The sequence below is a fragment of the Hoyosella sp. YIM 151337 genome, assembly GCF_026041215.1.
In the GTDB taxonomy this organism is placed as follows: Bacteria; Actinomycetota; Actinomycetes; order Mycobacteriales; family Mycobacteriaceae; genus Hoyosella.
On record NZ_JAPEIQ010000033.1, the window covers coordinates 114,404 to 172,074 of the forward strand.

Genomic DNA, 57,671 nt, shown 5'->3' on the forward strand with positions numbered 1-57,671 from the left:
GCTGATGTGCCCGCATTGCCGTGGTGCACTAAGTCGCGACGGTCAGCGGCTGACGTGCGGCTCCCGGCACTCCTTCGACATCGCTAAGCAGGGGTACGTCACGCTCTTGCGCGCGCCCCTGCAGGGCGCTCCGGGAGATGACGCGGCGATGCTCGCCGCGCGGCATGAGTTCTTGTCTCACGGGCATTACCGGCCGATACAGGACGCGATCGCGGCAGCCGTACGGCGGCATGCAGGCAGCCAGGCCGGTCAGGTAGTGGCTGATGCTGGTGCTGGCTCTGGTGACTATCTCGCCGCGGTACTGGATCAGTTCCCGGCCAGCGTGGGCATCGGCGTCGACGTGTCTAAGTTCGCAGCGCGCAGGCTGGCGCGCCGACACCCCCGGATGTGCGGCGTGCTCGCGGATGTATGGCGGCAGATTCCCTTGCGAGACGGGCGCGCTGATGCGGTTCTCTCTGTCTTCGCGCCGCGCAACGTTGCGGAGACCGCGCGAATTCTGGGTACAGGGGGTCACTGGATCGTTGTGACTCCCCGGCCGCAGCATCTTTGCGAACTCACTGCGGTTCCGGGGGTGGTAACCGTCGAAGCGGGAAAGACCCAGCGACTCGACAGCAGTTTGGGCGACCGCTTCACCGTCGCCGAGCGGTTAGCCGTCACGTACGAACTCGACATGCCGAAGGCATCAGCGGAACTGCTACTTGCTATGGGGCCGACCGCATATCACCTCGATAGTGCGCAGCGAAGCGCGATCCTTGCCGGGCTGACTCCGCGCTCGAGTGACTCACTGGCTATCACAGTCGCGGTTGATCTGTCCGTGTTCACAAAAACGTGACGTGATAAACCAGCTTGTTACGCGCGCCCTTGTGTGATCAGTCGTGGCGATGGTTGGCAAGCCCCGCACGCGACGATAGGTTGAATGGCGTGAGGAGTCAGCCGCACGTTCTGGGGATCGTTCTCGCTGGCGGTGAGGGCAAGCGCCTCTATCCGCTAACCGCAGACAGGGCAAAACCTGCCGTGCCGTTCGGCGGGGCCTATCGCCTTATCGATTTCGTTCTGAGTAATCTTGTCAACGCCGGGTACTTGAAGATCTGCGTGCTGACGCAATACAAGTCACACTCACTGGACCGGCACATATCCCAGAACTGGCGGTTGTCGGGACTCGCGGGCGAGTACATCACGCCGGTGCCCGCGCAGCAGCGGCTCGGCCCCCGGTGGTATACCGGCAGTGCGGACGCGATCTATCAGTCGATGAATCTCATCTTCGACGAAGACCCGGAGTACATCGTGGTGTTCGGGGCTGACCATGTGTACCGGATGGATCCGGAACAGATGGTGGCTCAGCACATCGATTCGGGCGCCGGGGTTACAGTCGCGGGTATCCGCGTACCTCGCTCCGACGCGCGTGCGTTCGGGTGTATCGAAGCCGACGCGTCGGGGACAATCACGAAATTCCTTGAGAAGCCCGCAGATCCGCCTGGTACACCCGACGATCCGACCGTGACATTCGCTTCAATGGGCAACTACGTCTTCACAACAAAGGCGCTCGTGGACGCGCTCCGCAGTGATGCGGAAGATTCAGACTCCGACCATGACATGGGTGGCGACATCATTCCGATGCTCGTGTCCAGGGGTGAAGCAGCGGTGTACGACTTCAATGACAATCACGTACCGGGCGCGACTGACCGCGACCGCGGCTATTGGCGTGATGTCGGAACAATCGACGCGTTCTACGACGCCCACATGGATCTCGTGTCCTCACAGCCAGTATTCAACTTGTACAACCGCCGCTGGCCGATCCGCGGCGCCGCCGAAAATCTGGCGCCAGCCAAGTTCGTCGACGGCGGGCTCGCTCAAGAATCGGTGGTCGGAGCAGGAAGTATCATCTCGGCGTCGGTGGTCCGGCAGTCGGTGCTGAGTTCCAACGTGATCGTCGACGCGGGCGCCACCGTCGAGGGAAGCGTGCTGATGCCTGGCGTGCGCATCGGGCGCGGAGCGGTTGTGCGGCACGCCATTCTCGACAAGAACGTCGTTGTGGGTGAAGGCGCACTCATCGGTGTCGACGACGAACGCGACCGAGAGCGCTTCGCCGTCAGCAATGGCGGCGTAGTGGCCATAGGCAAGGGCGTCTGGGTCTAGCGGAAGCGGCCGGAGGGCCGCGCTGTGCTCAGCAGCGCGCTGCGCAGAGCAGGCCTTCGCCAAGCGGGAACAGGACGCTGGTTAGTGTCTCGTCATCCTCGATCAGTTGGGCTGCCTCGCGTGCACCCTGTACCGCGGCGTCCTGCTGGCTCGCGTCGCCCACTCGGCCGCCGAGCATCGATGCGTTGACGACCAGCGCCCCACCAGGACGCAGCAGCCGGGTGCTTGCGGCCACGTACTGCGGCTGGTCCACGACGTTGGCATCGATAAAAACGAGGTCGTACGCGGCGTCAGCCAGGCGGGGCAGCACGTCGAGAGCGCGTCCATTGATGAGACGCGTGCGCGTGGACGCGATCTTGGCCTCCTGGAATGCGCGCCGGGCTGCGCGGAGGTGCTCGGTGTCGGTGTCGATGGTCGTTAGGATGCCGTCTTCACGCATCCCTCGAATCAGGCACAAGCCGCTCACACCAGCGCCGGTGCCGATCTCAACGACGGCACGAGCGCCGGTGAGCTTGGTGAGGACTGTCAGTGCTGCGCCCACCGCCGGGGTTACCGCGCGGGCGCCGAGGTCGTCGGCTCGCTCGCGGACCGTGCGGAGGACCTCGTCTTCGAGAGTGGACGATTCGGCGTGGTTGAGCATGAGGTCGGCATTAGCTAGCACGTCAGCAGGTTATCGCTTTATCGGCAGGCGGTGGTGGCAGGCACGCGGAGAACGACGTGATAGCGCCGGTTTCTTTGAGAAACTCAGCACAATCGAGATCCCGCGCGTCCGGCGAGGTTTCTCAGGCTGTCCTCAGGGCACTCATAGTGGGTGCACATTACTGCCGGCCACAGTAATGGTCAGCGAAACGGTGCGACTGCAGCGCGGCAGGTGTCCGCGGGCCGGGAATAAAACCGGTGGCGCGGGAAGTTGACAGGGGCAATGATGTCGCGTGAGAGTGGTCTTGATGGGGAGGCGGCACTGAGTTTGATGCGCGTACTTGGCTCGGGATCGAGCAAGCAGAAGGCCTCGTCGGCGCCTGAAGAAGCCGAGGTTCAACTCGCGAGCACCGAAGAAGTGGGGAGCTCCGCGGACCATGACTCACGCCCGGACTTGACAGGTACAGGCGCGTTTGACGCGTCGGACGGGCAAGTTCCGCTCCCCAGTTGGGACGAACTCGTCCGCGAGCATGCCGATCGGGTCTATCGCCTTGCTTACCGCTTGTCTGGTAACGCCCACGATGCTGAGGACCTCACGCAAGAAACCTTCATCCGCGTTTTCCGGTCGCTATCGAGCTACCAGCCCGGAACCTTCGAGGGATGGCTCCACCGAATCACGACCAACTTGTTCCTCGACATGGTCCGCAGGCGCACCCGCATCCGGATGGAATCGCTGCCCGAGGACTACGAACGTGTCCCGTCCGGCGGTGCGAACCCGGAGCAGATCTATCACGACTCTCGGCTTGATCCGCATTTGCAGCGTGCACTCGACGGTCTTCCGCCTGACTACCGTGCGGCGGTCGTGCTGTGCGATATCGAGGGATTGTCATATGAGGAAATCGCCGCGACCCTCGGAGTGAAGCTTGGTACGGTTCGCAGCCGCATCCACCGGGGACGGCAAGCGCTGCGCGAAAACCTGAAGCAGATGGGTGTTTTGGGGATGCAAGGACTCGCTCCCGCAAAAAGTTAGCGGCTGGGCCGGTGCTTGCCGGCAGGCGCGAGCCGTGAGTTTCGGTACTCTGGAATCGCGCGTCGCGACGTATTCTGGCGTAGCGTGGAAAGAGCAGAAACCGATCGAGGAGGTGTGATGGTGTCACCAGGCGGCATGCCTAGGCGAATGTTCGGCTGGAGGCTTCCTTCCCTCTCCGCTTGGAACTCAGGTTCCGGGCTTCCCCTGCAATCGCCTCCGCTTACTCTCCAGCATTCATCTCGGCAGCGGACGTTTCGGCCTACGGAGCACCTCGCGCACGAGGCCATCGCAGCCTATGTCGACGGCGAGATGCCGATGTCGGCTTATCTGCGGGCCGGTTCACACCTCGCGGTCTGCCAAGAGTGCCGCGAACAGGTCAGCGCACAGGTGCAAGCGCGCTCCGCGTTGCGGCAATCCGGGCCGGTGGGGATCCCGGAGTCACTTCTGAATGTGCTTTCCCAGATTCCCGCGAGCGCGGCGATGGCGCCCGAATTCCCCGTGGTATCGCCTGCGACTCCTGCTCAGCCGCGGCGAAAGCGCCGCTAGGCGGTGACACTGCTGACTGCGTCCCCCGCGGTAGCCGGGTGGTCCGCGTTGTCGTGACGGATAGAAGACTGGGTGGTTTGTGAACGACGGTGAGATCGGGGGGATCGGCCATTCCCGGGATCGCAGTGCCCGTCCACGGCTTGCGCCTCGGCCGTTAGCCAGCCCGGACATCGACCCAGAAACCCGTCGCGCGTTCGGTCGGCCAAATGGGGTAAGCGGGGCTTTCCTGCCCCGAGATGGCCACGCACGTGACGTGCCGGAGATTGAGATCCAGCGTCCCGACCCGGTGCTCGCTGAAGCGTTTGGGCGCCCCGCGCCAGACGCTGATGTTCTCCAGCGTCCCCCGGATGAGGATGCTATGGCGGCCGGGCAGTCCGCAGCGGAGGCTTCTGACCCATGGCGGAATCCGCAGTCATCCGCGCAGTTGGGTGCCCCGGCGCTCCGGGCACCAGTCGCCGATCCGCAGGCGTTACCACCCGCGCCCCGGTTGACTACTCGGGAGGTGCTGTTCGGGCGCCGGATTGAGCGCCGTGCCCTGGCTGTGCTGGCCGTGGCAGCGCTCGTGATCGGCGTCGCGGGTGGCCTCATCGGTCGACTGACTGCCGAAGTGTATGAAGCGCGTACGAGTTCTCGCGTGTCGATTTCGCAGTACGAACCAGATGCCGCAAACCCTGGCGGGCCGATTGCCTCGGTCGCGCAGGCTGTCACACCCGCTGTCGTCTCCATTCGTGTCCTGTCAGGTAATCAGGCCGCGACGGGCTCCGGGGTCGTCATCGACGGCGCCGGCTACATAGTGACGAACAACCACGTAGTGTCCATGGCTGCTCGGGGCGGCGATACGGAAATCGAGGTGCTCTTCTTCGACGGTCGCCGCGCGCCTGCTGAGATCGTCGGGCGTGATACGCGCACTGACCTCGCAGTGATCCGTACCACCGCCGATAACCTCACGGTGGCAGAGTTCGGGGTGTCTCAGTCCGTCCAAGTGGGTGAGGAAGTCCTTGCGATCGGTGCGCCGCTAGGGCTCGACCGTACGGTGACGCGGGGTATCGTAAGCGCGCTCAACCGCCCGGTACCGCTCAGTGGCGAGGGCACCGACACGGATGGCGTGATCGATGCGATCCAAACGGACGCTTCAATCAATCCGGGTAACTCTGGTGGCCCGCTCGTTGACCTGGAGGGCCGGGTAATTGGCATCAATACAGCCATCAGATCTGCCACTGGTGGCTCTATTGGCCTCGGGTTCGCCATTCCCGCGGACACCGTCGTGATGGTCAGTCAGCAGCTGATCAGCCAGGGCCGTGCCGAGCATCCCGGGATTGGCGTCACCGCCCGGTCAGTGTCGAACGACGTCGCGACGGGGGCGGAAATCGCCAACGTCAACAGCGGCAGTCCGGCAGAGCGCGCCGGGATCAGGGAAGGTGACGTGATCGTCCGCGTGGGCGACCGCGAGGTCTTCACTGCCGACGAGCTAATAGTCGCGGTCAACAATCTAGCGATCGGCGAATCGGTGACCGTACAGCTCGTCCGCGCTGGACGACTCATCGATATTGAAGTGACTCCAGAGGCCCTCCCATGATCCGGATCGCACACACGCCACGTCTGCTGTCGAGGAAGTAAGCTAGCACCGTGTTCAGCAATATCGGTTGGGGCGAGATATTCATCTTGATGGTGGCCGCCCTCGTCATACTCGGGCCGGAACGGTTGCCGGGCGCGATGACCTGGACTGCCCGCGCCCTTCGGCAGGCCCGCGAGTACGTTTCCGGGGCGAGTAAACAGATCCGGGAAGAGATCGGTCCCGAGTTCGACGAATTCCGCAAGCCGATCGCTGAACTGCAGAATCTACGCAACATGTCGCCGCGCAGCGCGATCACCAAGCATCTGCTCGACGGCGACGACTCGATATTCACCGGCAATTTCGACGACAAGCCTGCCCCCGGTGCTGACAAAAAGGCGAACGGAGGAAGTAAGCCGCACATGAACCCCGAACGATCCCCGCTCACCCCGAATGAGACGCCACCGATCGATACGGACGCGACGTAATGCAGAACAACCGGCTCCTCGTCATTTGGGCGGTGCTCGTGTCACTCGTTGTGGTGCTGTCGGTTGTATCGTTTTTGGTCAACAGCTGACTGTATGAACTCGGCGGCTTCGGCGATCGCGTCCGCAGCCTCGGGTATGACGTACACCATCGCGGGAAAGGCATGGAGTTGGCGCGGCCACGCGTGCACCTCGGTATGGACCCCGCGGCGGTGGAGTGCTGCCGCGAACTCGTGGATGTCGGCGGCGAGCAGTTCGTTGAGCGCCACAGTAATGAACACCGGCGAGGTGATCACATCGACTGCGTGGAGCGGGGAGAGCACGCCTTCGACGTCAACGTCACCGGAAAGCCAGTGTTTACGGACTCGAACGACCCGCCGGGCGGGCAGGTAAGCGTCCCGTGCCGGTCGTGCGGCGTGGTAGCGCTCGGGAAATAGCGAAAGCAGTGGAGAAAACCCGAGCAACCCATCGGGCCGGCGGAGGTTCCGCGCCGCAGCTAGTTCGCCCACCTTCATCGTGAGGTAGCCGCCCGCGGAATCGCCGGCCACGAATAGCGGCCGTTCTGCTCCCGCCGTGGTGAGGAGTTCTTCGTAAGCGGCGATCACATCGGCAATGGACGTGCCTACGCCGCCGTCAGGAAGCTGTCGATACGCGATCGACACCACCTCGGCCTGCGCGACCTGAGCGAGAGCTGTGCAGATCGGCCGGTGCGAACCCAGGCCCCCGAAGTAGAACCCGCCGCCGTGCAGATAGAGGATGATTGGTCGCTGGTCCGTGGGCTCCGGTATCCGAGAGGTCACCCACTCGGCAGGGCAGCCACCGAGCTTCGCATTGGTGTAGATGCAGCGCGACGATTTGCCGTGAGTGGCCAGTCGGCGCTCGACCCGGGCGGAAAGCGCGATGATCAGCGAGAATCCCAGCACGCCGAGCGGCCAGAGCAGAAAAAGAGGGCGTACGAACAGCCAGGTACACCACCACGTGATACGCGAACGCAAACTCGGTGGGCCGTGGTGGACGGTGTACTCCGACGGCTCCACGGCGCCTGCTCAGCGACTGTGCCGCGTCGTGTCGATCCCCAGGGACATGCCCGCGAGCCCTCGCTGCCGGACAGCCAGCTTCTCAGCGATACCGAGCAGTGCGGCGCCTGCCGCCGACTCCGGTGCACTGAGAACGATCGGCGTTCCCGCATCGCCCCCCTCGCGAACCGCGGGGTCCAGGGGCACCTGACCGAGCAGCGGCACCTTCGCGCCAATTGAGGTGGTGAGCTGCTCCGCGACGGTTTGCCCGCCACCAGAGCCGAAAACGTCCATTCGGGTGCCATCAGGCAGTTCAAGCCACGACATGTTCTCGATCACGCCCGCGACCCGCTGATGCGTCTGAAGTGCGATGGCGCCAGCACGTTCGGCGACCTCGGCTGCAGCCTGCTGCGGGGTTGTCACGACGAGGATTTCCGCACCAGGGATGAGCTGGGCGACCGAGATTGCGATGTCACCCGTTCCCGGTGGCAGATCAAGCAGCAGCACGTCGAGATCGCCCCAGAAGACGTCGGCGAGAAATTGCTGCAGCGCACGATGGAGCATGGGACCGCGCCATACAACGGGCACATTGCCCGTCGTGAACTGGGCGATCGAGATAAGCTTCACATCGTGCGAGATCGGCGGCAGGATCATCCGCTCGACCTGGGTGGGCTTCGCGTCAGTGCCAAGCATGCGAGGAATCGAATGTCCGTAGATATCCGCGTCGAGCACACCGACGGAGAGTCCGCGTGCCGCTAGGGCGGCGGCGAGGTTCACCGTCACACTAGACTTCCCGACCCCGCCCTTTCCCGATGCGACTGCGTAGACCCGCGTAAGTGAGTCCGGCTGGGCGAACGGGATTACCGGCTCGCTGGCGTCACCGCGCAGCTTCTTGCGTAGTTCGCTGCGCTGCTCATCGCTCATCACATCGAGTGTGACCTGAACATTCCGGACGCCGGCGACGTCCGCGGCGGCTGCGGTGACGCGATTCTCGATTTCAGAGCGCATCGGGCACCCAGACACAGTCAGGTAAATACCAATCTCGACATCTCCGTCGTGCGAGATGTCGATGTTTTTCACCATGCCGAGGTCAGTAATGGGCTTACGGATCTCAGGATCCTGTACCCGGGCAAGCGCTGACCGGATGGCCGATTCAGTAAGTGATGACATCACCCTCGATCATAGGCGCCGCCCCCAGCAGACGACGACTCGCCTAGGTGCGCTGGGGGCGGACACGATCATGGCAGTGGCAACCGCAGGTCCGGCAGGCCCGGAATCAGTGGTGCGGGCGCATCCTGCGGGGGTGGCGGCGGTGCATCCTGCGGGGGTGGCGGCGGCGCGCAGAACAGCACACATGGCACTTGCGGCGGTGGCGGCAGCATATCCGCGAGCTCTTCGAGCGGGTTGCGCGGCCGCTCGTCGTCTCGGGTCTCCTCCTCGGTGGCGTCGTCGTCCTCGTCGTCTTCGTCTTCCCGGCGAAGCTCGTCGAGCAGCGCGGCCATCGGATCGCGATCCTGCCCGGCTGATGGGTCAGGCAGCTCCCACGGCAGGTCACCGGCCGGTGGTAGATCGGTCGGTGTCGGCAGGACGCCAGTCGCGTACGCCACCGCCCAGTTGCGCACATTGTTCAGGTAGCTGCGTGAAGCGTTGTAACGGAGAATCGCACGTTCCTGGTTACCGGGCACCGTGAGGTCACCACCGGCGTCGCAAAGGTACTTTGCGGCAGCGACGGTCGCGTCGTAGATGTTGTGCGGATCGGAGTTGCCATCACCGTTGCCGTCCGAGGCGTACATACGCCACGTGCTCGGAATGAACTGCATTGGTCCCACGGCACGGTCGAACTGCGGATCACCGTCAAGTTCGCCATTGTCAGTGTCCCGGATAACCGCGGTGTTCGGGGTGGTGCCGTCCAGACGCGGACCCAGAATAGGCCGCAGTGTGCGGCCATTGACGTCGACCGCGCCGCCTGACGCGTGTCCGGACTCCACGTGGCCGATACCGGCGAGCAGCGTCCACTCGATCCCGCAGCCGGGACGCAACGCCGTCATCTGCGCTGCGGCCTTCTTGTAGGCCTCCAGCATCACAGCGGGAATCCGGAACGCGCCGAGGTTCACGGTGGCGCCGTTGAGGGCATCACCGACGGCAAGATTGAGGCCCTCTAGTAAGTCTTCACCTGCTTGTCGCGCGATTGCATCAGCAGCCACTGTTTGCGGGCTGCGGAGAACCGTTGGATTGCGCTGGACAGGCGCGACCATTCCCACTGTGGCTGGGGTGTATGACGCGGCGGTGGCCGCATGGCTGATCTCGACTTCATGCGCAGCCTGAGCTGCACTGTCTGAGTATTCGAGGTCAGATGCGGCGGCAACTCCGAACAATCCTGCTGGGAGCAACCCCGCCATAGCGAGAACGCTACCCCTGCGGTTGCGCTTCGTCGCGCGGCGTTTCTTCGTCGGCACGGGCGAAAATCCTCACGTTCGTTGTCAAAACGTGACTAACTTTACATAGTCGACACCGATCTCTGCGCACCGAATGGGTGAATCGGCCCAGCGCGGGCCGGAACTCTCAGGAACTGTCGCGTACCGTGTGCATGCCTGGCGTCGTAACAATCGCCGCGCTGGGTGAGCGTGGGATTAGAGTCACAGTTGAGCACGGCCCGGCACTTCTCGCTCTGGTCATGCGTTATCTAGGTAGAACGCCGCACACTTCCGAGGAGAGCGACGATGACAAGCCCGCTGCGCGGGGCCAAGAATTTCGGGCTGCCCACCCCGCCAACTGGATGGCCGATTGGTGCGTATCCGACCTACGCGGAGGCCCAGCGTGCTGTGGATTACCTGTCCGATCAGCAGTTCCCAGTACAGGATGTAACTATCGTCGGAGTCGATCTCATGCAGGTCGAGCGAGTGACTGGCCGTCTGAATTGGCCGCGAGTGATCGGCGGCGCAGTGGTGACAGGCGCGTGGATCGGCGTTTTCATCGGTTTGCTCATCGGCATCTTCACCGGACAACTTCTCGAGCCGCTCGTTACAGGCATCTTCTTTGGCGTGCTCTTCTGGGTAGTTATGCAAGCGGTGCAGTATGCGGCCTCGCGCGGCCAGCGCGATTTTCAGTCGACCATGCAGCTTGTTGCCGGCAGATACGACGTTCTGTGCAACCCCAAGTCGGCTGAACAGGGCCGCGATCTGCTGGCCCGGCTTGCGGGTGACTACTGACGATGGCGCTGCGCGATATCCCGGCGAGAGTGCGTGCTCACGTTACGACCGAGCTGAACCTCGGTGATCCCGTTGCCGCCTCCGTGACGTTCCTCGGTGTCGAGCCGATCGAGGTGCTGCGCTACGGACCGGCAGGCGGCGATCCGCAAGGGCTGGTCTACTACGTGACCAGTGGATGCAGTCAGCACCCGATGGGCGACCCGGCAGATCTCATGGCAGATCCGGTGCGCGGGCCGCGCGCGGAGATACTTATGCGGCTGCGCGGAGGTGTCGACCAGGTGCTGCGTCCCCTGGCGGTTCTCGCGGCGTCGCCGTCGGTCGACGGGCTCGTGCTCGCTGCGGACTCGCTAGTCGACCTCAGCGAGCCGCTGTGGCCGGGATCCGCTTTCACCGCGGTGGTGCTCGGCCCCTGCGATATCGCTCCGCTGACGCTCAGCGAGCCGATGTCGGCAGTCGAGTTCTTTGAAGCAGTCCCTGTCACGGCGACGGAGGCCGCGTGGGTCCGTCTGCGCGGGGTCGCCGCTCTCCGGGAGGCATGGAAGGAAGCTTCGATCGACACTGCCGACCCGGCGCGCTCCGCGGTGCGCATGTCGTGACGCACGGCGTGGGAGGATTTACGTGATGAGGCGCATTGATCTTCACACGCACACCACAGCGTCCGATGGGACAGACACCCCCGCGGCGCTAGTGCGCAACGCCGCCGCAGCTGAGCTAGACGTCCTGGCAGTGACTGACCATGACACCACCGCTGCCTGGGATGCGGCCCTGGCAGCTCTTCCGTCGGGAATGGCCCTCGTGCGGGGCATGGAGATGTCCTGTGTGGGACGGGGCGAGGACGGCTACCCGGTTTCCGTGCATCTGCTTGCCTACCTCTTTAATCCTGACCACCCGGCACTGGCTAATGAGCGCAAGCGGCTGCGAGACGCACGCCGGACGCGGATCAGGGTGATGGCTGAGCGCATGCGTGCTGACGGCGTGCCGATCGACACGGATCAGCTATTCGCGGAGGCTGGCCCTGCCGTGGGGCGGCCGCACCTGGCGCGGGCGCTGGTCAGCGCTGGTGTCGTCAACTCAGTACCTGAGGCGTTCAATTATCATCTTTCGCCGCGCGGGCCGTACTACGTCCGCATGGATGACACTGATCTCGACAGCGCCGTTCGGATGGTCCGTGAAGCCGGGGGCGTCCCAGTTCTCGCGCACGCGCGTGCGCGAGCGCGCGGGAGGCTTCTCGATGTCGCTCACATCGAAGAACTGGCCGCTTCGGGTGCCCTCGCCGGGCTCGAGGTCAGCCACACCGACCATTCCGCAGCTGACCGGAAACTGCTTCTCAGCATTGCCGAACAGTACGCCCTGATCACCACCGGATCATCCGACTATCATGGCGCGAATAAGCATGTCCGGCTGGGGGAGCACACGACGCAGTCCGAGCAATTCGACGCGATCGTTGCTGCTGGTACCGGAGTCGGCGTTGTGCAGCGTTAGGCGGCAGCGCCCCGTTTTGGGCGGTGTGACCACAAGGGAGTCAGGCGGCTAGGGTGTCGAGCTACGGGAATTACCCACCCTCACAGGACTATCAGGGGTACTGGGCCCCGCAGGGTTCCCAGGAATTCTTGCGCAGCCCTCAGCACGCCGAGAGCCCGCATTCTTACGCACGCCGGGACGGTATCCTCGTCCGTTTCCTTCGCTGGGTTGCTGGACTGTTCGCTGGGGGCTTGCTGATTCTCACCGCTGTCGTTGCCGTCGTGAGCCATTTTGCCCCGGAACGTGGTCTCGCCGGACCCGGATCGGGTTCGGTGGCCTGGCACGTCACGGGCGCAATTATCGCGTGTACCGCCCAGGTGGCGGCAGACCGCAGCCGCGGAATGCGTGCGCTGCTGTGGAGCGTGATCGTAATCACTCTTGTCAGCACCGTCCTCTTCACGCAGTGGTGGAGCTGAGAGGTCCCTGATCAGCGGGGGCTCACAGCGACGCGACTTTCACAGTGAGCGTGCGCACGCAGTGGTGAACAGCTCGCGGACACTGCGTCAGGTTGATCGCACGGTGACGGCGGTGGCAGACTGTGAGTGCTTGTTCCACTGCTACCGCCGTGGCAAAGCAGCAGGTACGCGTAGTGTGATGGCGCCGGGGTTGATCCCTTTAGCGGCGAGTCTCATAACCAGCGTTACCGGTCTAGATCTTTCGTTCTGCGCCGCAGCCTGACACGTCACCAACGGGTCTGCCAGGACCGTGCACGCCCAACTGGCAACGCGGGTAGTGTCAGATGATCGCAGTTTGCCGAAGGCCGGTGCGCCCGGCTTCGGATTTGAGAGACCGCACCCAGCCCTGCGGCTGCAGCGGTCGTGATTGTGCAGGAGTAGCTGACGTGTCCACCGTTTCGGACCGCCCCCGCGGTGGTGATGCTGGAGCCCAGGCTGGGTCGGGCCCCATCACCGAAGAGGAGATTTTTGAAAGCCATGAGGGGGGCAAACTTTCAGTAGAGATTACCGCGCCGCTCGACAGTCAGCGCGCGCTTTCCATCGCGTACACGCCGGGTGTTGCGCAAGTTTCCCGCGCGATCGCGGCTGACGAGACGCTAGCCGCGCGCTACACCTGGACGAGCCGTCTGGTGGCCGTCGTCAGTGACGGAAGCGCGGTACTAGGCTTGGGCGACATCGGTCCGCGGGCGTCACTGCCCGTGATGGAAGGCAAAGCGGCACTCTTCAAGTCGTTCGCCGGGCTGGACTCTATCCCGATTGTGCTCGACACCAAAGACCCCGACGAGATCGTCGAGACCCTCGTGCGATTGCGCCCCTCGTTCGGCGCTGTCAACCTCGAGGACATTTCCGCACCACGGTGCTTTGACATCGAACAGCGCGTGATCGAGGCGCTCGACTGCCCAGTAATGCACGATGATCAGCACGGAACGGCGATTGTGGTCCTGGCTGCGCTCAACGGGGCTGCACGCGCGCTGGGCCGGGAACTCGCGCCCATGCGAGTGGTGATCGCCGGGGCCGGCGCAGCCGGGGTGGCCTGCGCGAACATCCTTCTCGCTGCAGGCATCGATGACGTCATCGTGCTCGATTCAAAGGGCATCGTGGAGCCAGGCCGTGCTGATCTGAACGGCGTTAAGGCTGATCTCGCCGCGCGCACGAACCCGGCGCGCCGCACCGGTGGCATTGCGGAGGCCCTCGACGGTGCAGATGTTTTCCTGGGCGTGTCTGCAGGCAAGGTCCCGGAGGCACTGATCGCAACGATGGCGCCGAACTCGATCGTGTTCGCGCTTTCTAACCCCGATCCAGAGATTCACCCCGAGGCGGCCGCGAGACACGCGGCAGTGGTCGCTACAGGGCGCAGCGACTATCCAAACCAGATCAACAACGTCCTCGCGTTTCCCGGTGTTTTCCGAGGCGCGCTGGATGTGGGAGCGCGCCGCATCACCGAGAGTATGAAAATCGCGGCGGCCGAAGCGATCCTCTCAGTGGTCGGTGATGAGCTTTCCCCGCAGAAGATCGTGCCGAGCCCGCTGGACCCGCGCGTCGCCCCCGCGGTCGCGGAGGCAGTCGCACGTGCCGCAAAGCAGGACGGCGTAGCCTAGATACGCGAAAAACGTGGAGCGCTTACCTCATTGCGAGGTAAGCGCTCCACGTTTTTCAGTGCTGCTTACGAGACCTTGCTTGCCTGGCCGGCCTGCTTCATGATCCTCCCCGCGGTCGCGGCGAAGAATCGTTGATAACCTGAGCCGGTGATGCGCTGAAACAGGTCCAGCGCGCGTGCGTCGAGTCCGATAAGGCAGCGTGCCCGGTTGCGGCGCACATCGGTGAGGATGCGGCGTGCCGCCGCCTCTGGGCTGGTCCGCGCGAGCCGCTTGTCGAAGAACTCACCCAGCGACGCCGCATCGGTGCCCTCGGCAGCGGTTGCAGTTCTGGCGATCGCGGTTTTGATGCCACCAGGGTGCACACACGTCACCTTCACCGGATGCCCGTTCGTGATCATCTCCATGCGAAGCGCTTCGGTGAAGCCGCGCACGGCGAACTTCGCAGAGTTGTACGCGGACTGCGAAGGAATCGCGACGAGTCCGAACAAGCTCGAAATGTTGACGACATGGCCATCGCCTGACGCGATGAGATGCGGGAGAAACGCCTTCGTTCCGTTGACGACACCCCAGAAGTCGACGTCCATGATGCGCTCGATGTCTTTGAACTCGCTGACCTCAACGTCGCCGGTGTAGGCGATACCAGCGTTGTTAAAAATCATGTTGACTGTTCCGAAATGCCGTGCGACGTCGTCCGCGTAGGTGAGGACTGCTTCGCGCTCGGCGACATTGAGTGTCGCAGTGTGCACCTCGGCCCCAAGGGCTCTTGCCGCCGCGGCTGTCTCGTCAAGCCCGATGATGTTCACGTCCGAGATCGCCAGCTTGGCGCCTTCGCGGGCAAGCTGGAGGGCAAGCGCGCGCCCAATGCCCGAACCTGCGCCAGTGATGACGGCAACTTTGCCTTCGAACTTGCTCATCGGCTCGCTTTCTTTCCGGTAGCCGCAGTGGCGGGTTCGGCCTGTGCGGGAGTGCGTGTTTCGGGGGTGTCCGCCATGACGGTGATGCCGTAGTTCTCGGCGTCGAAGTTCTTGAGCATGGAACGGAAGGAGAATGTGAAGCCAGGCCACAACGTTGTGTTGTTACCGTGCTTGTCGAGGTACCAGCTCGCGCAGCCGCCCGTCATCCACACTGTGGGCTTCAGCTGCTCCTGCAGGGAGGCGTTGTAGCTGGCTTGTGCCTCCGGGCTGACCTCGAATGTCGCGATGTTGTCACGCTTGATCGTCTTGAGCGCGTCGACAACGTAGTTGAGTTGCGATTCGATCATGAAAACCATCGAAGTGTGGCCGAGGCCAGTGTTCGGCCCGACAAGGAAGAAGAGATTGGGGAAACCCGCCACCGTGGTGCCCTTGTACCCCTGCATCCCGTTCTCCTCGAAAACGGCAGCGAGGGAACGGCCGTCACGTCCGAAGATGCCCGCGAACATGGGCGAATCCGTAACGTGGAAGCCCGTCGCGATGATGAGAGCATCGATTTCGCGCTCAGTACCGTCAGCTGTGACGACCGAGTTTTCGCGAACCTCCGCGATCCGGTCGGTTACGAGGTCCACATTCTCACGATCAAGGGCCGGGTAGTAGGCGTTCGAGATCAGCATGCGCTTGCAGCCGATGCGGAAGTCAGGAGTGACCTTTGCGCGCAGCTCTGGATTGCGAATCTGCGCGTAAATCATGCCCTGCGCGAGTGCTTGGAGGCCGGCCATCAGTTTGGGTGCCTTCGCGAGACCAACCACCTGAGTTTCGCGGGCTGCGTAGATTCCGGCACGGGCGAGCCGCTGCAAGCCTGGAACATGGCGAAGGGCCCAGCGCTCAATGCCGAAGTACGGGCGGTCGAAGCGGGGGAGCACCCATGGGGCGGTGCGCTGATATACGTCCAGATGAGCAACGTCAGGGGCAATAGCGGGGACAATCTGGATCGCTGACGCGCCAGTTCCGATCACGGCGACGCGTTTGCCCTTGAGGTCGGCCGAATGATCCCACCGCGCTGAGTGGAACATTTCACCGCTAAACGACTCGATACCGGGGATGTCGGGCAGTGCGGGTTCGCAGAGTGCACCGACACCGGAGATGAGGAAGCGTGCGGTCACCCGGCCCTGGGAGGTCTCGACCACCCACTGTGCGGCAGCTTCATCCCAGCGAGCTTCATTGACCTCGCAGTTAAAAAGGTGGTTGTCGAGCACCCCGGCCTCCTGCGCGACGTTGCGCAGGTACGCCTGGATCTCCGGCTGACGGGAGAAAGATCGCGACCAGTCACCGGGCGCGAAGGAATACGAGTACAGCTGCGACGGAACGTCACAGGCAGCACCAGGATAGGTGTTGTCACGCCAGGTGCCGCCGACCTCAGCGCCGCGCTCAAGAACGATATAGGAGTGGGTGCCGAGTTCCTTCAGCTTGATGGCGGCGCCGAGTCCGGAGAACCCACTGCCGATCACGGCAACGTCGACGTGGCGCGCCGCAGTTTTTGTACCCGATTTTTCAGACCTCACTGTCATGACAACGACGATAACCCGCTACTGAGTATGAGTCAATAGGGTTGCTGAATTGCGGTCAATAACTACAATGGCACCTATGGCCGGTTCAAAACGTACCCGACTCTCGCCCGAGCAACGGCGCGCTCAGCTCATTGAGCTAGGTATGGAGCTGCTCTCTCGCAAGCCCATCGAAGAGGTCTCGGTCGAAGACATCGCCGAAGAGGCGGGTGTGTCAAAAGGCCTGCTGTTTCACTATTTTGGTTCGAAGCTCGAGTTTCAGGCCGCGCTCGTGCGCAACGCCGGGGAGCAGCTCGTTGCTGCGGTCCAGCCGGATCTGTCGCTGACACCCGTAGAAACGCTTCGCGCATCCTTGGACCGGTACATCGACTTCGTTGAGCGCGCGCCCCATCTGTACATTTCGATGTTGCGTGGCGGGCTCAGCGACGTCCCCGGTATGGCGGGCGCAGTCGACGCGTCACGCAGCAAGATCGTTCGGCTGATTCTCGGCATCATGCCCTCTCTCGGCATTGAACACAGTCCACTCCTGGATTTTGCGGTGCGCGGCTGGATCGCGCTGGTTGAGGAGACAGTGATTCGCTGGCTTCACGAGCAGTCCGTAGAGCGCGAGGAGATTCTCGAACTGCTCACGGGCGCTCTGCCCGGCGTCGTGCTCGCTCCCATGCTGGGCAGTAGTGAGGTACTCGAACAGTTTTTCCCCGGATTCACCGGCTCGCTGGAGTCCGAGTTGCCCGACGCGGGCTGAACCGGCCCGGCTTCCACGCGCGAAAAGCGAAACAGACGCACCGGCGTTGCCCGTGCGTCTGTTTCGGTCGTACTGCAGCCAGTTACTCGAATGCCTCGTCAAGGAGTTGCTGCTGCTCTACAGCGTGCACCTTGCTCGAACCAGAAGAAGGTGCCGACATTGAGCGTCGCGACACGCGCCGCAGCTTGGGGAACACGTCTGGCAATACTTCAGGCAGGTTCAGCCCGAAGAATGGCCATGCACCCTGGTTAGCAGGCTCTTCCTGGACCCAGCGGAATTCCTTCACGTTGGGATAGTTCGCGATTGCTTCGCGGAGGCGGTGTCGCGGAACCGGGTATAGCTGCTCGATACGGACAACTGCAACGTCTTCCCGATCGTCCTTCTTCTGCTTCGCAGCAAGTTCGTAGTACAGCTTGCCGCTGCACAGCAGGATCTTCGTGACCTTCGAACGCCGCTCGTCAGAGGTGCCAACGAGCGTCGGGTCGTCCAGCACGCTGCGGAACTTCCCAGTCGTGAAGTCATCAACGGGGCTGACGGCAGCCTTGTTGCGGAGCATGGACTTGGGTGTGAAGACCACGAGCGGCCGATGCATGCCGCCCTTCGCATGCCGGCGAAGCAGGTGGAAGTAGTTCGCTGGCGTTGATGGGACCGCGACCGTCATCGAACCTTCGGCGCAAAGTTGCAGCCACCGCTCGATGCGTCCCGATGTGTGGTCCGGGCCCTGGCCTTCGTGGCCGTGGGGGAGCAGCATGACGACATTCGACAGCTGACCCCATTTCGCCTCGCCCGACGAAATGAACTCGTCGATGATGGTTTGGGCACCGTTGACGAAATCGCCGAACTGAGCCTCCCATAGGACGAGCGCATGGGGGTCACCGACGGAGTAGCCGTACTCGAAACCCAGGCCCGCAAACTCGGTGAGCGCCGAGTCATAAACCATGAACTTTCCGCCATTGTCCTCGGCGAGAGCAGCGATCGGGCAGTACTCAGCCTCGGTCTTGCGGTCGATGATCACTGAGTGGCGCTGGGTGAACGTACCGCGGCGTGAGTCCTGACCGGCCAAGCGCACGGTCCGGCCTTCTTCCACCAAGGAGCCAAAGGCGATGAGTTCACCAAAGGCCCAGTCGATGCTACCGTTCCGCGTCATCTCATAGCGTCGCTCGAACACCGGTTTGACGCGCGGATGCGGCGTAAAGCCCTCAGGCATCGTGACGTGCAGATCACCGATTTTGTGAACCACATCGATGTCGACCGAAGTCTGCACGTTGGTGGGGAGCACCTGGTCTTCTTCGATGGTTGGGCTCGGCGCGGGCGGGTACTTCTCCAGTTCCCTGACCTCGTTAAAGACACGTTCGAGCTGTCCCTGATAGTCGCGCAACGCGTCTTCAGCTTCTTTAAGCGAGATATCGCCACGGCCGATGAGGGCCTCCGTGTAAGTCTTGCGAACGCTGCGCTTGGTGTCGATCAAGTCGTACATGCGCGGCTGTGTCATCGACGGGTCGTCGCCCTCATTGTGACCGCGGCGGCGGTAGCAGATGAGGTCGATAACGACGTCTTTGTTGAACTTCTGCCGGAAGTCGACTGCCAGTTGCGCAACCCACACGCACGCTTCGGGGTCATCACCGTTGACGTGGAAGATCGGAGCACCGATCATCTTCGCGACGTCCGTGCAGTACTCACTCGAACGTGAGTGTTCGGGACGTGTTGTGAAGCCGACCTGGTTGTTGACGACGATGTGCACCGTACCGCCGGTCCGATAGCCGCGGAGCATCGCGAGGTTCAGCGTTTCAGCGACGACACCCTGACCAGCGAACGCAGCGTCCCCGTGCAGCAGCAGTGGCACCACGGTAAAACCGCTGTCACCCTTGTCGAGCATGTCCTGCTTGGCGCGGACGAGCCCCTCCAATACTGGGTTCACCGCTTCGAGATGCGACGGGTTCGCGGTGAGCGACACGGTGATGTCGTTGTCGCCGAACATCTGGATATACGTGCCAGACGCACCGAGATGGTATTTCACGTCGCCGGAACCGTGCGCCTGCGCCGGGTTCATGTTGCCCTCGAACTCCGTGAAGATCTGGGAGTACGGTTTGCCGACGATGTTCGCGAGGACATTGAGACGGCCGCGGTGCGGCATGCCGACAACGACCTCGTCCAAGCTGTGCTCGGCAGCGCGGTCAATGACGGCGTCCATCATCGGAATGACTGATTCAGCGCCTTCGAGTGAGAAGCGTTTCTGGCCAACGTATTTCGTCTGGAGGAACGTTTCGAAAGCCTCTGCCGCGTTGAGCTTCGACAGGATGTACTTCTGTTCCGCCACTGGCGGCTTCTGATGCTTGACCTCAACCCGCTCTTGCAGCCACTGAAGCTGCTCGGGTTCGAGGATGTGCATGTATTCGACGCCGATCTTCCGGCAATACGAGTCGCGGAGCACACCAAGGATGTCGCGCAGTTTCATTCGTTCACGGCCGGCAAACCCGCCGACCGTGAACTCGCGGTCGAGATCCCACAGCGTGAGCCCGTGCGTCTTCACGTTCAGGTCGGGGTGGCTAGCCAGCGTCTCAACGTTGTACCGCAGCGGGTCGGTGTCGGCCATGAGATGGCCGCGATGCCGGTAAGCGGCGATGAGCTGAAGGACCCGTGTGTTCTTGTCGATCGCGCCGGGCGGAATGTCACGGCTCCAGCGAATCGGCTCATACGGGATGCCGAGTGCAGTGAAGATCTCGTCGTAGAACTCGTCGGAGAGGATCAGGGTGTGGATCTTCCGCAGGAACTCGCCTGACTCCGCCCCCTGGATGATCCGGTGATCGTAAGTCGACGTGAGGGTCATTAGTTTGCCCACACCGAGGTCCGCGATCTTCTCTTCGCTAGCGCCCTGAAACTCCGCGGGGTATTCCATTGCGCCGGCACCGATGATCGCGCCTTGGCCCTGCATGAGGCGAGGAACTGAGTGAACCGTTCCGATTGTTCCGGGGTTAGTCAGCGAGATAGTGACGCCCTGGAAGTCTTCAGCAGTAAGTTTGCCGTCCCGCGCACGGCGGACGAGGTCTTCGTACGCGTGCCAGAACTGCAGGAAATTCATGGTCTCGCACTTTTTGATCGCTGCGACCACGAGAGTCCGGCTGCCATCTTTGCCCGGAAGGTCGATCGCCAGGCCGAGGTTGGTGTGCGGCGGAGTTACGAGGTTTGGCTTCCCGTCAACTTCCGCGTAGTGGCGGTTCATATTCGGGTAGCTCTTGATCGCTTCCACGATGGCGTAGCCGAGTAGATGCGTGAACGAAATTTTGCCGCCGCGGGTCCGAGCCAGGTGGTTGTTGATGACTTGGCGATTGTCGATCATGGCCTTCGCGGGTACCGCGCGAACGCTCGTGGCCGTGGGGATCGTCAGGGAGGTGTTCATGTTACGGGCCACTGTGGCGGCCACACCGCGAAGCACCTTCGATCCCTCGGCTGACTCCCCGGCAGCGGGCTGGGCGGACTTCGCAGGCGCCGTGCGCGCCGCAGGCTTGCTAGCCTCTGGTTTCGATGCCTCTGGTTTCGCCGCAGGCTTGGTTGGCGCGGCTTTGCTCTTGGTCGGCGCGGTGCTGGTGGCGGTGGCCGTCTTTTGCGTGGCAGAACTGTTAGAAGCGGTGTCGCCGGGCTTGTAGTCTTTGAGGATGTCGTGCCAGGCTGGATCCACGGACGAAGGGTCGTCCTTGTATCGCTGGTACATCTCTTCGACCAACCACTCGTTCTGTCCGAACTGTGAAAGTGAACTGCTGGTCACGGCCGTTCTCGCCTCGTTTCCCTCTTGATCGCCGACTTAGCGCCTCCCACATAGAGGCTAGTCCCTCGCCGGAGTGTGTACCTGTTTGGCACGTTAGTCCCTCACTGCTACGGATTGGTTACCGACTCCCCGATCGCATTCTCGTCTGACGGTGAGGCTTGCGGAGGGCGATTGGGAGGATTCCCACAGATTCGCGTAGATCCCGCCACGCTCGCGCAGTTCCTCGTGGGTGCCAGCTTCGATGATTGCTCCCGAGTCAACTACTAGTATGCGGTCCGCGCGCGCGGCGGTTTCAAGGCGGTGCGCCACCACTACCGACGTGCGCGATGATAAGAGCCGTTCGCTCGCGCGCAGAACGAGGTTCTCGGTCGCCGGATCGAGTGACGCGGTTGCTTCATCGAGCAGCATCAGATCCGGAGCGGCGAGCGCGGCCCGGGCGAGCGCAATGAGCTGCCGCTCTCCCGAAGACAGGCCGCGCCCTCCTTCACCGACAGGCTCATGCATCCCGTGCGGCAGCCGAGCGACCATTTCTAGAGCTCCCACTTCGGCGGCAGCTTGTTCAATGGCTTCGGGTGGCGCGCCCGGTCGCGCGAACGCGATATTACTTGCGACATCACCAGTAAAAAGGTGCGGTTCCTGCGGAACAATTCCGAGCTTGGTCCGGTATTCGCTTAGGGCGAAATCCCGGATGTCGACGCCGCTGGCCCGAACCGCACCGGAGACTGGGTCGTAGAACCGCGCAAGCAACTTCACAATCGTGGATTTCCCGGCGCCGGTCGGGCCAACGAGTGCCGTCGTGCTCCCTGGCGGCAGCGTGATGTCGACGTCGCCTAGCACCGCCGCCGCACGTGCCGGTGTTTCCGCGGCCGTGCCCGGGTAGCTGAAGCAGACTGCGTCGAACTCGAACGCACCCTGTGTTCGTTCCCCGACCGGTAGGAGCGCGTCTGGTGCGCGCGAATGCAGGGATTCGGGGGTGCGCAGCAGGTCCGCGATCCTGCGAAGACCGACGCGGGCCTGCTGGTAGCCGTCGAACACCTGTGACAGCTGCTGGATGGGTGTGAAAAGCAGTCCGAGGTACAGCACAAACGCGACCAGAACCCCCGGCGATGTCGTCCCGTCGGCAATGCGATGTGCGCCTGCAAACAGAACGATTGCGAGGGCAAGGTCACTGAGCAGTGCGATGCCCGGGAAGTACAGCGCTATTGCCCGCTGGGCGCGCATCCTGCTTCTGCGGTACTGATCAGCGCTGCGGGCGAACCGTTCGGCCGCGTGTGCCTCGCGGTTGTACGCCTGAGAGGTCCGCAAGCCGGCGACATTCTCGTGGAAGTCTGCATTCACTGTCGAAATTCGTTCGCGTGCCTGCGTATATGCTGCGCTCGATACCCGCCTGAATACCACTGTGGCAGCAATCAATATGGGCAGGACGACGAGCGCGATTCCCGCGAGCGCGACGCCTGTCACAAGCAGTGCGGTGGACACGCCGACGAGCATCAGCACGCTCACTACCGCCGTCGCGAGGCCGGTTTGCAAAAAGGTCGATAGCGCGTCAATATCGGTCGTCATCCGGGTGAGGATGCGTCCAGAGCGTTCCCGTTCGTAGTAGTCCATCCCAAGGCGCTGCAAGTGTGCAAAACTGCGCACACGCAAGTTGAAAAGAATGCGTTCGCCTGCGCGTGCGGTCAGCAGTGTCATACCCCAGGCCGCTGCCCATCCTGCCACCACAAGGCCGATTCCCGCGATGACTGCCCACATGATCATCCCGGCGCGGTCATCGAGAACCCCGCTGTCGATCGCGATGCGTGCTGCCGTAGGGAGCAGCATGGTGGTGGCCGCGTCGATTGCGAGCAATGCGATCGCCGCAGCCAGCAGATATCGGACGGGGCGCAGCGTCTCTGCGAGGCGGAAACTCGTGGACGTCGCGGGAATGACCCGCCCTTCAGGTGGTGCGTCCCGCACTGCGGGCAACGCGCGCAGTGCGGCACGCAATTCCGGGCGGTCACCATCGGGCGGAGCGGCCTGGGGAGGTACCCGACTCCACAAGGAGTCCATGCCGGGGGCGGCTGCCTCGATTGAGTGCGCGGGAGTCGCGGCGCGACTACTGGCCCGAGCATGGTGCTCATCCATATCCGTCGCCATGAGTTCACGGAAGAGCGCGCATCTTTCGAGCAGTTCGGTTTCGGTGCCGACATCCACGATTCGGCCGTTATCGAGAACCGCGATCCGGTCGGCTAGTCGCAGCGAAGACCTGCGGTGCGCGATCGTGATGATGGTCGGCCGTGGAGTGGTCTGGCCGCGCAGCGCGGCGAGAATTCGAGATTCTGTCATAGCGTCGACCGCTGAGGTCGCGTCGTCAAGCACAAGGATGCGAGGACGCGCGAAGAGTGCGCGCGCAAGAGCGATGCGCTGGCGCTGACCGCCAGACAGAGTGAGGCCCCGCTCACCGACCCTGGTGCCGAACCCCTCGCCAAGCTCATCGATGAACTCGAATGCCTGTGCGCAGTTAGCTGCCTCTCGAATGTCAGAGGCGGTCGCATCCGGATCACCGAGCGCGATGTTCGCCGCGATCGTGTCGGAAAACAGGAACGGCTCGTCAAATGCGACGGCGATGCTTTGACGTAACTCCGCTGGGTGCACGTCCCCGACGTTCACGCGGTGACCACTGCCGAAAACGGTCACAGTACCGTCGTCGGGAGCATAGAAACGCGGGATGAGCTGAGCCAGTGTAGATTTCCCGCTGCCGGGGCGGCCAACGAGAGCTACGCACTCGCCCGGTTCCACTCGCAGTGATAGGCCGGACAGCACAGGTGTATCAGGGTCAAACCCAAAGCGCACGTGACGGAATTCGATGCCGAGCGACCCTGTCGGCAGCGGTTGTGGATGCCGCGGTTCGCTGACGTGTGGTTCTGTGTCGATGACATCGAATACTCGCTCGACAGCGGCATGGGACAGCTGCGCCGTGACTATCAGACCTGAAAGTAGACGCGCGATCCCGGTCATTGCGGTGAGATATGCGGCGAAGGCCAGGAACGTTCCTATTGTGATTGTTCCGCGAAGCGCAAATAGGCTGCCAGCTGCAATGACGAGCACCAGTCCGAGCTGGGGGATAGCGGTCATGGTGGGTGTGAAGCGGGCGTTGATCCGTGCCGACCGCATCCGTTCGCCATAGAGTGTGCGCGCCAGTCCACGCAATGTGTCGACCATACGCGACTCCTGGCCGAATCCCTTGACCACCCGAACACCGGTCACAGTCTCTTCGACATGCTGTGCGACGTCGGCGGCACGCTGCTGAGCCGACCAGGTGGACGCATACAGCCGCTGCCGGTAATGGCGGACGGTCAGCCAGATCGCGGGCGCGACGGCTAACACGAAGAACGTGAGCGGTACCGATAGGTACGCCATCGCGCCGAGCGACAGAACTAGCTGTAGCGCTGCTCCTGCTGCGAGCGGAGCCATCGCGAGCAGCCCTTGCACTTGCTGGAGGTCACTGATCGAACGCGAAACCACCTGCCCGGTGCTGATTTCGTCCTGGCGCTTTCCGTCGAGGCGCTGCAGCGCCGACAACAGTTCGAGGCGCAAGTCGTGCTGAACGTCGAGTGACAGCCGGCCCGCCAGCATCCGGCGCACGAACTGGCCACCGAACCGGACCACCGCCATCGCGACCAGCGCGATCGCAGCAACCCCCACCACGCCCGTGTTTGCCTCCATAGCCGCATCGACGACTTGTTTCGTCACCAACGGCACCGCAACCTCAATGCCCACCGCGAGAAACGTTGCGCCAAGCGCACCAGCGACCAGCAGGCGATGCTGCAGGCATTGCGCTATAAGGCGCCGCAGCCATCCCTGCGTTACGGGCAGAGTCCTGTGGTTTGGCATTGTGCGTGACGGTACTCGCGCGGTCTGACAATCAGTAATTGCGGTTGACGTGCTCGCTATCGGAGGTTCAGCGGAGTGGGGACGGCGCTTCACTCGCCCGGACCGGTGGCGGCGCGGTGCCGTCACCGAACGGCCGGCCACCGAGTTCCGCACGGTGGTGCGAGCCAAGTAGCCCAGCGATACTCGGTCCCTTGGGAACGATCCGGGTGGGATTGATGTCCGTGTGGACGATGTAGTAGTGGTCCTTGATCTGACCGAAATCGATAGTGTCCCCGAAACCCGGTGTCTGGAACAGATCCTTTGTGTACGCCCAGAGCACCGGATACTCCGTCAGCTTTCGCTCGTTGCACTTGAAATGGCCGTGGTAAACCGCATCGAAACGGATGAGGGTGGTGAACAGGCGCACATCGGCCTCAGTGATCGTTTCGCCAACGAGGTAGCGCTGTCGCTCCAGCCGGTCGCTTAGCCAATCGAGGCGACTGAACAGCCGGTCGTACGCTGCCTCGTACGCTTCCTGGCTGCCCGCAAACCCGCACCGGTAGACGCCATTGTTGACGTCCCGGAACACGAGTTCCATCACCTCGTCGATCTCGTCGCGGTGCTGACTCGGATAGAGATCGGGAGCGCCAGTACGATGCAACTCTGACCATTCACCGGAAAAGTCGAGTGTCATCTGCGGGAAGTCGTTGGTGACGACCTTCCCGGAAGATATCTCCACGATTGCTGGCACAGTGATCCCGCGCTCATAATCGGGAAAGCGCGCGAAATAAGCCTGCTGCAAACGCTTGATGCCCAGCACAGGGTCGACTCCACCGGGATCGAGATCGAAAGTCCAGCTGCGGGCGTCATGCACGGGACCGCAGAGCCCAAGCGAGAGTGCGTCCTCCAGACCGAGTAAACGCCGCACTATGATGGCGCGATTTGCCCAGGGGCAGGCGCGTGCAGCTACGAGGCGATAACGGCCGGCCGCTACGGGGTAACCGTCCCGGCCATCCCGCGTGATGCGGGTAGCGATATACCGCATATCGCGGGTGAATTCCTTACCGCTCTCGACGTAGCTTCCGAGTCGGTCGTTCTCACTCATCCCACTCCCGGTGCTTGATGGGTCAACTAACTGTCTACTGTACGCGGGCCGCCGCGCACACCGCGAAAAGCCGCCGCGATGCAGTCCGCCACCTTGCGTTCGTTGACTGCTGTCACGAAGTGGTGCTGGGAGGTTTTGGGATACCCTGGGGCAGTGGAGTGTTGAGCCCACAGCTCGGGGCGGGAACTACTCACCGAGCGCAGTGACTCCACCGCCGGGACGCCTGGCTGCTGAGACCGGATGAGTGAGGGGTTCGCTACAAGCGTGGCGGCCACGCCGTCGTGGGAGGTGAATATCGGCTCTGTCGCGCGGTAGTAAGACGTGCAGTGCGCGATGTACTTGCCGTGAATTTCACGCAAAAGGGCCGCTAGCGGGTCGCGCGGGGGCTCGGCGCAGACTCGATCGACCCTGAACCGGAACAGGCCGGTCACATTCATGCCAATCCATGTGAACGTGCCCGGCGCCTGCACTACGCGTTCGGTCGCATCCGGGTTGAGTGCGGTGTTCGTGTCTCCTTTGACGAGGTACTCGGGGTATCGCTGACGCACAACAGCAGCTTCGTCTCGAAACCCCATACCGCCGCAGATCACGACGCGGCGAAAACGCCGCAGTGCGTTGGCATCGAGATCGAGCGCGGCCGCAAGATTGGTAAGCGGACCTAAGGCGAGCAGGACAAGCTCCCCGGGACGCTCACGACCGGACCGAACGATCCGCTGGGATGGGCTTTCTGTGGTAGCTCGCGGCGAAATGCTGCGGTCGTACACGTCACCGAACCCGTCAGAACCATGCGGCGAAACCGTCCGAAGCGGGAGCGACGGAGTGCCCACCGACAGCGGCGTGTCGGCGCACCCCGCACATGCGAGCAGGCGTGTCACGTTAATTGCCGCCTGACTGGCGCTGCAGTTGCCGTCCGTCGTCCCGATTCCCGCAACCGCGGTAGCCGGATTGCTGAGGAGAATCGCGGCTGCCACTGCATCGTCCACGCCGCAATCCGTGTCGATGAGGACACGCTGCGCGGCCGCGCCTCCACGATTCCTGGCGGCGCGGCCGGACCGCAGCGCGGTCATCGCGATGCGTTCACGTGAACGACACGGTTGCGAGGACACCGATGCGCTGAAATCCGAGTGCCTGCGCGAGGTGCCACGCACTCGTGTTCGTACGGTGCGCCCGCCACTGCGGTACAAGACCCTCGTCCAGAGCGACGTTGGTGGCGATCAGTGCGACCGTTTTCGCGTATCCCTGTCGTCGTGCGTCTGCCACCGTCAGAGCGGTCATGTTCGCGACAAAACCTTGCCACTCGCGGTATGCCGCGCAGGCGACTGGCTCCATCGATTCTTCTAAGAGGGTGAACCAGTGCGTTTGCTCGAGCAGCCCAGCTGCGGCGACGTCATCCGGGGGGCATGATCGCTCGAGCCGCGCCACCATCTCACGCTCACGGGAGATGAGTGGAGCCTGGCTGGGATGCATCGAAGGTGGGGGCAGATAGTCCGGTGTGAACAGGATGGTCTCGGCCCGCGCGCGATGGGCGGATCGATCCTTCGCTACCTCCAGCAGTCCACGTTCACTTCCAAGTTGCTCGTTGGACAGCTTGGCAGCTCGTGCGACAGCCCACTCTGGTCCAAGGAAGACACATGACCCAAAAAGGTTGAGGAACGTGAGTTCCTTCGCGATCTCGGGAATCGCGACGTGAGTGCGTTCCGCCGACAAATCCTGATCACCGAGGCCCAAAGACCGTGCCCAGGCGACCTTGAGAATCGAGGCGGCGTGTTCGGTAGCGGCGTCCATCGAATCGTCCTTAAAGCCCAAGATCCCGGCCGATGAGTTCCTTCATGATTTCGTCAGTGCCCGCCCAGATCCGCGTGACGCGAGCATCCATCCATGCGCGCGCCACCCGGTACTCACGCATGTAGCCGTAGCCCCCGAACAGTTGTACGCAATGATCGAGGATTTCGTTCTGGATCGCAGCCGACCACCATTTTGCTTTCGCTGCATCGATTGGCGTCAAGTCGCGCCGTGTATGTGCATCCACGCATGTATCGATGAAGGACTGGGTGACTTCGAGTCTTGTGAGCATCTCGGCGAGCAGAAACTTGTTGTGCTGGAATCTGCCGATTGGCTGCCCGAAAGCTTTGCGCTCCTTGGTGTACTCGAGCGTCTCTTCGAAAATGGCTACGGCATGCGCGGTGCTCGCGACGCTTGCGCTTAGGCGTTCTTGCGGCAGCATCTGCATCATGTGAATGAATCCGTTATTCAGTTCGCCGATGATGTTGTCTGACGGCACGCGGACGTTATCGAAAAAGAGCTCCGCCGTATCTGACTCAGGCTGGCCGACTTTGTCGAGTTTGCGTCCGCGCTCAAAGCCGGGAGTGCCCGCTTCCACACCGAAGAGCGTAATTCCGCGCGCTTTTCTCTCTGGATCAGTGCGAGCGGCGACAAGCACCAAATCGGCACTGTATCCGTTGGTGATGAAGGTCTTGGAGCCGTTGATCACCCAATCGTCACCGTCGCGGACCCCGGTCGTTTTCAGCGCGGCGAGATCCGATCCGCCGGACGGTTCGGTCATACCAATTGCGGTGACGATCTCGCCAGTACAGAAACCGGGCAGCCAGCGCTGCTTCTGCGCCTCAGTCGTAAGTTCAACCAGATATGGCGCACAGATATCGGTATGAATGCCGAAACACGACGCCAATGCCGCGCTATGCCGGGCAAGTTCCTCGGCGAACACGGCGTTGAACCGGAAGTCACCGGCCTCGCTACCGCCATAGGTCTCGGGAATCTCGAGGCCGAGCAGACCCGCTCTTCCTGCTTCTCGCCAGATATCGCGGGGGAGCGCCTTGTTCTCTATCAGTTCCTCACTGCGCGGCTGCACATACCTGTTGACGAACTCCCGGGCTGACTCACGAAAGGCGTGGTGATCGGGGCCGTAGAGAGTGCGCTGCATTATTCCTCCGTGCACGGGGCTGCCGCCGGATTCGGTGTCGCATAGGACGCTACCGTGATCGGCACTGTCTCGCGGCAACACCGGTGGGAAGGCCGAAAATCTAGCGCCACGCCGGCGACATGCTGGTGGGGTTACGCTCAGACGGCTCGCACGAGACACGGCCGCGTGGCACGCTTCTCGTGTGGAAGATGAACGTCGCGACCGAGCAGACCAGAAGCGGAAACACAACAAGGCCAAGCAGGTTGCCGTTGTCCGCGCGGAAACAGATCACACGGCGCGGGGCGCCCGGGTTGCTGAGATCACGATCGACAACCCGCCGCTTAACCTCTTCAGTCGTGCAGTGTTCGAGCAGTTGATCGACCACCTTGAGGCGCTGCGAGCTGATCCGCCCCGCGCGGTACTGATCAAAGCTGCAGGTAAGGTCGTATCTGGTGGCGTCGACGTTAGCGTGTTTGACGGCCTCGATGAGGCGGCTGGCTCGGAATTGTGGGAAGAACTGTTCAGCGGCATTATCCACCCGATCGAGGAAATGCCATGTCCAGTGGTTTTCGCCGCGCATGGGTTAACTCTCACCGCTGCATTCGAGATTGCGCTGGCGTGCGACCTGATTGTTGCATCGCCGGGCGCGAAATTCGGCCTCGTAGAAACGGTTGTCGGTCTCACGCCGTCCATGGGTGGCCCACAGCGTCTCGCTGAGCGTGCTGGTTCAGGGCGGGCGAGGGAACTCGTCATGACTGCAGATCTCTATTCCGCTGACGTCCTGCACCAATGGGGAGTGGTGAATGTCGTCACCGAGAATTCGACGGAGCATGCACATGAGCTCGCTCGACGCCTCGCCGATGGCCCCACACAGGCGCACCGCGCAACGAAACGAATTGTCGCGGCCTGGCGGTCCGGGGGAGTCCAGCACGCAGATGCAATGACCCCTGACATCTCTGGCGAACTTTTCGGAACAAATGACCTGAAGGCCGCAGTCCGGAGTTTCCTCACTGACGGGCCCGGGAAGGCTGAATACACCGGGACCTGAATCGTCAACGGCCGGTCAGGAATCTGTTTCGGTGAATCGCGGCGCTGCGGCTGGCAGGACTTGAGGGCTGTCGATTGTCTGGGGCACGGCCGTGAGCCAGCGCCGTGGCGGAAGGCCGAATGCGCGATGCGCGTTGACGACCATCGCCTTGCCGAGGGTGCGGTTGCTGGCGGCCCCGATCGCGGCGCCGATGCCAAACGGAACAACGCGGCCGAGCGTCATGAACCCGCGCGTCTGAGCCATGCGCAGCAGCATCCGCCGCGCAAGTGCCGCGTTCAGTTTGCCGATGGAAGGAGCCGGAATATAGTTTGCGACCGAATCTGCCCAGCTCTTGCCTTTGCGAAACGCGGTCTTCTCGGCGAGTACCGACCCGGAGCTGCCAAGGGCAATGCTCATGACGAGCGCCCGCCGACGCTCGACGTCGTCGAGTGGCAAACCATACACCTCGGCGAGCGCCAGGGTATAAAATGCGCCCGCCGCGACGAAAACGGCGGTTTCACCGCCAGCCGCAGCAAGCGCGGCGACCGTCCCGACGCCGGGGACAGCCGCAGTTGCACCCACGGCTGCGCCGCTGGCCGTAACGGTGTTGAGGTAGAAGGTGTCGATGCGATTAACGATCTGAGCCGGGGTCTCTCCAGGGTGTCGCTCGCGAAGGCTGTGAACGAAGCTTGCGATCGCCGGCCCTGGAATGTGCACGCCCCGATCTAGCATCCGCATCACGATTCGTGCGGTGAACCCGGGTTTCTCACCCATGCCGTCCTGCTGAGCGAACTCCACGCCGTCCAGGGGATGGCGGCCATCATTGCTGTCTCTGCCTTGCACCCCTACTTTGTACCGCGTGCAGAGCGTGCCCCGCATCAGATCGGTGTGGTGTGCGTCCTCTCGCGGGTCTGCGGCTTGAGGAGCAGTTCATCGATGTCCGCGAGTGCGGCCTCGGTCGCTTCCCGGCCGGCCTCGATGAGTGCGGGCACTCCACTGGCCGACCAGCGGGAGTGCTTCGTTGTGTCCGGTGTGATCAAGATGTCAGGCGTCTCGTCGTCGAAGCCACCCATCGCCTGCCGCAGCAGCGCCATAGGCCGCATTGTCCGTTCCGGGGTCAAACGCACGGTTATCACCCGGTCGGCGCCTAGCAGGCGCGCTCCCCACGTAGGAACGTTCGAGCTGAAGGCCCCGTCGATGAGGAGCGCATCGGCAACCCTCACTGGAGGGAATAGGCCCGGCACTGCGATTGTGGCAAGCAGTGCTGTCGGAAGGGGTCCCGAATCGAGGAGCGTGGGCGCCAGAGTGCGCAAGTCGGTAGCGACCGCGGCGAATCGGCGCGGCAGCGCTTCAATATCGCGGTCACCGGCGAACCGCTCGATGGTGCCGGCGAGGGATGCGGGGTCGAGCACCCCGAGTTTGCGCGGCACCGTCAAGCGCCCGAAATCTCGCCACTCAGCACTGCGGATAATTTTGTCGAGCAAGCGAACCGACAATCCGGCGGCGTATCCCGCGCCGATGAGGGCACCGGCACTAGTACCGACGACCACACCGATCTTGATGCCAGCTTCTTCCAGGGCAGTCAGTACACCGACATGCGCGGCGCCTAGTGCTGCACCACCGCCAAGGGCGAGGCCGACCACAACGTCGTTGGTGTCTCTGATCGCGGGCACCGGTGCGGCTGCCCGCTCTGCACGTCTGGCTGCGCCAAAAGGCCCAGGCCACGCACTGAACTGCTCACTCATGTTGCCTGCTGTGGATGTGGCTTGATCGATGGCCATACGCTACCTGACGAAAGGGGCGATCACGGCGATGAGTGCACGGTTATCGATGGGCGTGCAGAATCTCGACGACTTCAGAATCCTGGACTTGCCTGAAGTCCTCATACCAGAGCCCGACAGCGCCCAGGTCAGGGGTGATCTGGGGGCACACGATGCTGTCGGCGTGGTCACGCAACCGCCGGATCGCCTGGCTTGCTGCCACCGGAGCGGCGAGCACGACTTTGCGCGCCCCGTGTGCCCGTGCGACTTCGCATGCCGCCGCTGCGGTCGCGCCGGTGGCGATGCCATCATCGACGATGATGGCATCCCTTCCTTCGAGGGGGATCCGCGCTGCGCCTTGCCGGAAACGCGCCGAGCGGCGTGCGAGTTCCTGCAATTCACGCTGCTCGGTCAGCGCGATATCTTCGCTGGTGACCTTAAGCGAGGAGATCACTTCATCGTTGAGGACTTCAACGCCGTCCTCGCCGACCGCTCCCATCGCGAGTTCACGATGAAAGGGGACGCCGAGTTTTCGGACGACGATGACATCCAGATCCGCGTGCAGTTCTTCTGCGACCGCCGCGGCGACGGGGACACCACCGCGGGGAAGCCCCAGCACGACCGGGGACTTTTCCGCTAATTCGCCCAACTCACGGGCGAGGACAGCACCTGCCTGGCGTCGATTGGTGTATGTCATCACGCTCACCGTCCTTCAAAGTAATTATCACAGTCGGGACGGGAGGCACGAAGTGCCGGGGGCTATAGCACTCAGATAGCGGAAAGTCGCGGCGCGGGCTCCTTGATTCCGGCGGCGGCATCGCACAAGTACCAGCGGATAATCGCGAACCTCAGCGTTCCGGCGCGAACACCGAGCAGTGCCGCGGTGCTGTCGAAATCTACAGGCACCGAAACTGCGGCGTGCGTGAGTAGCGTCTGCGCCGCCGCGCGCTCAAGTGCCGGATCAGTCGGGCAAGTGAGCGCGAGCAGGTGGTGCCACGAACGTTCACTAGGGTCTCCGAGACCGCAGCGCCACGCGTCCCTGACTTTGCTGCGCCATGCTGGACGAACGGCCGTCGCCGCCAGGTCCGTCGTAGTGCTGACCCCCAAACGATAGAAACTGTCGGCGACGTGGAAAATACCGGCGGCGCAGACAGTCGGGCCGTCACCGGTATAGCGACGCCGGAAGTTGCCGACTTTGCCTGCCCATATTGAGGGACCGCCGACAGCATCGAACGTTTCGAGAAGGTCCCGCAAACTGTCCGGGCCGGGTTCGCCCTTGGTCCGCTGATACTCCTGATACCGGTCGATCACGCTGCATACTGTGGCGAACCCTGAGCACGTTGCTTGCGCTGCCTCTATTACGCAAAGTGCGAGGCTCTCGGACACGACGTGCCGATCTAACCAGCTAGACGGTGCGCCGAGGTGCTGCCGTGCCAGCGCCGCGAACGCGGCGGCGCCTTCAATGCCGGGGCGCGCGAGCGCTGGTTTCGCGGACTGTGGCGCGGCCAATGCGTTCACGACGCCTCCCGGTAGCTGGTGCGCTGTTCGGGCCTGGAACCGTGTTGTCTTTTCCAGACCCTCCCAGGTGATGTATCGCTCGCTGTAGGTAGAGTGTTGCACCCGTCACGAATGATTCCCGGAATTGACGCGCCGATAAATCACCGGCGCACTGAGCGGACGGTAAAAACAGGTCTCGCGAGGCGTTAGACTACATAGCTGATGAGTAACAGTGAACCCGACCAGGCTGCATCGTTCGCCGGTCTTGGAATCGACGACCGAGTGCTGCGGGCACTGAGTGGCGTCGGATATGAAACACCCTCGCCAATTCAGCTGGCGACGATCCCGCATCTGGTTGCGGGTCACGACGTAGTAGGCCTCGCGCAGACTGGCACCGGCAAGACCGCCGCGTTCGCCACACCGATCCTCACCAAGATCGATGAGACGCTTGCCCGTCCGCAGGCGCTTATTCTTACCCCGACTCGTGAGCTGGCCATCCAGGTGGCAGAGGCATTTGGCCGATATTCAGCGCACATGCCTGGTATCCGCGTGCTGCCGATTTACGGTGGCCAGAGTTACGGCGTGCAGCTTGCTGGCTTGCGGCGCGGCGCGCACATCATCGTAGGAACCCCGGGCCGCGTGATCGATCATCTGACCCGCGGCACCCTGGATATCTCTCAGCTGCGCTTCCTCGTCCTGGATGAAGCGGACGAGATGCTGAAAATGGGTTTCCAGGAAGACGTCGAGCGCATCCTCACCATGGCGCCGGATGATCGTCAATCTGCTCTGTTCTCCGCGACGATGCCACGTGTCATCCGCGATCTTTCCCGCACGTACCTGCGGGATCCCGCAGAGGTGACAATCAAGTCGACGACGAAGACCTCGGACACGATCAACCAGCGCTGGGTGCTCGTTTCGCACGCGCGTAAGCTCGACGCTCTCACCCGGTTCCTTGAAGTCGAACCCTTCGACGCGATGCTTATCTTCGTCCGCACCAAGCAGGCGACCGATGAACTGGCGGAGAAGCTTCGGGCGCGCGGTTTCACGGCGACCTCGCTGAACGGTGACATACCCCAGCCGGTCCGTGAACGTATTGTTGGCGAACTGCGCGCGGGAAAGATCGATATTCTCGTCGCGACCGACGTCGTGGCACGTGGTCTGGATGTCGAGCGCATCTCCCACGTGGTCAACTTCGATATTCCCACGGACAACGACTCTTACGTGCACCGCATCGGCCGTACTGGTCGCGCCGGGCGCAGCGGTGAAGCGCTTCTTTTCGTCACGCCACGTGAGCGCCGTCTGCTGCGCTCCATTGAACGTTCGACAGGTCAGCCACTTGAGGAGACTCAAGTGCCAACCGTCGAAGATGTGAACGCACAGCGCGTCTCACGATTCGAAGACACAATCACCGAAAACCTCTCGAATTCCGATCTGGCTTTGTTTCGGCGGCTGATCGAAGGCTACGAGCGCGAGCACGACGTGTGTATGGCGGACATCGCCGCAGCTCTGGCGGTGCAGACCACTGACGGTTCAGCCTTCTTTCTCAAGCCAGATCCGCCCGAGCGTGCACGATCGGAGCGGCCGGGCCGCGACGTGCGAGAGAAATCCACCGGCAAGTTCGGTGAACGCCCCGGCGGTGGTCGGCGTCGCAGTGGGGACCGGCGTATGGCGACATACCGCATCAACGTTGGCAAAAAGAACAAGGTCGCGCCGGGCGCGATCGTGGGCGCTCTGGCGAACGAGGGTGGCCTGAACCGAGAGGATTTCGGTTACATCGACATTCGGTCCGACTACAGTCTCGTGGAACTCCCGGCCGACCTGCCTAGCGAAGTGTTCGACGCGCTGCGCAGCACCCGAATCGGTGGAGTGCGCATCAGTCTGCGGCGCGAGGAAGGTGCCGCCGCCGCCCCTGGTCGCGACCGCGATCGGGGCCGTCCAGGAGGGTTCGACGAGCGCCCCCGCAAGTCGTTCCGGGATCGCGGCTGATCATCGCCTAGCTCACTGCTGTGTCGCAACGATGCGACGCACCGGGCTCGGAGGGCCCCGACTGGGGTGTCAACACGTCAAGCATGCCCGCTGCGGAAGTCCCCCAGTCGAACTGCTCGGCTCGGTGCCGAGCGGCACGCCGAGCCGCTGCGCGCGGTTGTTGGAGCACACCGGAGATGGCATCGGCGAACGCATCATCGCAGTCCTCGGCAACAGCGCCGCATGCAGGAGTGAGGATCTCCTGCAAAGCGGACGAACGGGACGCGACGACGGGCGTGCCCGATGCGAGTGACTCTAGAGCTGACAGGCAGAAGGTCTCGTGCGGGCCTGGCGCGAGCGAAACGTCCGCGGTCGCAAGTAATCGCGCGAGCCTGTGCTGGTCGTCGATAAAACCCGCGAATGTGATCGGCAGGCCGCGGGAACGGCGTTCCAGACGATCTCTGCGAGGGCCGTCGCCGGCAATGACAAGCCGCACGTTCAGGCCCTTCTCGTGTAGTGCACGAGTAGCGTCGATGCTGCGTTCCACGTGCTTCTCGACGGAGAGCCGACCGCTGTGCACGAGGAGGACTCCGTCTCCGGGAACGAGTCGCCCGTGCATCGCCGTGCACCGCAAGGACGGTTGAAACCTTGCGAGATCCACGCCCAGAGGTATGCGCCGGACATTAGGGGCGTCGAGCCGCCTGTACTCCGCAGCGGCAAATTCGGTTGTGCACACCACACTGTCGTACTCGCGGGCCATGTGGCTGTTCGCGACGTCAGCCAGTCGCTGCGCGGCTTTGCCAGGCATAATTTGGCCGAGCAGCCGATCGAGGCGCTCGTGCGAAACGACGACGCTGGGAATCTCGCGCCGACGGGCCCAGCGGCCAAAACCCCGGAGGGTTAGCCGGTCCGACACCTCGATCGCTTCGGGCCGAACGCCGCGCAGCACGTCTGCCACCCTTGCTGGATCCGCGACCCGGTAACCGCCTGTACGAGGCAGCAGTAGTGACGCGAGCGTGATGCGGTGCACCCCGCTCGGCAGAATCTCCTCGCGGTTCTGGGCGCCCGGCACCACGACGGTGACATCGTGACCCGCCGACGCGTAAGCTGCGCCCCAATTGTTGAGGGCCGTACGCAAGCCGCCGGACCGTGGGCCGTAGAAGTTCGCAAGCTGAACGATGCGCATGCGTGGATGATGGGCACGGGATCCTTACGGGCGGTGCCGCTGGGGTGGTCGGTGGGTGAACGGCCAGTGAATACGAAAGCTCAGGGCGCCAAGAGGTCCCGTATTCCGCCACGGAGAGGCGTGCGGCATTACTATCGAAATGCGATGGAGAGCGATGATTTCGCCGCGCGGCAGCACAGGCGGTCACTGAGAGAACCTGAGCCGCACTACGCGCGGCTCAGCAGAAACGTGACTGACCTCCTGGGTGAACTTCGGGTCGCGCAACCAACAGTGCAGATCCTCTTCGGGTTCTTGCTCGCGGTCGCGTTCACGGAACGTTTTGGTCAGGCGTCGACGTTCGAGCGGGTTCTGCACCTCATCGCGGTGATCCTGACGGCCGTGTCGACGGCCTGCCTCGTGGGTCCCGTGGTATGGCACCGTATGCTCTTCGGGCGCGGATTGCGCCCGGAGCTGATATCCGCGGGGAACAAGGCTGCCCTGGCGGGCGCTGCTGCACTCTTCGGTGCTATCGCGGTTGTAATCGCATTGATCGTGAAGGTAACTTTCGGTCCCATCGCAACCGGTGTGGCATTCGCTGGCGTGTGCCTACTCTTTGTCACCCTGTGGTTCGTTGTTCCCATACGTATGCGGCGCGGTTCCCGCAAGTCGAAGGACGCCCCTCCCATCAGTTGATGGCGATCGGTGCCTCGTCGTGCGCGATTATCGCCGCGACTACCGGCTCCAGGAGCGTGCGCCGCCCCGCCGACCAGCGGCGCATGGCGAGGATGAGGTCCGGGCTAGTGACGCCAAGCCGCCCCGCGATCTGGTCAAGGACTCCGGAGATCTCGGTCGAGTCGACTGCGGTGTCGTGCATGCCCAGAATTTCGCGCAGGAATGGCGTGCAATTGTCGAGGCACCAAGCAGATTCAGCGCGAATCAGGCCAGTAAGCGTCAGTAGGTAGTCCCAGTTGGCAGCAAATCCGTGGCTGGTCACCGACCGCCACGCGCGCACTAGCAGCCCCCGAGTTTCCGCGTGCCGATACAACGCCGTGAAGTCGGCGATCGAGTCGACGCGCAGCGAGTACAGCGCATCCGCTGCCCGTCCGATTGACCGCGCTTTCACCCGCTGCGCGGGGCTTTCGTGACGACGCTTGTAAGTGGCGACCTTTCCGGCCCAGGCGTGCGACGTGCCTGCTTCCTCGAATGTGCGCAGCAGCGCACGAACTCCGTCGTCGAGCCGGTGCACCCCTTGCGAACGCCGATAAGCACAGTAACGTTCGGTGATGGAAACGGTGGTCGGGTAGTGGCCCGCCGTCGCCTGGACCGCGTCGATCACACAGAGTGCGAGACTGTGCGAGAACTCCCGGGAGTCGGGCCAGAGGTCCGGAGACCCTAATTGCCGACGGCACGCTGCAGCTGCACGATCGAGAACACGGGCTGACAGTTCCACGCGCGGCCTCCGTCCATGGCTGCTCGATCAAGTCCTAATTTGCCCTTATTACCCTTCACTGTCTGCTTCAAGGGTACGAGAACTCGGCAAAACGGGTAGGCAAGCGGCACCGCCTCCTAGGTGCTTCTCAGGTTAGGTCCGGAATCGCGAGCTGCAGCAGACTTGTCGGCACCAAAATTGTCAGACCCCCTCCGTAGTGTGCGCGGCATGATCATCGTGAGCACCGCTGCTGCGAATACGGATGAGCGAGAGCAAGGATGGCGCGCCGTCTGGTCATGGGTTGACCACGTCGGCGGCAGCGGTACTGGACGTGTCGCAGGGTCCGATGAGTGTGCTCACCTGCACGCAGTGCTCGACGCGCTGCAGAAGCACCCGGGCACCGAGCCATTGATGATTGAGTCTGGCTCTGCAGCAGTGGCGCAATTGTGCAATGGGCAGGCGCCGGCGCATGCAGCGGACGTGCGATTAGATGAAGCTCTTGTGAAATCGGTGACGGAGGCTCTCCGGGCGCGGCAAGGCCCCGTGCGGATACGTTGGGCCCGGGGCGGGGTGCTAAGCCACTACCAGGCGAGCGCCCAACAGCTCGCTGGCCGGAGTTTGCGGGCGCCGAAAATGTCTGGAACGGCGTGTTCGAACGGCCAGCACCACGGACCGCGAGGTACGTTGGCTTCGTGCTGAAGCGAATGTCGGGGGAGTGATTCTTCATGCATGACCAGCGACGCTGGATCACAGTTACCTTAGCGAGTGCGATCGTGGCGTCGCTGGCAGCCGGGTGCACCATCCCGGGACGCAGTGGTGAGACTCCGCCAGCGCAACTCGCTGACAACAGCCAGGGTGAGACAGACGCTGAGACGGGCGACCCATTGCCCGAGGTGGTGCGTGACGGCGAAAACGGCGTGGCCTACGCGGCCTCCGAGCGGTTCTTCAGTCGAGCCCCATTTGTCGTTGTGGCTCCGGCAGATCAACCCGATGCGGTATTACGCGGCGCTTCGCTTGCCGTTGCGACATCAGTGCCGTTGCTGGTCAGCGGCCCGCCCGATGAGGCAGCTCTCGCGCGAGAACTCACCCGGCTCGACACCTCGACGGTGGTGGCGATCGGCGGGGCCCCGGTGCCTGACACTGCTGACGTTATAACCGTCGCAGGCAGCGCGGCTGAATTGGAGTCGCTGACTGGGCTTCTCTTCGAGGAACAGCAACTTAACGACGCATCGGACGCCGCCGCCGCTCTTTCGGCCGCGGACGGTGAAAACCCGGTGCTTTACAGCCTCGGCGAACTGGAGGTTCCGAACGGCGCTGGCAGCGCCGCCGCGAGTGAAGAGGAAGACCAAGCTGACGGAGCCGAAGATCTGGCGCTGCCAGACTTTGGGCGGGGAAACCAAGCCCCGGGTGTGACCGTCCTGGCCGCGCCGCTCAGCGCGCCTGACGAGATCGGCCGCGCCGAACATCTCGCCGGCGTTGCCGTCGCGAGGGCGGCGGGAGCAGAGGTAATTGTGCTTCCGGTCCCGGATATTCGGGCGACCGGCGAGTCGGTCGATTTGGCGCGGGAGATTGCGGGCACCTCGATCATGGCGCTTGGCAGTCACTTCGGCTCAACAGCGGAGCTTCGTAAGCGTTTTACCGATGCGCTCTCTGTTCCGGAACTGCCGGGTGGCGGACAACTCGTTTACCCCGGCCGGAGAATGATTGCTCTGTACGGTCATCCTGGTGTGCCCGCCATGGGCGTACTTGGGGAGCAGGGGCCCGAGGATGCGATCGCGCGCGCACGCGACCTGGCTGAACGCTACGAAGCTCTGTCTGGTGAGCCGGTGATACCCGCACTGGAGATCATCGTGACGGTGGCTTCTGTCGCTCCGGGCGCAGATAACCAGTACTCGAACGTGTCGCGAGTCGAAGACATCCAGCCGTGGGTTGATGCGGCACGTGACGAGGGCACCTACATCGTTTTGGATTTGCAGCCGGGTCGAACCGACTTTCTCACGCAGGCGAAGCTGTTCGAGGAACTTCTCAAAGAGCCACACGTTGGTCTCGCACTCGATCCAGAGTGGCGCCTTCGCCCCGATCAGGTTCACCTCCGCCAGGTCGGTCAAGTTGACGCCAGCGAGGTCAACGAAGTCATCGAATGGCTAGCAGACCTGACAGCCGAGCATTCTCTGCCGCAGAAACTCCTCGTGCTGCACCAGTTCCAGATGCGCATGATCACCAACCGGGACCAGCTTGAGACAACTCGGGAGGAAGTCGCTGTCCTCATCCATGCTGACGGCCACGGTGTACCCGCGCAGAAGATGGATACCTGGAACACGCTCAAAACGGACCTGCAGGATGACATCTGGCTCGGCTGGAAGAACTTCTACGACGAAGACCTTCCGACGTTCACTCCTGATGAGACAATGGCGGTCGACCCGGCACCGTGGTTTGTGTCGTACCAGTAACGTGATCCTCCCCCCCGTGCGCTCCGAAAAGCGCAGGGAAGGATCGCTCAGACTAATCGTCGTTAACCGTAATCACTTCGCCATCACGTAACGCGCGGCACGGGACACCGCCGCGCTCGTAGCGCTCCACAAGCGCGCTGATCGCGTCGGGTGACTCGTGCCCAGGGGACTGATAGTGGGGGACGATGGCGAAGTCAATGAGGCCTAGGCCACGCCAGATCGGTTCAACACCGCACACGCGTGTGCACTCATCGGGATCATCGAGCGTGTCAAGCCCCGCCAACGAAGGGGCAAGCACGCAGGCACCAGCGCTGTAGCCGCCGTACGTGATCTTCCCCGAGGAGACCAGGCTGCTGAGCGCAGCATCAGTTCCGCTCTGAGCCAAACGGGCCCGAAGAACGAATGTGTTGCCACCGCGCACCCAGATCAGGGGATACCGCTGCAAACGGTTGTGCGCCTCGCTGCTGGTGCAACCAGCAAGGGAACGCAGATCAATTTCCTCCGGCTGGTAGCCGAGCGGGGCGAGCGCCTCGAACTCGCTGCGTATGGCCCATTCGCGGGCGGCTGAGGGCCAACTGTCCGCGGCGTTTCCGATAACGCCAACGGCGCACGGCGGGGGACACAGCGCTGTGAGCAGCCGTGGGTCCCCGCCGAGTCGATACGACGAAAGGAAAAGCCGCACTAAGCTCGTCCGGGAGTTCAGTCCGCTACGTCGATCACTACGCGCGTCGGGCTCTGCAGAACATTCACCGTGTAGGGCTTGTCACCACCGCGCACACCCAGGAATATCTGTGCGACGCCCTCGTAGAAGGCGCCGAGCTGAACCTGAGCGACTGAGCCGGATGCGGGCCCGCCGATTGTGCGCGGTCCGGAGTATTCTTCAGCCCCGGTATCGAAGGGGTATCCCCAGCCGCTGATGTTGACCTGAAGAATGCGGTCGCCTGCCACCGCAAGCTGGTTTCCTGAGCCTGCCTCGTACGCGGCGTCCACGTATCGCGCGTCGAATCCCGGTTGATTACCCTGCCCGTCCATATCGATGACCACGCGCGTGTAACCATCGTGCTGGCCGACCCGCACGTTCGTGACACTCAGGAACGTGCCATCGCCCTGCCCTTGCGCTTGCGGCCCGGCATGGCCACCGAACTGGCTCCCGGGCGCGGGTGGCGGCGGTGCGGGAGCGGGGGATTCGGCCGGCGGTGGGGCTTGTGCCGCCCCAGGTTCGCCGTCGGGCGAAGGTGATGGTTCCGGGGTGAGGTCGGTGCCGGTCGCGGCTCCCTGGGGTGCTTGCGTTGTTGTCACCGCTGTGTCACCGGTTGCGGCTGGATCGCCGGCGTCGGGGGATGAGCACGCGCCCGCCGCGAGTACAGCCGCGACAGCTGCGCAAGTGACTGTCCGGCGAACGCGCTGCTGCGCTTTCGCATGCTGCTTCATTGCCCGCTGAGTCATGGCTTGATCGTAGGTAAATCAGTGGCTAGTGGGTCGCGATGGGGTAACGGTTTGGCGAGGATCTAGCGGCGACGGCCGATCAGCCGAACCGCAACGTAGATGATGCCGCCGCCGGCGGCGAAGAAGATGAGCCAGGGAAGCGCGAGCCCAGCACCGACGATCGCGGCCCGAACTGCAGAGATAAGCGCATCCCAGCCTTGAATCACCCCGCCCCAGAAGCCTTCCGCAGGGTTGGGATCGCCCGGCGGACGTTGTTCGAGTGTCAGAGTGATGGTGGACAGGGTGACTTGATCAGCAAGGTAGTTGCGCCGAGCCTGGAGACTTTCGAGTTCGGCCTGACGCTGTGCCAGCGCGTTCTCGCCCGCGATCAGGTCTTCAGCGGACGCTGCGCCCGCGATGATGTCCTGCAGCCGCTCGACCGACCGTGTGAGCGAGTCGATGCGTGCATCGATGTCGATCGCTTCAGACGTCACGTCGCGTGCTGAAACCGAGAGTTCCTCGACGGTCCCCAAATCACGGAACTGCTCGATGACATTGTCAAGTTCGTCGGAGGGCACACGAATTGTCAGCTGCGCGGAGCCGGGATTGTGGTCGGTTTCTGGGCGTTCGGTTCGGTCGTCAACGCGGCCGTTAACAGCCTCCGCGATACTGGTCGCCTCGGCCGCGCCGACAGTCGGGTCTTCGACGCGTAGCAGCATGTACGCAGTCTGGATGATCTCGCGGCGCACGGAATCTGTGTCGTTGGGGGCGGTGGGAGCCGATTCGGGGAACGTGCCATCGCCACGGAAGTCTTCCTGGAAGGCGGGACGGTCTCGTGCAGGTTCCGAGTACCCGTTATCACCGTCGGCGCACCCCGTCAGAAGGAGCAGAGCAGTGACGCAAAGCAGGCTGAGTGCGACTGTGGCACTTCTGACCGTACGGATTGAAACGGCTGCGCGACCGTGGCTTAGGACCATATTTCGAAAATACGCGGTGGTTCGCCCTTCGTGCGGCGAACCGCGTTCCAGCCGTTGCGCCACTAGGATGATTGCGGTCCGCAAAAATTCACAGTTTTATGTTTGATGCGCTCTTGTGGGAGGAAGGTTCGTGCGCAAGTCCACTCCGGTGCTTGTGGTTGCGGGGTACCTCGGTGCTGGGAAAACCACGCTGCTGAATCATCTGTTGCGCAACAACAATGGCTTGCGCATTGGGGTGATCGTGAACGACTTTGGCGCCATCAATATCGATGCGCTGCTCGTCGCGGGGCAGGTCGACGCGATGCTTTCGCTGAGCAACGGTTGTATTTGCTGTGAGGTGGATACCGGCGACATTTCTGAGATGCTCGGCAAGCTGTCGAATGTGACGCCGCGACTGGACGTGATCGTGGTGGAGGCGAGCGGAGTTGCGGAGCCGGGTACCCTCGCGCGCCTCATCGCAGCTACAGAGGACCCTGACTTTCACTATTCTGGCCTAGTGCTAGTGGCGGATGCAGTCGCCGCGCGTGATGAGGACGTCGCTCGCCACGTCCGGGTCGCGGATTTGGTGCTCTTGAACAAAACGGACCAGGTGGCTCCGGAGCGGCTCGGAGAGTGGCGTGAGATAGTCGCCTCCTGCAATCCGGCGGTGCCAGTGTTGCCGACGAGCTTCTGCCGCATCGATCCGGAGATGTTGTTCGATCCCGTTACCCAGCGGCGTGCCTCAGCACTGGGCGAGCAACTTTCTTTTGACGAGCTACTGCGTGAGTGTGCGCACGAAGATCATGCACATCATCATCCGCATTATCAGACGATCGCGTGGACCGCAGAGACACCACTTCACCCACGGCGGTTCATGGCGTTTCTGGAATCCCGCCCCCATGGGCTTTACCGGGCGAAGGGACTCGTTGATTTCGGACAGTTCGGAGGTGCGTATCCGTATGTGCTGCAACTGGTCGGCCGGTCGCTGCGCTTCGAGCGGAACCGCCGGGACCGCGGCGCACCACCGACCCAACTGGTGTTTATCGGAACGGATTTCGACGAGCACGCACTTAAAGAGCGACTCGCGGCGTGCGTCGTGACACCCGCTGACGGTCCGGATGAATACGCGATTCTCTCGGTATTGCGCTTCGCAGATCACGAGTCAGCACCGCAAGACGAGACAATCACCTCGTGAACCCGGCGGACGCAGCTCCGTGTCCGACGCACGAGCTGACTGTCGGTGAGATCTCTGCCGACGCTATCGACATGATGCCCGACATCGCTCCTTTTCTGACGAAATCGGACTCGGGTGAAATACCGTCGCGACTGTTTTTGCCACGCGGCGCGCTGGCTGGTTTCACCCCTGGTGACCTAGTCACGGTGTCGCTGACGACTGGACGTCCGCGCGTGCGCGCGTGCCAGCGTGCTGAACTTATTCCGCCGCGCGTGGAACTGCGAACCTGGATGCGCCGGTGGGTACGCGACCGGCAAGGTCTTGCCGGTGGGTTATTTGGGCTCGTGAGCCATGTACGGGATCTCGATCCTGCATTCGGGTGTGTTCCCGCGCTTCCGCTGAGTGAACTTTTGGCTCGATACCGAATCAGTTGGGCCGATGATCGTGTCGCGTTTGAGGGTACGGACGTGGGCGAGGTCCTGCTCCGTGAACAAGCTGAATTCCTCGTTACTGCGCACGGCATGGCAGCAAGCGAAGCTGAGGCGGTCGCGCGCATTCACCACAGTGTTTCGGGGACTCACGCGGGTGCTCCGCAGGAACACGCGGAGCTGGTCGCTGAGGCAGCCGCTGCAGTGCGCAGCGTGGCAGCAGCACAGGGGCTCGTCGCTCGCTGGCTGTACGAGAACGAGCGGTCAGCCCTGGTCCTGGCCGCACTTGGGGCTGCGGCGACGCGCGCGCGAGGGCACGCAGCAGCGGTGTTGCTGTGGGCCCACGCAACGGTATCTGCGGCAGCGGGAGACGTGCGCGAGGTTGCTGATCTCGCGGCGCTCGCGCTCGCGCGGGCGCCGAATTGGGAGCCTGCAATCGAGCTGGCGGCAGAAGTCGCCGCTGATCGAGGTGATTATCAGGGTGCAGATGAGTTGCTCAATCGTCTCCCCAAACGCGTGCGCGGAGGAAGTGAAGCGTATTCGGTGCTCGCTGCACTGTCGCGGGAGATCGCTCTGCACCGCTCGTACGTGATGCAAAGCGCGGAAGCTGTGTATCACAAGGTCGAGAGATTCGTACGGTCAGATCCGCAGGCGCGACTCGCGCTGTTCAGTGCGGTTGATGCCGTGTCACAGACGGAAACACCGAACGAAGCGGGCGTCGAGGCTGAAATGATCTCGGCGCTGCTGTCCGATGGGTTTGCGACATCGTGCATCGCTCTTGAAGGCGGGATGCTGGCCCGGTTCATCGATCGACGAGGACACCTGCTTCCGGACAGGGAACTCAATGTGGCGCGGGCATTGCGAGACAATCTGCGCGAGTGTTACCGAGTGACAGCGATCGCAGGGGACGGCGTCGTGACGTTGCTCAGCGAGAATCGCAGCGCGCTGCGCGAGTGCCGCTTGATGCATGCGTATCGGGGGAACCTCACCGTCGGGGATTATGTGCTTGGCTGGATCGCAATTGTGGACCGCCAGGAGCCCGTGGCGCTCTCGATCGTCCAGGTGCCGTCAGCTGTGACTGGTCAACTGGACGAATTGGCATCTCGGTCGACTGCGCCAGCGGACGTTCTGGCCGCGGTGCGGATCAGTACCCGCCACTCGTCTCGCTAGTTGGGAATGGTGCTGTCGCAAATTCTGTATTCTTCGAACGTATGTCTGCGGTTGCCGCCCAATTGATCGCATAAATCTCACAGAAATCCGTGACCCCGATGTTCGTTTCCTGTGACCCTTCTGTTTCAATTCAACTCAGCTGTCGCATACGTCACAAAGCGGATGCCACCGTGTCATGCGGTCGGGGGACGCGGAAGCAGCTGCTGCAGACGGTTCCCAGCGGCCTTCTGGCGTCCCATTCAGCCCTCGGCTCATCCATCTAAGCGCTGTTCAGGTGCATGCTCGGATTATCTGTAGTGCCTCCGCTGGGGTGGCGCAGACCAACGGCGAGGGTTGGCGAAAGACATGATCTTAAAGAAACTCTGTGGTTGTTATCCGGCTGTGATAAGGCTTTCTCGGTGTTATCTGTGCGTTCTGTAAACAACACCAAACGGTGGTGTTCAATTACCGGAAATGCCGCTACCATCAATTTTGTCGGGCAGCGGTGAATCTTCCTGGTGCTTGGCTATCTACCCGATTAGCTCCTGCCTGCCTGGCAGGTGCCGAACCATGAGGGAGGTCGCGGACGCGGCTGCAACCCAAGCTGCTCGAGGTCGGGGTCGGGCTGGCTGGGTGGAGAGTTGGAGTAGAGATGATGACGATGACATCTGGTACTCGCGAGCTTGTCAGGGCGATCCTCGCATATGAGTGCGCCGACGGGCTTACAGATCGCCAGTCGATTGAGGCGATCCGCAACGGCGATATCGAATATTGGATGAGCGCCATCGAGTCCTCCGCGATGTTCGCGCCTGGTGAGTTGCGCCGAATGCGCTTCGTATTCGAAACCGATCCAGAACAGTTGATCTCGGTGATGCTGGATGGCTCCGATGATCTTCGTGGACGGCGGGCGATGGGTTCGCGACGGCCTGCGGCAACGGGAACTGAGGTCCGCGCCACGGGTTAACACCGGTTGTCAGGCTGGGTATTCATCCTGGCGCTGGGCTGTATCGTGAATTGCGCTCCGCAAAGCCGCCGCGATGTCGGGTAACCGCGTGCCGCGTCGGGTGATGAGGCCGGCCGCCAGTTGTGTCTTGTCTCCGCGGCTTCGCGGGACTACATGAAAGTGTGTGTGCGCGACGGTCTGAAACGCCGCGCGTCCGTCGTTAACGACGATGTTCGCTCCGTCCGCCCCTATCCGCGCATCGCGCATCGCGCACGCGATGAGATGCACGACCCGAAAAGTTTCCATGCCCAGTTCCGGCTCGAGGCCCGGTAACTCTGCGACGTGCGTTCGCGGAATCACGAGCGTATGTCCACGCTTCACTGGCCGGATATCCAGAAACGCGACAGTACTGTCGGTCTCGTAGACGCGATGCGCGGGTGCGGCTCCTGCGGCGATCTGACAAAAGGCGCAATCCTCGTGTTCCATTCCACAAGTGTCGCGCAGACCGGACACTGAGCGCGATAAAAACCGATGAAGAACATCGGTGAGGAATGACGCCGGTGTGGCGCGACGGCCAGCCGGCACCATAGGCTCTGCTGCGATGACCAGGTTCACGCGGCGAAACAAGCCGAATCCAGCACCACCCAGCCACCGCCACACCATGCGACAAATCTGGGTGCTCGTCGCCGCTGCTTTCGTCATTGCACTCGGCTTCGGACTCATCGCGCCCGTGCTGCCCGAGTTCGCGCGCAGCTTCAACGTCGGCATCACGGCTGCGTCTGCGATTGTGAGCGTGTTCGCGCTTACGCGCCTGATGTTCGCTCCAGCGAGCGGTCAGCTCGTTCAGCGCCTCGGTGAACGCCCCGTGTATCTCGGTGGCCTTGCCATCGTGGCCCTGTCAACGGCAGCGTGTGCGGTGGCTCAGACCTATTGGCAGCTAATGGTGTTCCGCGCATTCGGTGGAATTGGCTCGACGATGTTCACCATCTCGGCCATGGCGCTGCTCATCCGGCTGGCGCCGCCGGACATGCGTGGCCGCGTCAACAGTCTGTACAGCTCCGCTTTCCTGATTGGATCGATCGGGGGGCCGCTGGTGGGCGGCTTGCTCGGTGGGCTCGGCTTGCGCGTGCCTTTTGTCGTATACGCGGCAGCCCTGGTTGTGGCGATCCTGGTCGTTCAGACGCAGCTAGAAGTGACGAAACCTGGCGCTACCGATCAACAGGGCACGCGTGAGGAGTTTCTCGTCCGAGACGCAATGCGCGATCCCGCCTATCGGGCGGCGCTCCTCGCCAACCTCGCGCACGGATGGGCCACATTTGGGGTGCGCGTTGCGGTGATTCCCCTATTCGTGACAGTCACGCTGGCCGCGGGCCCACGCCTGGCGGGGCTGGCGCTCGCGACATTCTCCGCGGGCATGGCCGTCGTTCTCATCACTGGCGGGCGTCTGTCTGACCGTTTCGGTCGTCGCCGCCCGACGATTGTTGGGCTCCTCATCGCGGGCGGTGCCACGGTCGCGCTGGGATTCTCTGAGTTGACCTGGGTGTTCCTCGCCTTATGTGTCATCGGCGGCGTGGGAACTGGCTTGTTCGTGCCCGCGCAGCAAGCGGCAGTGGCGGACATTGTGGGATCGAACCGTAATGGTGGGCGGGCTCTCGCTACGTTCCAGATGACGTCCGACTTCGGCGCTATCGTCGGCCCGGTGCTCGCTGGGCTTCTCGCGGAGACGGTGTCCTATGCCGCGGCCTTCGGGTTCACAGGCGCAATGCTCATCCTCGCGGCACTGTACTGGATCGTCGCGCCCGAAACGCTAACGCGAGCTCTCGCCGAGCAGGGCCGTGAATCACAATCGTCAGGCCGTGTTGGTGCAGGAGACGAGGCGGAGTAAGGGCCACACTAGAGCGCATGACCGGTCTTCGCCTGCATGCCCGTCTGCGCGTCGCTGCTGCCGCAGTCACGCTGTTGCCGCTCGCCGCCGGGTGCACGATCGGTGACGTAAGCCATCTCACCGAGGAAACGGAAGCGCCTGGCCAGTACCCAGTGACGGTCGAGAGTTGTGGGGAAGAGGTGACCGTTCGGGAGGCTCCGAGCCGCGTGGTGGTGAATGATCCCGCGATCTTCGAGTTGCTTATCGAACTTGATCTTGGCGATCACATCGCCGGCTACGCAGGGGCTGGGGCGAAGCGGAACATTCCCGCCGAATACGCGGAGCAATACGCAACGATCCCCGAGCTTAACGAAGCCGATTTCACCCTCGACGACATCGTTGAAGCACAGGCCGACTTTGTGATCGCGGGATGGCTCCAGGGGTTCAACGAGCAAACGGGCCCAACTCCCGGGGAATTACGTGCCGAGGGCATATCGAGCTACGTGCTCTCTGAGACATGTCGCCGGGTGCTCGACAATCTGCCGCCAGCGTCGGTTGACGAGTATTTCACTGACGTTCGCAACATCGCGGCGCTATTCGGTGCAGATGAGCGTGCTAGCGAATTGATCGGCGAGTGGCAGGCCGGAATTCTCGCTGTCCAGGAATGCGTCAGCGAAAGCCAGCGGCCGCCGGCCCGCGTCGTGACTATCGGCGGGGGCGATAGCGAAGTCGCTGATACGGCACCAGGGCTTACGTTTGCGAGTTTTCTCGACCGGCTTGCGGGAGGTGAGAACATCTTCAGTGAGGTTCCGAGGCTGTGGGGAGCGATGTCGTGGACAGCCATCGCAGACCAGAACCCAGAGTTGATCATCATCGCAGACAACGCGACTGGACCGTCACCGGAGGAGACTCTGGGGCTCGCGCGGTCCCGCCCAGAACTCGCGAATGTCGACGCCGTCATCAATGATCGGTTCCTCGTGCTGCGCCGCAGCGAAGTGTACGCGGGCCCGATGCTCGTGGACGGTGTGCAGGCACGAGCGGCTGCGATGCATCCCGACAACTGCCAGTAAACGATAGGTTCCGCCGACGGTTGAGGCGCTCGCCATCCGGATTTCCCGATTCTGCCGGTCCAGCCGGGTCTGCATAGGCCATGCTGAGTCCTCTCACGTCGAATCCTTTAGTGAGATGGACGTGACGGGCTGGGCGGCGGTTCCGTGTGTGTGCCTATTTCTGGGCCAAACACTGTTGTGGAGAGTGCGCGTCAGAAAGCGCGGGTGCTCAGAGAGGGTGCCTGGCGGCGGGAGCGGCGTCTAGGGTGTTCCTCCCACTGGAGCAGTGGTTTCTGTCTCAGCTTCCGGCGCTGCGTGACTGAGGTTGCACTCATGGTGGGGATATTGCCTCCAGGTGTTCTATGTGTAACTATCTGTCTCACTTATTCCGGTCGGCGCTGACCCGAAGCGAGTGCTGCTTCTCTGGGCTGCGCCCTTCACCTTGGAGGAGCTGATGGCAGTTCCTGAGTCGAAGTTCGATGTCGTAGTCGTCGGTGCGCGATGTGCCGGAGCGACTTTGAGTACCCTGCTCGCTCGACGCGGTCTTCGGGTGTGCGTGCTCGATAAGGCGACCTTCCCCAGCGAAACGCTGTCAACCTGCGCCTTTCAGTCCAACGGCGTGGAGGTTCTCCGAAGAATCGGCGTGTTAGACGAGATTCTCGCCGCCGGTGCGCACGTGGTGCGGCGGGCTACGATCACCAGTACGCACGAGAAGTTCACAGTGGACATCGATCCAGCCGTATACGGCCAGGTGTTGGGCATGCGCAGGACGACTATGGATGCCATCCTCATCGACTATGCCGCACGCTCCGGTGTTGAGGTCCGCACGAAGTGCCCCGTGGAAGGTGTGATCGTCGAAAGCGGCCGCGTGCGCGGGGTGACCACGCGTTTCGGGGACATTAGAGCCGACGTCGTGATCGGCGCGGATGGCCGATCGTCGACCGTCGCGCGGTCGGTTGGGGCCAGGGAATACTGCGCCCACCGTGCCGGGCGGATGCCGACGTGGTCGTTCTACGAGGGCGTCGATCCCAAGCATGGCTTCTTCTTTGGGGCGGTCGGCGGAATGAATGTGGGGTCCACCGCGTTTCTCGGGCTGCCACTGGACGGCCAGTTCATTGTCACGGTCGCCCCGCCAGCCGAGGACGCTCGCGACTACCTCTCCGATCGATACACACAGTTCGATGCGCGGCTGCAGTCTTTTCCCGAGTTGGCTGCTGCAGTTGACGGGGCGACGCGGGTCGGGCCGATCCGGGTATTGCAGAAGTGGCACAGCTATTTCCGCGAATCAGCCGGACCCGGATGGGCGCTGGTCGGGGATGCGGGCCACTTCAAGGACTATTCCCTCGGTCAGGGGCAATCCGACGCCTTCCGGCAGGCCGAACACCTCGCGGACCGGCTGATCGACGGTCTGGAATCCGACGGCAACCTCGATATCGAGCTATCTCGCTGGTGGAGGTGGCGAGATAGGGATGCGTGGCAGATGTATTGGGCCAACACGTTACTCGGCGAGCCCCATCTACCCGATGCCCTCGCTGATGGCTTGTTCGGACTAGCCGCGCGAGACGACGCTCTGGCCATGGACTTCGCCCACATCTTCAACAAAAAGGTCACCCCGTTGCGAGCGGCGGCAACCCCGGCCCGCGTCGCTCGGGTAGCTCCAGGCGTCGCACGCTCTCTTGCCGGGCTCCGTCCTCGCGAGTTGCCCCGAAACACTCGTGCCACCGCGGAGTTCATTGGGTTCTCCGCGAAGCTGCTGGCCCAACACCCGCAGTCCCCGTGGGGGCTGCGCTATCCACGATCGGCTCACACTGCTCAGGAGACCGCAAACGCCACGTCTTAGTGTCAATGGTTACCCGCGTGGAGCGAAGGAGACGCCGACACATGACGAAGAGGTCCTGGTCACCCTCACCCGATCTGCGGCACCGGGCCCACCAGCTGGTACACCACAACCTGACGATCGACATTCACACACACCCGCAAGCGATCATGCCGTCGCTCGTGCGGCGAGCCGCCGAGCGAATCGCTGGTTTCCCACGTGATCCGCTTGCCAACCTGGCTGCGGCTGGTGTCGATCTCGTTGTCCTTACTGCGGTCGGAGACGCGCTGGGAACCGCCTGGAGACTAGGACGGCCCTGGCAGGCGGTGTGTGCACAGCTCGACTCGGCCAGAAGTGAGGCGGAAGCCGCAGGCGTCGCGGTGAACACCAGCGCAGAGCTGCCGCAGGCCTCGAACTCCGCACAAGTCATCCTCGGTGTGGAAGGTGCTGACTTCCTTGGAGAGCATCTCGACCGGCTTGAGGTGCTCCGACAGCGGGGTGTCCGTGTGCTGGGCCTGATGCATTTTGCCGACAACCGCGTTGGGTCGATCGGCAGTACGCTCACCGGACGCGCGAGGCGCCCGAGAAGCAAGTCGACTGGGCTGACACGCTATGGGCGCGAGGTACTGCAGGAACTCAACAGACTGTCGATAGTGCCAGATCTCGCCCACGCCGACCTCGACACCACGATCGCCGCCTGCGAAACATCGACGTCACCGGTGATCAGCTCGCACACGGCGGCTGCGGGAGTCCGTGCCTTTCCCCGCTACATCTCCGACGCAGAGATTGAAGCGATTGCCTGGACTGGCGGCGTCATTGGGCTCTGGCCCGCATCGATGCGCGGCCATGCGATGGCTGATCTCGACGATTTCGCGCGGCACGCATGTCACATCGCCGAGTTGGTTGGTGTTGAGCATCTCGCCATCGGTACCGACAAGAATGGTGTGCCCGACTACGCCGACGGGTATTGCGCCTCAACGGATTTTGTCAATCTCGCTGCGGCACTGTTGAGGGCGGGCTTCACCGACGGTGATGTCGCCGCGATTCTCGGTGGCAACGCCTATCGCGTCCTCGCTCACGGCGATGGGGCGTAACACTCGGCAACGGCCGCCGCGGAGGCGCGATCCGCTGGAGAATGAAGGGAGAAGGCCGCACGGCGGCAACGCCCTTTGATGTGATGTATCCGGGGGTTCGCGCCCACTAGACACGTGCGATTGATCGTTTGATGGTGCCCTCGGCAGGATTCGAACCTGCGACACCTGCCTCCGGAGGGCAGTGCTCTATCCCCTGAGCTACGAGGGCCTGCAGCAGGCCGTGACGTGATCACGGCGGCTGCAAGCGTAGCGCATTCTGCGCCGAAATGCTGAATCGCCTGATGGTGGCGTGTTCGACACCTAATTCATGGGCAGCGGCTCGGCGTTGCGCTCGTTCAGCATGTCGGTGATGAGCGCGATTTCCTTATTTTGGCCTTCCAGCATCGAGCGCGAAATGTTGCGCACGACGCCTTCGTCGCCGTGATCGATGGCGTACTCCATCATGGGAATTCCGCCTTCGTGGTGGCGCAGCATGAGCTGCAAGAACAGCACGTCGCGCTCGGATCCGCTCGCTGCGCGCAACTCAGCCATCTCCGCTGACGATGCCATACCGGGCATCACGCCACCATCAGCGGTGTGATCCATATGGTCCATGTGGGCATGGTCGTCCATCCATGCCATGTGGCCGTTAAGCGGAAGGAGCGGTTCTTCCCACATCTGCAGCCATCCGCTCATCTGGCCAACCTGGTTCTCCTGGGCCGTCAGGATGTCGAACGCAAGATTGCGGACCGCGGCATCCTCCGTCGTTGTCAATACGGCAGCAGACATCTCAATTGCCTGGTTGTGGTGAACCGTCATGTCCTGCAGGAACCCCACATCGACTGAGCTCGCGCGTGACGCCGCTCCGTCGTCCCGGCCAATAGAGCGATCGAAGACCACGCCGAGGGCGAAACCAATGACGACGAGGACGGCGCCTGCCAGGAGAGCCATGACGCGTCCACGCCCCGGGCTATCGCTCGTCCCGGCACGCATTACTGATCACCTTCCTCGGGCGCGGGTGGTTCACCCTCGGTTTCGTCCGGGAGCTCCGGGAAGACTTCGCCGTTGAGTTCTGAGAGGACGTCTTCCATCGTGTCGGCGTCTTGCGGTGCTCCCGAGCCGTCCATCTGGACGGCGTCCGGTCCTGGTGGCTCCGGGTCGAATAACAATGGACTCTCTGGGTCGAAGCTGCCCGGAATAGTCGCGCAGCTCGCGCCGACCTCTGGACTGGTGTAGGGGTTCAGCCGCAATGCGCCGATGAAGTGCGTGATGCGTTCGTCGTCGGCGCTGTCCAGCTGCAACTGGCGCCCCCACGCTTGCAAAGAGATCGGCGTCTCCTGGCCAGGGTAGGGCGACATGAAGAGATAACTCTGGCCCTGCACCCGGCTGCGGAGCTGATCGATGTCGGCCTCGCTCGCGAGTTCGGGCTCGTACGTGATCCACACCGCTCCGTGTTCGAGAGAGTGCACGGCGTTCTCAACGCGGATCGCATCTTCGTAGACGATGCCGTTGCATGTCGCCCAGGCGGCATCGTGAGGTCCACCGAGCGGCGGTGTGTGGTCGTAAGCCACGCGCTGGTCAGGGTTGATATGGACGTTGCTGAGCCCATCGACAGCGATGATGCCCTCGATGTTCTGCGAGGGATCGGGTTCCTCGGCAGTGGGGGCCCAGCGTTCTGCTTCGACAGTGTCCTGGTACCGCGGCCACAGGTTGATGGCGATAATGACGATGAGTGCGATCACGCTCAGTACCGCACCGAGCGTCAGCCACGGAATGTTCATTCCGCCGCGAGCGAGCTTCGAGCGCGATGACGCGCCCCCCGCTCCCTTTCGGGCGGCTTTGATCGCCTTTGCGGACTTCGCCGCGTCCTTGTTGCTACCGCCGCTTGCCATCCTCTGTTCTTTCCCTCACTGCCGTGTTGCCGATCAAACGTGCTGGCGCGGTTTCTGGCCGCGTTGGTATGGCGTGTCGATCGTGCCACGCCGAGGCCGTTGGCTGCCCAGATAGGGGCGCCACCACTCTACGTTTCGTTCGCCGGACATGCGACGACCGGTACCTGGGGATGGCGCATTTAACAGTTGCCTGGGCGGGACCATAGGATAGTGCCCTGTGACTCCCGCTGATCTCGCCGAGCTGATTCGCGAAACTACCGCCCGCGTCATTTCTGAGCGCGGGCTTGACGTGCAGGTGCTTCCTGAACGGCTGACTGTCGAGCGTCCGCGAAATCCTGAGCATGGCGATTATGCGACGAACGTGGCGATGCAGGTCGCGAAGCGTATCGGTACAGCACCACGTGATCTGGCCGGATGGATCGCCGAAGAACTGATGACGTCCCCGGCCATAGCCGCTGCGGAGGTCGCGGGCCCCGGCTTCCTCAACCTGCGGCTGGCAGCTGACGCGCAAGGCAAGATCGTCGAAACCGTCCTGCAGGCTGGGAGCACGTACGGTCACGGCAATGAATACGGTGGGCGTGAGGTCAATCTGGAGTTCGTTTCGGCGAATCCGACCGGACCAATTCACCTCGGTGGCACCAGGTGGGCCGCAGCGGGTGATTCGCTGGGTCGGCTGCTCGAGGCGCAGGGCGCGAAGGTCACTCGCGAGTATTACTTCAACGATCACGGTGCTCAGATCGATCGGTTTGCCCGGTCACTCGAAGCAGCGGCCGCTGGTGCGCCGACGCCTGAGGACGGGTATGCGGGTGAGTACATCGTCGAGATCGCGGGCGCGATTGTCGCCGAGCGCCCGGACGTAATGACGCTTTCCGCGGACGAGCGGTTCGAAGTGTTTCGTTCGCTCGGTGTGAGCAGAATGTTCGCGCATATTAAGCGGACACTGCACGAGTTCGGAACTGACTTCGACGTCTATTTCCACGAGAACTCGCTTTTCGAGTCGGGGGCAGTGGAAAGCGCAGTCAACGACCTCAAAGCGAACGGCAACCTTTACGAGAGCGACGGTGCCTGGTGGCTCCGCAGCTCCAGCTACGGCGATGACAAGGACCGTGTGGTTATCAAGTCCGATGGCAATGCCGCCTACATCGCGGGTGACATAGCGTATCTGCGCGACAAACACGAACGCGGCTTCAACCTCTGTATTTATATGCTCGGCGCGGACCATCACGGGTATATCGCCCGGCTGAAGGCAGCGGCTGGCGCACTGGGGTATGACCCGGATTCCGTTGAAGTCCTGATCGGTCAGCTGGTCAACCTCGTGCGGGACGGCAAACCGGTGCGTATGAGCAAGCGCGCGGGAACTGTCATCACCCTCGACGACCTGGTTGAGGCGATTGGCGTCGATGCGGCGCGCTACGTATTGACCCGTTCGTCCTTCGACAACAGCCTCGATATCGACCTCGAACTGTGGGCGAGCGCGAGCAACGAGAACCCGGTGTACTACGTGCAGTATGCGCACGCGCGACTGTGCTCGATCGCGCGCAACGCCGCAGAGCTTGGTGTCACGGCCGCTGCATCAAGCCTTGAGTTGCTCACGCATGACCGTGAAGGTGACCTCATCCGTACGCTCGGTGAGTTTCCGGCCATCGTGAAGACGGCGGCGGCGCTGCGTGAGCCGCATCGCGTGGCACGTTACCTGGAGGAACTCGCAGGTGCGTATCACCGTTTCTACGACAAGTGCCGCGTTTTGCCTCAGGGGGATGAGCAGGCCGCGGACATCCACAGCGCGCGTCTCGCTTTGTGCGAGGCGACGCGTCAAGTTCTATCCAATGGCCTGGCACTGCTGGGCGTGTCTGCACCGGAGCGAATGTGAGCGCGCACCCTGCTGGACCGAAGCACGCCGAGTTCGCGCACGCGCCGGGCATCTCCGAGCGGCCGTCAGATCCGGCAGAACTGGCGGAGCTTCCGGCGATCGTCTGGCCGCGTAACGCGGACCGCGAAGAGACGGGCGTCGTCTCCGTTGCCGGTGTTCCTGTGACTGAACTGGCAGCTCGGTATGGGACACCGCTATTCGTCGTCGATGAGGACGACTTCCGTGCGCGCTGCCGCGAGATGGCCAGCGCTTTTGGCGCGCCGGAACGCGTTCACTATGCATCCAAGGCATTTCTGAGCAGCCACATCGCACGATGGGTTGCGGAGGAGGGTCTATCACTGGACGTCGCGTCTGGGGGCGAGCTCGCGGTAGCACTGCACGGCGGCTTCCCGGCCGAGCGTGTTGCGTTGCACGGCAACAACAAATCCGCGGCGGAACTCGACTTCGCTGTCCGTTCCGGTGTCGCCCACGTCGTGCTCGATTCACTCATCGAGATCGAACGGCTCGACCGTATCGCGGGTGAGCATGGTGTCGTACAGGACGTGTTCATCAGGATCACCGTTGGTGTCGAGGCGCATACGCACGAGTTCATCGCTACAGCGCACGAGGACCAGAAGTTTGGGTTCTCGCTCGCAGACGGTGCCGCTCTCAACGCTGTGCATAAGGTGTTCGCCGCCGACAATCTTCGGCTTGTTGGTTTGCACAGTCATATCGGATCTCAGATCTTCGATGTCGATGGGTTCGAATTAGCCGCCCATCGGGTTATCGGGTTGCTGCGCGACGTTGTCGCCGAATACGGCGTCGCGAAGACGCAGCAGATCGGCACGATCGACCTCGGCGGCGGACTCGGCATCGCGTATCTCCCGAGCGACGACCCGCCACCGGTACACGAATTGGCCGCTAAGCTCCTCGCGATCGTCAAATCGGAAAGCGAACGTGCGGGACTCGCCGTACCCGTGCTCACTGTAGAGCCCGGCCGTGCCATTGCGGGCCCGGGCACGATCACGGTGTATGAGGTTGGCACCATTAAGGACGTGAAGCTCGGCGCTCACGCCCAGCGGCGGTATATCAGTGTCGACGGGGGGATGAGCGACAACATCCGTACATCGCTGTACGGAGCGGAATACGATGTACGTTTGGTGTCGCGACGCAGTGATGCGGCCCCGGTGGTGGCACGTATCGTGGGTAAGCATTGTGAAACGGGAGATATTGTCATTCGTGATACGTGGATGCCTGAGGACGTGAGGCCTGGGGATCTGCTTGCTGTCGCAGCGACGGGCGCGTATTGCTATTCGATGTCGAGCCGCTACAACATGCTCGGACGCCCAGCGGTGGTGTCAGTGCGCGACGGACAGTCTCGGCTTTTGTTGCGTCGGGAGACAGTGGATGATCTGCTCAGCTTGGAGGTCAAATGAGTAGCGAACAGGCCAGCGGCATGGTGCCCGAGCGGACGCTGGGTATCGCCGTTCTTGGCCTCGGTAATGTCGGCAGTGAAGTCGTGCGCTTGTTGACGGCGCATGCCGACGAACTGCAGGCGCGGGTGGGTGCGCGCCTGGAAATCAAAGGCATAGCGGTGCGGGACGTGCGGGCAGATCGGGGCGTCCCGGCCAACCTGCTCACCGATGATGCGGCGGCGCTGGTGTCTCGCGACGATGTCGACATCGTTGTTGAGGTTGTGGGAGGCATCG

The 57,671-nt window shown here is 62.8% G+C and carries 50 protein-coding genes and 1 tRNA gene (2 of these 51 running past the window's edge); 26 read left to right on the plus strand and 25 right to left on the minus strand.

Features of this window, described 5'->3' with window-relative positions:
* Together ONR57_RS17575 and glgC are read left to right on the plus strand one after the other, a co-directional pair.
* A protein-coding gene (locus tag ONR57_RS17575; RefSeq protein WP_265124818.1) for a putative RNA methyltransferase crosses the window boundary here: on the plus strand, window positions 1-832 show its 3' portion. 14 nt of this gene lie to the left of the window's left edge; the window shows 832 of its 846 coding nt (coding positions 15-846); its start codon lies beyond the left edge, outside the window; it ends in the stop codon at window positions 830-832.
* A gap of 89 nt (window positions 833-921) precedes the next feature.
* Window positions 922-2,136, plus strand: a complete 1,215-nt coding sequence (glgC, locus tag ONR57_RS17580) for a glucose-1-phosphate adenylyltransferase (protein WP_265124819.1) — start codon at window positions 922-924, stop codon at window positions 2,134-2,136.
* 28 nt (window positions 2,137-2,164) lie between these two features.
* On the opposite strand, the gene ONR57_RS17585 is transcribed toward glgC, so the two are convergent.
* Window positions 2,165-2,797, minus strand: a complete 633-nt coding sequence (locus ONR57_RS17585; protein ID WP_265124820.1) for an O-methyltransferase — start codon at window positions 2,795-2,797, stop codon at window positions 2,165-2,167.
* Window positions 2,798-3,058: 261 nt separating this feature from the next.
* Here ONR57_RS17585 and sigE point away from each other — a divergent pair, with 261 nt between their 5' ends.
* The 4 genes from sigE to tatB all read left to right on the plus strand — a co-directional run bounded on the left by sigE (window position 3,059) and on the right by tatB (window position 6,391).
* Window positions 3,059-3,805: an RNA polymerase sigma factor SigE gene (sigE, locus tag ONR57_RS17590; protein ID WP_374116480.1), complete on the plus strand. Its 747-nt coding sequence runs from the start codon at window positions 3,059-3,061 to the stop codon at window positions 3,803-3,805.
* A 117-nt stretch (window positions 3,806-3,922) separates the two neighbouring features.
* Window positions 3,923-4,351, plus strand: coding sequence for a zf-HC2 domain-containing protein (locus ONR57_RS17595; RefSeq protein ID WP_265124821.1), 429 nt, complete (start codon window positions 3,923-3,925; stop codon window positions 4,349-4,351).
* A 79-nt stretch (window positions 4,352-4,430) separates the two neighbouring features.
* The gene (locus ONR57_RS17600; RefSeq protein WP_265124822.1) at window positions 4,431-5,927 is read left to right on the plus strand and encodes a S1C family serine protease; all 1,497 of its coding nucleotides are present in this window, start codon (window positions 4,431-4,433) and stop codon (window positions 5,925-5,927) included.
* A gap of 50 nt (window positions 5,928-5,977) precedes the next feature.
* Complete coding sequence (gene tatB / locus ONR57_RS17605) at window positions 5,978-6,391, plus strand: Sec-independent protein translocase protein TatB (RefSeq protein WP_265124823.1); 414 nt, start codon at window positions 5,978-5,980, stop codon at window positions 6,389-6,391.
* A gap of 41 nt (window positions 6,392-6,432) precedes the next feature.
* Here tatB and ONR57_RS17610 read toward each other — a convergent pair whose 3' ends face one another.
* From ONR57_RS17610 to ONR57_RS23390, 3 genes are all read right to left on the minus strand, one after another.
* Entirely contained in the window at window positions 6,433-7,425 is a 993-nt protein-coding gene (locus ONR57_RS17610; RefSeq protein WP_265124824.1) for an alpha/beta hydrolase, read from the minus strand.
* 9 nt (window positions 7,426-7,434) lie between these two features.
* Window positions 7,435-8,574 (minus strand): Mrp/NBP35 family ATP-binding protein, encoded by a 1,140-nt coding sequence (locus tag ONR57_RS17615; protein ID WP_265124825.1) that lies wholly within the window; start codon window positions 8,572-8,574, stop codon window positions 7,435-7,437.
* A gap of 68 nt (window positions 8,575-8,642) precedes the next feature.
* Window positions 8,643-9,860: a lytic murein transglycosylase gene (locus ONR57_RS23390; RefSeq protein ID WP_265124826.1), complete on the minus strand. Its 1,218-nt coding sequence runs from the start codon at window positions 9,858-9,860 to the stop codon at window positions 8,643-8,645.
* A 264-nt stretch (window positions 9,861-10,124) separates the two neighbouring features.
* Between ONR57_RS23390 and ONR57_RS17625 the strand changes: the two genes are divergently transcribed.
* From ONR57_RS17625 to ONR57_RS17645, 5 genes are all read left to right on the plus strand, one after another.
* On the plus strand, window positions 10,125-10,613 hold the full coding sequence (locus ONR57_RS17625; protein WP_265124827.1) for a general stress protein: 489 nt from the start codon (window positions 10,125-10,127) through the stop codon (window positions 10,611-10,613).
* A gap of 2 nt (window positions 10,614-10,615) precedes the next feature.
* Window positions 10,616-11,209, plus strand: a complete 594-nt coding sequence (locus ONR57_RS17630; RefSeq protein ID WP_265124828.1) for a suppressor of fused domain protein — start codon at window positions 10,616-10,618, stop codon at window positions 11,207-11,209.
* Between the two features lie 25 nt (window positions 11,210-11,234).
* Window positions 11,235-12,095, plus strand: a complete 861-nt coding sequence (locus tag ONR57_RS17635) for a PHP domain-containing protein (RefSeq protein ID WP_265124829.1) — start codon at window positions 11,235-11,237, stop codon at window positions 12,093-12,095.
* 128 nt (window positions 12,096-12,223) lie between these two features.
* Window positions 12,224-12,550 carry a hypothetical protein gene (locus tag ONR57_RS17640; RefSeq protein ID WP_265124830.1) on the plus strand — a complete coding sequence of 109 codons (327 nt, stop codon included), beginning with the start codon at window positions 12,224-12,226 and terminating at the stop codon, window positions 12,548-12,550.
* Window positions 12,551-13,038: 488 nt separating this feature from the next.
* Entirely contained in the window at window positions 13,039-14,187 is a 1,149-nt protein-coding gene (locus ONR57_RS17645) for an NADP-dependent malic enzyme (protein WP_265124898.1), read from the plus strand.
* 65 nt (window positions 14,188-14,252) lie between these two features.
* Here ONR57_RS17645 and ONR57_RS17650 read toward each other — a convergent pair whose 3' ends face one another.
* Window positions 14,253-15,101, minus strand: coding sequence for an SDR family oxidoreductase (locus ONR57_RS17650; RefSeq protein ID WP_265124831.1), 849 nt, complete (start codon window positions 15,099-15,101; stop codon window positions 14,253-14,255).
* Window positions 15,098-16,669 carry an NAD(P)/FAD-dependent oxidoreductase gene (locus ONR57_RS17655; RefSeq protein WP_265124832.1) on the minus strand — a complete coding sequence of 524 codons (1,572 nt, stop codon included), beginning with the start codon at window positions 16,667-16,669 and terminating at the stop codon, window positions 15,098-15,100. Before ONR57_RS17655 ends, ONR57_RS17650 begins: the two co-directional genes overlap by 4 nt.
* Window positions 16,670-16,745: 76 nt before the next feature.
* On the opposite strand from ONR57_RS17655, the gene ONR57_RS17660 reads away from it, so the two are divergent.
* Window positions 16,746-17,411 carry a TetR/AcrR family transcriptional regulator gene (locus ONR57_RS17660; protein WP_265124833.1) on the plus strand — a complete coding sequence of 222 codons (666 nt, stop codon included), beginning with the start codon at window positions 16,746-16,748 and terminating at the stop codon, window positions 17,409-17,411.
* Between the two features lie 82 nt (window positions 17,412-17,493).
* On the opposite strand, the gene ONR57_RS17665 is transcribed toward ONR57_RS17660, so the two are convergent.
* The 6 genes from ONR57_RS17665 to ONR57_RS17690 all read right to left on the minus strand — a co-directional run bounded on the left by ONR57_RS17665 (window position 17,494) and on the right by ONR57_RS17690 (window position 29,072).
* Entirely contained in the window at window positions 17,494-21,174 is a 3,681-nt protein-coding gene (locus ONR57_RS17665) for a multifunctional oxoglutarate decarboxylase/oxoglutarate dehydrogenase thiamine pyrophosphate-binding subunit/dihydrolipoyllysine-residue succinyltransferase subunit (protein ID WP_265124834.1), read from the minus strand.
* A gap of 93 nt (window positions 21,175-21,267) precedes the next feature.
* Entirely contained in the window at window positions 21,268-25,047 is a 3,780-nt protein-coding gene (locus ONR57_RS17670) for an ABC transporter ATP-binding protein (RefSeq protein WP_265124835.1), read from the minus strand.
* Between the two features lie 67 nt (window positions 25,048-25,114).
* On the minus strand, window positions 25,115-26,131 hold the full coding sequence (locus tag ONR57_RS17675) for a glutathione S-transferase family protein (protein ID WP_265124836.1): 1,017 nt from the start codon (window positions 26,129-26,131) through the stop codon (window positions 25,115-25,117).
* Window positions 26,132-26,157: 26 nt separating this feature from the next.
* Window positions 26,158-27,198 carry a nucleoside hydrolase gene (locus ONR57_RS17680; protein WP_265124837.1) on the minus strand — a complete coding sequence of 347 codons (1,041 nt, stop codon included), beginning with the start codon at window positions 27,196-27,198 and terminating at the stop codon, window positions 26,158-26,160.
* Window positions 27,199-27,208: 10 nt separating this feature from the next.
* Window positions 27,209-27,916, minus strand: a complete 708-nt coding sequence (locus tag ONR57_RS17685; RefSeq protein WP_265124838.1) for a GNAT family N-acetyltransferase — start codon at window positions 27,914-27,916, stop codon at window positions 27,209-27,211.
* A gap of 10 nt (window positions 27,917-27,926) precedes the next feature.
* Window positions 27,927-29,072, minus strand: a complete 1,146-nt coding sequence (locus tag ONR57_RS17690) for an acyl-CoA dehydrogenase family protein (protein WP_265124839.1) — start codon at window positions 29,070-29,072, stop codon at window positions 27,927-27,929.
* A 181-nt stretch (window positions 29,073-29,253) separates the two neighbouring features.
* Here ONR57_RS17690 and ONR57_RS17695 point away from each other — a divergent pair, with 181 nt between their 5' ends.
* A complete protein-coding gene (locus tag ONR57_RS17695) occupies window positions 29,254-30,099 on the plus strand; it encodes an enoyl-CoA hydratase/isomerase family protein (protein ID WP_265124840.1) in 846 nt (281 codons plus the stop codon).
* A gap of 15 nt (window positions 30,100-30,114) precedes the next feature.
* Here the strand turns inward: ONR57_RS17695 and ONR57_RS17700 are convergent, their stop codons facing one another.
* From ONR57_RS17700 to ONR57_RS17715, 4 genes are all read right to left on the minus strand, one after another.
* Window positions 30,115-30,921: a hypothetical protein gene (locus tag ONR57_RS17700; RefSeq protein WP_265124841.1), complete on the minus strand. Its 807-nt coding sequence runs from the start codon at window positions 30,919-30,921 to the stop codon at window positions 30,115-30,117.
* Window positions 30,922-30,956: 35 nt separating this feature from the next.
* A complete protein-coding gene (locus ONR57_RS17705) occupies window positions 30,957-31,859 on the minus strand; it encodes a patatin-like phospholipase family protein (protein ID WP_265124842.1) in 903 nt (300 codons plus the stop codon).
* Between the two features lie 43 nt (window positions 31,860-31,902).
* Window positions 31,903-32,535, minus strand: coding sequence for a phosphoribosyltransferase (locus ONR57_RS17710; protein WP_265124843.1), 633 nt, complete (start codon window positions 32,533-32,535; stop codon window positions 31,903-31,905).
* A 71-nt stretch (window positions 32,536-32,606) separates the two neighbouring features.
* Window positions 32,607-33,356 carry a hypothetical protein gene (locus tag ONR57_RS17715; RefSeq protein ID WP_265124844.1) on the minus strand — a complete coding sequence of 250 codons (750 nt, stop codon included), beginning with the start codon at window positions 33,354-33,356 and terminating at the stop codon, window positions 32,607-32,609.
* A 201-nt stretch (window positions 33,357-33,557) separates the two neighbouring features.
* Here ONR57_RS17715 and ONR57_RS17720 point away from each other — a divergent pair, with 201 nt between their 5' ends.
* Entirely contained in the window at window positions 33,558-35,321 is a 1,764-nt protein-coding gene (locus ONR57_RS17720) for a DEAD/DEAH box helicase (protein ID WP_265124845.1), read from the plus strand.
* Window positions 35,322-35,328: 7 nt separating this feature from the next.
* Here the strand turns inward: ONR57_RS17720 and ONR57_RS17725 are convergent, their stop codons facing one another.
* Window positions 35,329-36,486, minus strand: a complete 1,158-nt coding sequence (locus ONR57_RS17725; RefSeq protein ID WP_265124846.1) for a glycosyltransferase — start codon at window positions 36,484-36,486, stop codon at window positions 35,329-35,331.
* A 144-nt stretch (window positions 36,487-36,630) separates the two neighbouring features.
* Here ONR57_RS17725 and ONR57_RS17730 point away from each other — a divergent pair, with 144 nt between their 5' ends.
* Complete coding sequence (locus tag ONR57_RS17730; RefSeq protein WP_265124847.1) at window positions 36,631-37,158, plus strand: DUF6328 family protein; 528 nt, start codon at window positions 36,631-36,633, stop codon at window positions 37,156-37,158.
* Here ONR57_RS17730 and ONR57_RS17735 read toward each other — a convergent pair.
* A complete protein-coding gene (locus ONR57_RS17735; protein WP_265124848.1) occupies window positions 37,151-37,915 on the minus strand; it encodes a hypothetical protein in 765 nt (254 codons plus the stop codon). The two genes, ONR57_RS17730 and ONR57_RS17735, sit on opposite strands and share 8 nt — an antisense overlap.
* Before the next feature lie 704 nt (window positions 37,916-38,619).
* Between ONR57_RS17735 and ONR57_RS17740 the strand changes: the two genes are divergently transcribed.
* Window positions 38,620-40,344 carry a cell wall-binding repeat-containing protein gene (locus tag ONR57_RS17740; protein WP_265124849.1) on the plus strand — a complete coding sequence of 575 codons (1,725 nt, stop codon included), beginning with the start codon at window positions 38,620-38,622 and terminating at the stop codon, window positions 40,342-40,344.
* A 52-nt stretch (window positions 40,345-40,396) separates the two neighbouring features.
* Here the strand turns inward: ONR57_RS17740 and ONR57_RS17745 are convergent, their stop codons facing one another.
* The 3 genes from ONR57_RS17745 to ONR57_RS17755 all read right to left on the minus strand — a co-directional run bounded on the left by ONR57_RS17745 (window position 40,397) and on the right by ONR57_RS17755 (window position 42,746).
* Window positions 40,397-41,026, minus strand: a complete 630-nt coding sequence (locus ONR57_RS17745; protein WP_265124850.1) for a peptidase E — start codon at window positions 41,024-41,026, stop codon at window positions 40,397-40,399.
* Between the two features lie 17 nt (window positions 41,027-41,043).
* A complete protein-coding gene (locus ONR57_RS17750) occupies window positions 41,044-41,790 on the minus strand; it encodes an AMIN domain-containing protein (protein ID WP_265124851.1) in 747 nt (248 codons plus the stop codon).
* Between the two features lie 62 nt (window positions 41,791-41,852).
* On the minus strand, window positions 41,853-42,746 hold the full coding sequence (locus ONR57_RS17755; RefSeq protein ID WP_265124852.1) for a DUF4349 domain-containing protein: 894 nt from the start codon (window positions 42,744-42,746) through the stop codon (window positions 41,853-41,855).
* Window positions 42,747-42,876: 130 nt separating this feature from the next.
* Here ONR57_RS17755 and ONR57_RS17760 point away from each other — a divergent pair, with 130 nt between their 5' ends.
* From ONR57_RS17760 to ONR57_RS17770, 3 genes are all read left to right on the plus strand, one after another.
* A complete protein-coding gene (locus ONR57_RS17760; protein ID WP_265124853.1) occupies window positions 42,877-43,920 on the plus strand; it encodes a GTP-binding protein in 1,044 nt (347 codons plus the stop codon).
* Window positions 43,917-45,497, plus strand: coding sequence for a hypothetical protein (locus ONR57_RS17765; RefSeq protein WP_265124854.1), 1,581 nt, complete (start codon window positions 43,917-43,919; stop codon window positions 45,495-45,497). Before ONR57_RS17760 ends, ONR57_RS17765 begins: the two co-directional genes overlap by 4 nt.
* Window positions 45,498-46,137: 640 nt before the next feature.
* Window positions 46,138-46,440 (plus strand): hypothetical protein, encoded by a 303-nt coding sequence (locus ONR57_RS17770; protein ID WP_265124855.1) that lies wholly within the window; start codon window positions 46,138-46,140, stop codon window positions 46,438-46,440.
* 9 nt (window positions 46,441-46,449) lie between these two features.
* On the opposite strand, the gene ONR57_RS17775 is transcribed toward ONR57_RS17770, so the two are convergent.
* On the minus strand, window positions 46,450-46,905 hold the full coding sequence (locus ONR57_RS17775; protein ID WP_265124856.1) for an HIT family protein: 456 nt from the start codon (window positions 46,903-46,905) through the stop codon (window positions 46,450-46,452).
* 115 nt (window positions 46,906-47,020) lie between these two features.
* On the opposite strand from ONR57_RS17775, the gene ONR57_RS17780 reads away from it, so the two are divergent.
* From ONR57_RS17780 to ONR57_RS17795, 4 genes are all read left to right on the plus strand, one after another.
* The gene (locus ONR57_RS17780) at window positions 47,021-48,304 is read left to right on the plus strand and encodes an MFS transporter (RefSeq protein ID WP_265124857.1); all 1,284 of its coding nucleotides are present in this window, start codon (window positions 47,021-47,023) and stop codon (window positions 48,302-48,304) included.
* A gap of 17 nt (window positions 48,305-48,321) precedes the next feature.
* On the plus strand, window positions 48,322-49,353 hold the full coding sequence (locus ONR57_RS17785) for an ABC transporter substrate-binding protein (RefSeq protein WP_265124858.1): 1,032 nt from the start codon (window positions 48,322-48,324) through the stop codon (window positions 49,351-49,353).
* 433 nt (window positions 49,354-49,786) lie between these two features.
* Complete coding sequence (locus tag ONR57_RS17790; protein WP_265124859.1) at window positions 49,787-51,172, plus strand: NAD(P)/FAD-dependent oxidoreductase; 1,386 nt, start codon at window positions 49,787-49,789, stop codon at window positions 51,170-51,172.
* Between the two features lie 41 nt (window positions 51,173-51,213).
* Window positions 51,214-52,242: a dipeptidase gene (locus ONR57_RS17795; RefSeq protein ID WP_265124860.1), complete on the plus strand. Its 1,029-nt coding sequence runs from the start codon at window positions 51,214-51,216 to the stop codon at window positions 52,240-52,242.
* A 132-nt stretch (window positions 52,243-52,374) separates the two neighbouring features.
* On the opposite strand, the gene ONR57_RS17800 is transcribed toward ONR57_RS17795, so the two are convergent.
* From ONR57_RS17800 to ONR57_RS17810, 3 genes are all read right to left on the minus strand, one after another.
* Window positions 52,375-52,450, minus strand: a tRNA-Arg gene (locus tag ONR57_RS17800).
* A 92-nt stretch (window positions 52,451-52,542) separates the two neighbouring features.
* On the minus strand, window positions 52,543-53,214 hold the full coding sequence (locus ONR57_RS17805; RefSeq protein ID WP_265124861.1) for a DUF305 domain-containing protein: 672 nt from the start codon (window positions 53,212-53,214) through the stop codon (window positions 52,543-52,545).
* Window positions 53,214-54,113 (minus strand): DUF3105 domain-containing protein, encoded by a 900-nt coding sequence (locus ONR57_RS17810; protein ID WP_265124862.1) that lies wholly within the window; start codon window positions 54,111-54,113, stop codon window positions 53,214-53,216. Before ONR57_RS17810 ends, ONR57_RS17805 begins: the two co-directional genes overlap by 1 nt.
* A gap of 217 nt (window positions 54,114-54,330) precedes the next feature.
* On the opposite strand from ONR57_RS17810, the gene argS reads away from it, so the two are divergent.
* The 3 genes in view from argS to ONR57_RS17825 are tightly spaced (each overlapping or abutting the next) and all read left to right on the plus strand, a layout consistent with a single transcriptional unit that may run on beyond the window.
* The gene (gene argS / locus ONR57_RS17815; RefSeq protein ID WP_265124863.1) at window positions 54,331-55,983 is read left to right on the plus strand and encodes an arginine--tRNA ligase; all 1,653 of its coding nucleotides are present in this window, start codon (window positions 54,331-54,333) and stop codon (window positions 55,981-55,983) included.
* Window positions 55,980-57,398, plus strand: a complete 1,419-nt coding sequence (lysA, locus tag ONR57_RS17820) for a diaminopimelate decarboxylase (RefSeq protein WP_265124864.1) — start codon at window positions 55,980-55,982, stop codon at window positions 57,396-57,398. Before argS ends, lysA begins: the two co-directional genes overlap by 4 nt.
* Window positions 57,395-57,671, plus strand: the 5' end (the start) of a protein-coding gene (locus tag ONR57_RS17825; RefSeq protein ID WP_265124865.1) for a homoserine dehydrogenase. Its footprint extends 1,055 nt past the window's final position; only the first 277 of its 1,332 coding nucleotides appear in the window; its start codon is at window positions 57,395-57,397; the stop codon falls past the right edge of the window. The genes lysA and ONR57_RS17825 overlap by 4 nt, the downstream gene beginning before the upstream one ends.

Bases quoted from the DNA above. Each gene is read 5' to 3' on its own strand.
- sigE (WP_374116480.1), top strand. From the start codon at position 3,059: ATGATGTCGCGTGAGAGTGGTCTTGATGGGGAGGCGGCACTGAGTTTG.
- ONR57_RS17595 (WP_265124821.1), top strand. From the start codon at position 3,923: ATGGTGTCACCAGGCGGCATGCCTAGGCGAATGTTCGGCTGGAGGCTT.
- ONR57_RS17615 (WP_265124825.1), bottom strand. From the start codon at position 8,574: ATGTCATCACTTACTGAATCGGCCATCCGGTCAGCGCTTGCCCGGGTA.
- ONR57_RS17625 (WP_265124827.1), top strand. From the start codon at position 10,125: ATGACAAGCCCGCTGCGCGGGGCCAAGAATTTCGGGCTGCCCACCCCG.
- ONR57_RS17630 (WP_265124828.1), top strand. From the start codon at position 10,616: ATGGCGCTGCGCGATATCCCGGCGAGAGTGCGTGCTCACGTTACGACC.
- ONR57_RS17635 (WP_265124829.1), top strand. From the start codon at position 11,235: ATGAGGCGCATTGATCTTCACACGCACACCACAGCGTCCGATGGGACA.
- ONR57_RS17650 (WP_265124831.1), bottom strand. From the start codon at position 15,101: ATGAGCAAGTTCGAAGGCAAAGTTGCCGTCATCACTGGCGCAGGTTCG.
- ONR57_RS17655 (WP_265124832.1), bottom strand. From the start codon at position 16,669: ATGACAGTGAGGTCTGAAAAATCGGGTACAAAAACTGCGGCGCGCCAC.
- ONR57_RS17660 (WP_265124833.1), top strand. From the start codon at position 16,746: ATGGCCGGTTCAAAACGTACCCGACTCTCGCCCGAGCAACGGCGCGCT.
- ONR57_RS17670 (WP_265124835.1), bottom strand. From the start codon at position 25,047: ATGCCAAACCACAGGACTCTGCCCGTAACGCAGGGATGGCTGCGGCGC.
- ONR57_RS17675 (WP_265124836.1), bottom strand. From the start codon at position 26,131: ATGAGTGAGAACGACCGACTCGGAAGCTACGTCGAGAGCGGTAAGGAA.
- ONR57_RS17680 (WP_265124837.1), bottom strand. From the start codon at position 27,198: ATGACCGCGCTGCGGTCCGGCCGCGCCGCCAGGAATCGTGGAGGCGCG.
- ONR57_RS17685 (WP_265124838.1), bottom strand. From the start codon at position 27,916: ATGGACGCCGCTACCGAACACGCCGCCTCGATTCTCAAGGTCGCCTGG.
- ONR57_RS17690 (WP_265124839.1), bottom strand. From the start codon at position 29,072: ATGCAGCGCACTCTCTACGGCCCCGATCACCACGCCTTTCGTGAGTCA.
- ONR57_RS17705 (WP_265124842.1), bottom strand. From the start codon at position 31,859: ATGGCCATCGATCAAGCCACATCCACAGCAGGCAACATGAGTGAGCAG.
- ONR57_RS17710 (WP_265124843.1), bottom strand. From the start codon at position 32,535: ATGACATACACCAATCGACGCCAGGCAGGTGCTGTCCTCGCCCGTGAG.
- ONR57_RS17720 (WP_265124845.1), top strand. From the start codon at position 33,558: ATGAGTAACAGTGAACCCGACCAGGCTGCATCGTTCGCCGGTCTTGGA.
- ONR57_RS17725 (WP_265124846.1), bottom strand. From the start codon at position 36,486: ATGCGCATCGTTCAGCTTGCGAACTTCTACGGCCCACGGTCCGGCGGC.
- ONR57_RS17730 (WP_265124847.1), top strand. From the start codon at position 36,631: ATGGAGAGCGATGATTTCGCCGCGCGGCAGCACAGGCGGTCACTGAGA.
- ONR57_RS17740 (WP_265124849.1), top strand. From the start codon at position 38,620: ATGCATGACCAGCGACGCTGGATCACAGTTACCTTAGCGAGTGCGATC.
- ONR57_RS17750 (WP_265124851.1), bottom strand. From the start codon at position 41,790: ATGACTCAGCGGGCAATGAAGCAGCATGCGAAAGCGCAGCAGCGCGTT.
- ONR57_RS17755 (WP_265124852.1), bottom strand. From the start codon at position 42,746: ATGGTCCTAAGCCACGGTCGCGCAGCCGTTTCAATCCGTACGGTCAGA.
- ONR57_RS17770 (WP_265124855.1), top strand. From the start codon at position 46,138: ATGACATCTGGTACTCGCGAGCTTGTCAGGGCGATCCTCGCATATGAG.
- ONR57_RS17775 (WP_265124856.1), bottom strand. From the start codon at position 46,905: ATGGAACACGAGGATTGCGCCTTTTGTCAGATCGCCGCAGGAGCCGCA.
- ONR57_RS17780 (WP_265124857.1), top strand. From the start codon at position 47,021: ATGACCAGGTTCACGCGGCGAAACAAGCCGAATCCAGCACCACCCAGC.
- ONR57_RS17785 (WP_265124858.1), top strand. From the start codon at position 48,322: ATGACCGGTCTTCGCCTGCATGCCCGTCTGCGCGTCGCTGCTGCCGCA.
- ONR57_RS17790 (WP_265124859.1), top strand. From the start codon at position 49,787: ATGGCAGTTCCTGAGTCGAAGTTCGATGTCGTAGTCGTCGGTGCGCGA.
- ONR57_RS17795 (WP_265124860.1), top strand. From the start codon at position 51,214: ATGACGAAGAGGTCCTGGTCACCCTCACCCGATCTGCGGCACCGGGCC.
- ONR57_RS17805 (WP_265124861.1), bottom strand. From the start codon at position 53,214: ATGCGTGCCGGGACGAGCGATAGCCCGGGGCGTGGACGCGTCATGGCT.
- ONR57_RS17810 (WP_265124862.1), bottom strand. From the start codon at position 54,113: ATGGCAAGCGGCGGTAGCAACAAGGACGCGGCGAAGTCCGCAAAGGCG.